At 41.5% G+C, this 52,761-nt stretch carries 36 protein-coding genes and 2 pseudogenes (1 of these 38 running past the window's edge); 22 read left to right on the forward strand and 16 right to left on the reverse strand.

Features of this window, described 5'->3' with window-relative positions:
* From CXF95_RS10875 to CXF95_RS10885, 3 genes are all read left to right on the forward strand, one after another.
* On the forward strand, positions 1–1,051 hold the final stretch of the coding sequence (locus CXF95_RS10875) for a TonB-dependent siderophore receptor (RefSeq protein WP_101198676.1). Its footprint begins 1,364 nt before the window's first position; only the last 1,051 of its 2,415 coding nucleotides appear in the window; the start codon falls outside the window, past its left edge; its stop codon occupies positions 1,049–1,051.
* Between the two features lie 87 nt (positions 1,052–1,138).
* On the forward strand, positions 1,139–2,869 hold the full coding sequence (locus CXF95_RS10880; RefSeq protein WP_101198677.1) for a cupin domain-containing protein: 1,731 nt from the start codon (positions 1,139–1,141) through the stop codon (positions 2,867–2,869).
* A gap of 75 nt (positions 2,870–2,944) precedes the next feature.
* Positions 2,945–3,211 carry a hypothetical protein gene (locus CXF95_RS10885; RefSeq protein ID WP_101198678.1) on the forward strand — a complete coding sequence of 89 codons (267 nt, stop codon included), beginning with the start codon at positions 2,945–2,947 and terminating at the stop codon, positions 3,209–3,211.
* 83 nt (positions 3,212–3,294) lie between these two features.
* Here the strand turns inward: CXF95_RS10885 and CXF95_RS10890 are convergent, their stop codons facing one another.
* Positions 3,295–4,302: an adenosine deaminase gene (locus tag CXF95_RS10890; protein WP_101198679.1), complete on the reverse strand. Its 1,008-nt coding sequence runs from the start codon at positions 4,300–4,302 to the stop codon at positions 3,295–3,297.
* 312 nt (positions 4,303–4,614) lie between these two features.
* Between CXF95_RS10890 and CXF95_RS10895 the strand changes: the two genes are divergently transcribed.
* Both CXF95_RS10895 and CXF95_RS10900 read left to right on the forward strand, forming a co-directional pair.
* A complete protein-coding gene (locus CXF95_RS10895) occupies positions 4,615–5,943 on the forward strand; it encodes an NCS2 family permease (protein ID WP_101198681.1) in 1,329 nt (442 codons plus the stop codon).
* Between the two features lie 99 nt (positions 5,944–6,042).
* Positions 6,043–6,333 carry a MaoC/PaaZ C-terminal domain-containing protein gene (locus tag CXF95_RS10900; RefSeq protein ID WP_232787763.1) on the forward strand — a complete coding sequence of 97 codons (291 nt, stop codon included), beginning with the start codon at positions 6,043–6,045 and terminating at the stop codon, positions 6,331–6,333.
* A 127-nt stretch (positions 6,334–6,460) separates the two neighbouring features.
* Here the strand turns inward: CXF95_RS10900 and CXF95_RS10905 are convergent, their stop codons facing one another.
* The 3 genes from CXF95_RS10905 to CXF95_RS10915 all read right to left on the reverse strand — a co-directional run bounded on the left by CXF95_RS10905 (position 6,461) and on the right by CXF95_RS10915 (position 9,668).
* Positions 6,461–7,684, reverse strand: a complete 1,224-nt coding sequence (locus tag CXF95_RS10905) for an EAL and HDOD domain-containing protein (RefSeq protein WP_101198682.1) — start codon at positions 7,682–7,684, stop codon at positions 6,461–6,463.
* 428 nt (positions 7,685–8,112) lie between these two features.
* Positions 8,113–9,015, reverse strand: coding sequence for an allantoinase PuuE (puuE, locus tag CXF95_RS10910; RefSeq protein ID WP_101198684.1), 903 nt, complete (start codon positions 9,013–9,015; stop codon positions 8,113–8,115).
* Between the two features lie 8 nt (positions 9,016–9,023).
* Positions 9,024–9,668, reverse strand: coding sequence for a TetR/AcrR family transcriptional regulator (locus tag CXF95_RS10915; RefSeq protein WP_101198686.1), 645 nt, complete (start codon positions 9,666–9,668; stop codon positions 9,024–9,026).
* Positions 9,669–9,998: 330 nt separating this feature from the next.
* Between CXF95_RS10915 and xdhA the strand changes: the two genes are divergently transcribed.
* Genes xdhA through CXF95_RS10950 form a run of 7 tightly spaced genes read left to right on the forward strand, consistent with a single transcriptional unit; the run spans position 9,999 to position 18,115 of the window.
* A complete protein-coding gene (gene xdhA / locus CXF95_RS10920; RefSeq protein WP_101198688.1) occupies positions 9,999–11,477 on the forward strand; it encodes a xanthine dehydrogenase small subunit in 1,479 nt (492 codons plus the stop codon).
* Positions 11,470–13,812, forward strand: a complete 2,343-nt coding sequence (gene xdhB, locus CXF95_RS10925; protein ID WP_101198690.1) for a xanthine dehydrogenase molybdopterin binding subunit — start codon at positions 11,470–11,472, stop codon at positions 13,810–13,812. Before xdhA ends, xdhB begins: the two co-directional genes overlap by 8 nt.
* Entirely contained in the window at positions 13,809–14,675 is an 867-nt protein-coding gene (gene xdhC, locus CXF95_RS10930) for a xanthine dehydrogenase accessory protein XdhC (protein WP_101198692.1), read from the forward strand. Before xdhB ends, xdhC begins: the two co-directional genes overlap by 4 nt.
* Positions 14,672–15,223: a 2-oxo-4-hydroxy-4-carboxy-5-ureidoimidazoline decarboxylase gene (gene uraD, locus CXF95_RS10935; protein ID WP_101198693.1), complete on the forward strand. Its 552-nt coding sequence runs from the start codon at positions 14,672–14,674 to the stop codon at positions 15,221–15,223. Before xdhC ends, uraD begins: the two co-directional genes overlap by 4 nt.
* Positions 15,220–15,546, forward strand: a complete 327-nt coding sequence (gene uraH, locus CXF95_RS10940) for a hydroxyisourate hydrolase (RefSeq protein ID WP_101198695.1) — start codon at positions 15,220–15,222, stop codon at positions 15,544–15,546. Before uraD ends, uraH begins: the two co-directional genes overlap by 4 nt.
* 53 nt (positions 15,547–15,599) lie before the next feature.
* On the forward strand, positions 15,600–16,916 hold the full coding sequence (gene guaD, locus CXF95_RS10945) for a guanine deaminase (RefSeq protein ID WP_101198697.1): 1,317 nt from the start codon (positions 15,600–15,602) through the stop codon (positions 16,914–16,916).
* Complete coding sequence (locus CXF95_RS10950; protein WP_101198698.1) at positions 16,916–18,115, forward strand: urate hydroxylase PuuD; 1,200 nt, start codon at positions 16,916–16,918, stop codon at positions 18,113–18,115. Before guaD ends, CXF95_RS10950 begins: the two co-directional genes overlap by 1 nt.
* Before the next feature lies 1 nt (position 18,116).
* Here the strand turns inward: CXF95_RS10950 and CXF95_RS10955 are convergent, their stop codons facing one another.
* The gene (locus CXF95_RS10955; protein WP_101198700.1) at positions 18,117–18,962 is read right to left on the reverse strand and encodes a methionyl-tRNA formyltransferase; all 846 of its coding nucleotides are present in this window, start codon (positions 18,960–18,962) and stop codon (positions 18,117–18,119) included.
* Positions 18,963–19,390: 428 nt separating this feature from the next.
* Here CXF95_RS10955 and glpT point away from each other — a divergent pair, with 428 nt between their 5' ends.
* The 3 genes from glpT (at position 19,391) to CXF95_RS10975 (ending at position 21,975) form a co-directional block, all read left to right on the forward strand.
* A complete protein-coding gene (gene glpT / locus CXF95_RS10965) occupies positions 19,391–20,746 on the forward strand; it encodes a glycerol-3-phosphate transporter (RefSeq protein ID WP_101198704.1) in 1,356 nt (451 codons plus the stop codon).
* Between the two features lie 126 nt (positions 20,747–20,872).
* The gene (locus CXF95_RS10970; protein WP_232787764.1) at positions 20,873–21,229 is read left to right on the forward strand and encodes an MbcA/ParS/Xre antitoxin family protein; all 357 of its coding nucleotides are present in this window, start codon (positions 20,873–20,875) and stop codon (positions 21,227–21,229) included.
* Positions 21,226–21,975, forward strand: coding sequence for an RES family NAD+ phosphorylase (locus CXF95_RS10975; protein WP_101198708.1), 750 nt, complete (start codon positions 21,226–21,228; stop codon positions 21,973–21,975). Before CXF95_RS10970 ends, CXF95_RS10975 begins: the two co-directional genes overlap by 4 nt.
* Positions 21,976–22,151: 176 nt before the next feature.
* On the opposite strand, the gene CXF95_RS10980 is transcribed toward CXF95_RS10975, so the two are convergent.
* Together CXF95_RS10980 and CXF95_RS10985 are read right to left on the reverse strand one after the other, a co-directional pair.
* Positions 22,152–23,483, reverse strand: coding sequence for a cytochrome P450 (locus CXF95_RS10980; RefSeq protein ID WP_101198709.1), 1,332 nt, complete (start codon positions 23,481–23,483; stop codon positions 22,152–22,154).
* 21 nt (positions 23,484–23,504) lie between these two features.
* Complete coding sequence (locus tag CXF95_RS10985; RefSeq protein WP_101198710.1) at positions 23,505–23,825, reverse strand: 2Fe-2S iron-sulfur cluster-binding protein; 321 nt, start codon at positions 23,823–23,825, stop codon at positions 23,505–23,507.
* Positions 23,826–24,005: 180 nt separating this feature from the next.
* Here CXF95_RS10985 and CXF95_RS10990 point away from each other — a divergent pair, with 180 nt between their 5' ends.
* Positions 24,006–25,052, forward strand: coding sequence for an AraC family transcriptional regulator (locus CXF95_RS10990; RefSeq protein ID WP_101198711.1), 1,047 nt, complete (start codon positions 24,006–24,008; stop codon positions 25,050–25,052).
* A gap of 77 nt (positions 25,053–25,129) precedes the next feature.
* On the forward strand, positions 25,130–25,807 hold the full coding sequence (locus tag CXF95_RS10995; protein WP_232787765.1) for an FAD-dependent oxidoreductase: 678 nt from the start codon (positions 25,130–25,132) through the stop codon (positions 25,805–25,807).
* Here CXF95_RS10995 and CXF95_RS31430 read toward each other — a convergent pair.
* From CXF95_RS31430 to smc, 5 genes and pseudogenes are all read right to left on the reverse strand, one after another.
* Positions 25,725–26,365, reverse strand: a pseudogene (locus CXF95_RS31430) (GMC family oxidoreductase); the annotation flags it as partial. The gene CXF95_RS10995 and the pseudogene CXF95_RS31430 sit on opposite strands and share 83 nt — an antisense overlap.
* A gap of 811 nt (positions 26,366–27,176) precedes the next feature.
* Positions 27,177–27,491, reverse strand: a pseudogene (locus tag CXF95_RS11015) (DUF3392 domain-containing protein); the annotation flags it as partial.
* Positions 27,492–27,509: 18 nt separating this feature from the next.
* Positions 27,510–29,549 (reverse strand): NAD-dependent DNA ligase LigA, encoded by a 2,040-nt coding sequence (gene ligA, locus CXF95_RS11020; RefSeq protein WP_101198713.1) that lies wholly within the window; start codon positions 29,547–29,549, stop codon positions 27,510–27,512.
* A gap of 90 nt (positions 29,550–29,639) precedes the next feature.
* Complete coding sequence (gene zipA / locus CXF95_RS11025) at positions 29,640–31,055, reverse strand: cell division protein ZipA (RefSeq protein ID WP_101198714.1); 1,416 nt, start codon at positions 31,053–31,055, stop codon at positions 29,640–29,642.
* Positions 31,056–31,107: 52 nt separating this feature from the next.
* Positions 31,108–34,596, reverse strand: a complete 3,489-nt coding sequence (smc, locus tag CXF95_RS11030; RefSeq protein WP_101198715.1) for a chromosome segregation protein SMC — start codon at positions 34,594–34,596, stop codon at positions 31,108–31,110.
* A gap of 196 nt (positions 34,597–34,792) precedes the next feature.
* Here smc and cysZ point away from each other — a divergent pair, with 196 nt between their 5' ends.
* Positions 34,793–35,515: a sulfate transporter CysZ gene (gene cysZ / locus CXF95_RS11035; protein ID WP_101198716.1), complete on the forward strand. Its 723-nt coding sequence runs from the start codon at positions 34,793–34,795 to the stop codon at positions 35,513–35,515.
* A gap of 14 nt (positions 35,516–35,529) precedes the next feature.
* Here cysZ and CXF95_RS11040 read toward each other — a convergent pair whose 3' ends face one another.
* From CXF95_RS11040 to CXF95_RS11055, 4 genes are all read right to left on the reverse strand, one after another.
* Positions 35,530–35,799, reverse strand: a complete 270-nt coding sequence (locus CXF95_RS11040; protein ID WP_101198717.1) for a Txe/YoeB family addiction module toxin — start codon at positions 35,797–35,799, stop codon at positions 35,530–35,532.
* Positions 35,780–36,052: a type II toxin-antitoxin system Phd/YefM family antitoxin gene (locus CXF95_RS11045; protein ID WP_101198782.1), complete on the reverse strand. Its 273-nt coding sequence runs from the start codon at positions 36,050–36,052 to the stop codon at positions 35,780–35,782. Before CXF95_RS11045 ends, CXF95_RS11040 begins: the two co-directional genes overlap by 20 nt.
* Before the next feature lie 939 nt (positions 36,053–36,991).
* Positions 36,992–39,019 (reverse strand): multiheme c-type cytochrome, encoded by a 2,028-nt coding sequence (locus CXF95_RS11050; RefSeq protein WP_101198718.1) that lies wholly within the window; start codon positions 39,017–39,019, stop codon positions 36,992–36,994.
* Positions 39,020–39,021: 2 nt separating this feature from the next.
* A complete protein-coding gene (locus CXF95_RS11055; protein WP_232787769.1) occupies positions 39,022–42,330 on the reverse strand; it encodes an FG-GAP-like repeat-containing protein in 3,309 nt (1,102 codons plus the stop codon).
* 605 nt (positions 42,331–42,935) lie between these two features.
* Between CXF95_RS11055 and CXF95_RS11060 the strand changes: the two genes are divergently transcribed.
* From CXF95_RS11060 to CXF95_RS11075, 4 genes are all read left to right on the forward strand, one after another.
* A complete protein-coding gene (locus tag CXF95_RS11060) occupies positions 42,936–43,502 on the forward strand; it encodes a PEP-CTERM sorting domain-containing protein (protein ID WP_101198720.1) in 567 nt (188 codons plus the stop codon).
* Between the two features lie 380 nt (positions 43,503–43,882).
* Entirely contained in the window at positions 43,883–48,094 is a 4,212-nt protein-coding gene (locus tag CXF95_RS11065) for a MopE-related protein (RefSeq protein WP_198556553.1), read from the forward strand.
* A complete protein-coding gene (locus CXF95_RS11070) occupies positions 48,091–48,978 on the forward strand; it encodes a hypothetical protein (protein WP_157828127.1) in 888 nt (295 codons plus the stop codon). The genes CXF95_RS11065 and CXF95_RS11070 overlap by 4 nt, the downstream gene beginning before the upstream one ends.
* Before the next feature lie 141 nt (positions 48,979–49,119).
* Positions 49,120–52,761 (forward strand): Ig-like domain-containing protein (locus CXF95_RS11075; protein ID WP_198556554.1); only part of this gene is annotated, 3,642 nt, incomplete at its 3' end.

Genomic DNA, 52,761 nt, shown 5'->3' on the forward strand with positions numbered 1-52,761 from the left:
TTCAACAGCTCTAGACAGGCGTTTGTTAGCCACACGAATCGGAAAAGACTTTGACAACTACGACGTAGGAAATTATACCGATTTAGGTTTCGCAGTAATGACTGATTTTACCTGGGAAATGGGTCTTAATATTGTTTTAGGTGTGCGTTATGACACTATTGATATTAAGAGCACAAGCCGCGGTGATTTATTGTTAACTGTTGCGGATATCGAAACGGTTGAAGAAACAGTTGATGGCGTGTCTTGGAATACCAGTATTTCATTCAAAACAGATATAGGTTTAATTCCCTATATTACTGCCGCAGAACAAGCAACGTTAGTGGCGGGTCAAGGTGCTGAGATTGGTGTTGGACAAGTTGGAAATGGCGCTTTTGATACCTCTGATTTATTCGAATATGGTATTAAAGGTTCATTTTTAGATGACAGCTTGTATTTCGCCTTGTCTGTTTACGAGCAAGAGCGAACCGATTTTAGTGCACAGGCAATCGTCACCAACTCAACCACTGAAAACGAAGGAACTGAATTTGAACTGCGTTGGGTAGTTAACGACAACTTAGTAGTGGGTGCAGGTTACACAAACTCAAAAGTTTATAACCTAACTGCTTTAGAATTAGGTGAACAATTTGGTTTTTTTGGTATTGAACATTTACCCAATGTGACTGACGCGTCTTTGTTGTATGGTGGTTCTGTCATAGGTAACAACCTTGTAGACAGTACAGATAAAGAAAGTGCCAGAAAAGCAGGTATCCCTGAAAATATCTACACTTTAAATGCAACCTACGACTTCCAAAATGGCTATGCAATTAATGCGAGTATTATCAGAGCGGATTCAACTTTTTCTGACTTTTCTCAAACAGTTACTTTACCGGCTTACACCCTAGTTAATGCTGGTGTTTTTTATGATGCAGAAACCTGGACAGCCAGCTTAAGTATTAAAAACCTGACTGATGAAGATTACTTTAGAGCAAACTTCCCTGACTTGTTTGGGGCTCAGATAGTCTTACCTGAGCTACCGCGACATTACCAAGCTAAGTTCAGCTATAAATTTTAATAGAAGTTAAACTATATAAAATATTCAAACTATATGAGGATAAATATGTGTCATGCATATTTATCCTTTTTTATTGGGAGAAAAAGTATGCGCAAATCAATTTTTAAACGATTAACTATTTTTAATATCGTTGTTTTAATCCTATTTTTAATGACCAGTTGCCAGAATAACAGTGAATTAACCCAAACTAATGTTACCCCCCCTATAGAAATTAAAGTGGTCGTCGTCACTATGTTTGAAATTGGTGCGGATGAAGGCGACAAACCCGGTGAATTCCAGCTATGGAAAGCTGGCCAAAAACTTGATACCTGTTTACCTTTTGTCGTTTCACATCATGATATTTGTATTAATTCAGAAACGGGCGTAATGGGTATCGTTACAGGTATGGGCACAGCCAAAGCGGCCACAGCTATTATGGCATTAGGCTTAGATCCTAGATTTGATTTAACCCATGCATATTGGTTAGTGGCAGGAATTGCTGGTTTTGATCCTGCAGATGCATCCATAGGATCTGCTGCTTGGGCAACATGGTTAGTCGATGGTGATTTGGCCCATCAAATTGATGCCAGAGAAATACCTGATACTTGGTCAACCGGCTACTTTCCGTTGTTTACTACTGACCCTTTATTGGAAAATCAAACCATAGATCTCAGTAAACTCAATAAACATGGTCAATCTTCAAATGGTGAAGTGTATCAACTCAACCCGCAACTAACCGATTGGGCATATACACTTACAAAAGATGTAAAATTAAATGATTACCCTGTTATGCAAGCCTTGCGAGATAAATACACCGGTTATCCGAACGCACAAAAATTACCTTTTGTATTGAAAGGTGAACATTTAGCAGCTTCCACTTTTTGGCATGGGGATTTATTAAATGAGTGGGCGAATAACTGGACCCATTATTGGACTGCAGGTCAAGGCAATTTTGTCAGCTCTGGCATGGAAGATACTGGCGCTTACCAGTCAATGATTTACTTAGACAACGCGAATAAAGCGGATAAATCTCGTTTTATGGTCGTACGTACTGGCAGTAATTATTCTATGCCACCGCCAGGATTAACAGCGATTGAAAATTTAAAATTAGAAAGTGGTGAAAATGGTTATGCTGGAATGCGCTCTGCATTAGAAACTGCCTATCTGGTAGGCAGTAAAGTAGTAGATACTATCGTGGCTAATTGGCCGCAATACAAAAGTATTATGCCCTACGATGTAAAAGGTGAAGTAACTGATGTTAGTCAGCAGCGACTTACTCAAAACAGCGAAAAATCAACTTCAATTAGTCAGCTATCCAGTACCGCTAATAGCGAAAAGATATTGACCGCAGCAGAGTTAGCCAAAGCGTTAAACCTTGAGGCACATGTGGAAGGTGGCTATTTTCGTCAAACGTTTAAAGCGGACCATCGACCTACTATTGCCACTGAAAATGGCGACCGTGTCACCATGACAAGCATTTATTATCTGCTCAGTGCCAAATCCCCTATTGGTCATTTTCATATGAATCAATCAGACATCATGCATTATTTTCATAAAGGTGATCCCATCACCTACTATATGCTGAAAGCCGACGGTAGCTTGCAAAAGACTATATTAGGACCCGACCCCACTAAAGGTCATCAAATGCAAATGATGGTAAAAGGGGGCACCTGGAAGGCATCCAAAATGTCTACTGATGGTAAATATGGTTACGGACTCATTGGAGAAGCCGTAGCACCTGGTTTTGAGTACTCAGATATGCAATTAGGTAAAACCCCTATGTTGTTGCAGCAGTTTCCACTGCATACACAACTCATCAATGAACTGAGTCGAGAATAGGCGCTGAACTTTACTAGGCATCAATACTCTGAAATGAGTACCAGTCATTTCACCCATTTAACGTTGAGAAAAAACATGAAAATAATATGTATTTCAATGACATTAATCTTAGCTTTTGCGGTTACAAGTATTAATGCACAGGAAAGCAAACAGCTCAACTTTATGAGTGAGCAGTTATCAGAGCAGTTATTGAATCAAACCGTTGCCCTTAGTGATCCAAAATTAATAAAAGCCCAAGCTAACTTATTACGTAAACACTATGAAGCGTTGGTAAAAACAGGGTTTAGTAAAGACGAAGCGTTGCAGCTTGTGATTGCCATGGCATCACAAGATAAGGGCTAATGTGAGTGGCAAACGAAGCGCACCTCAAAAATGGCTTAATATTTCTAAATAGTCATTAAAGTCACCACTCTACAATAACGGTGTCAGTAAGCACTTAATTTTTCTAACCAATCCAGTTTGTGTTCTGTAGGCATAAAGCTAGCGTTAAAACTATTCTTAATTAATTGATATAGCTGATGTTTCTCAATTGGTAAATGGTCAATTATTGCAAAAAAATTATCATTTAAATAACCACCAAAATAACTAGGATCATCCGCATTAATTGTAGCCATAAGTCCCAATTCGAGTAATTCCAACACATTATGCTGATGCATATGTTCGAATACTTTTAGCTTTGTATTAGACAGTGGGCAGACGGTTAAGGGATGTTGTGATTGAATTAAAAAAGCAATTAACTTAGGGTCTTCAATACTACGCACGCCATGATCAATTCGGTGCACATCCAAGGCTTTAAGCGCGCCCCAAACGTACTCAGCCGGGCCTTCTTCCCCTGCATGGGCCACTCGTTTCAAGCCTAATTCTTGTGCCATTTTAAACACTTGGGTGAATTTTTCCGGTGGATTGCCTAATTCACTACTATCAAGTCCTACTGCAGTAATATCGTCTAAATAAGGTCTTGCAGAGTCTAAAGTCTCAATGGCACTTTGTTCAGTTAAATGCCTCAAGAAAGACATAATCAAAAAACAGGATTGTCCCCATTCTTGCTGCGCTTGTTGGATTGCCCGCTTAAAACCTGGCATAAATATATCAAATCCAATACCCCGTTCAGTATGGGTCTGCGGGTCAAACATAATTTCCGCATGTACCACATTATCTTGTTTGCACCTAAGTAAATAATTCCACATCAACTGGTAAAAATCGTCTTCATCCTTAAGTACTGAAGCACCAAAGTAGTAAAGATCTAAAAAACTTTGAAGATCTTCAAAGTTATAAGCCTTTTTTACTTCTTCAATATTTGCATAGGGTAATTTAACCTGATGTTTTCCTGCTAAAGCCATCATTAAGTCTGGTTCTAACGAACCTTCAATGTGTAGGTGTAATTCTACTTTTGGTAATGCTGCTACCCAATGCTTCAACTCGTTTTTGGTCATTTTTCCACCTGCTTTATCTATCTTTTACCACGTATGTTTTGTCTTGATTTGCACCAAAATAAATAACTAAGTTAGATAGTGGTGCAATATCCACGATATTATCTGGATTGAAACAATTTTTTAAATCAAATCAAAGGGCTAAAACACAATTATATTATTGTTTTACCACGTTAGATGACATGATAAGTATGTTTACAGCATAAATCAGACTAATGCCAGACTATATGGTCAGGTTTTTGCAGACTAATTCTGCAAAATACTCATAATCTCAAAATAAATAAATGATGTCACATCAAAACCAGAGCGATAAATATGTCTAATTTTCTTGAACACTTTTTTAAACTAAAAGAAAAAGGTACCAATCTCAAAACTGAATTTATTGCCGGTTTAACTACTTTTGCAGCTATGTCTTATGTGCTGGTAGTTAATCCTAGTATTCTAGGTGCAGGTGGTATGCCAATTGAAGGGCTGATCACCGTCACGGCTATAGCTGCGTGTCTGGGTACATTATTAATGGCATTTATGACCAACTACCCCATTGCTATGGCTCCGGGTATGGGACTCAATGCCTTCTTCGCCTTTACTATTTGTTTAACCCGAGAAATCCCATGGGACGCAGCCTTAGGAATCGTTTTTTGGAATGGTATTTTATTTTTATTATTGTCTGTCACGGGTGTCAGAACCAAAATAGCTGAAGCTATCCCTGCAGCCCTTAAAATTGGTGTGCAGTGCGGTATTGGATTATTTATTGCGTTTATTGGTTTGAAAAATGCCGGTTTGGTAGTAGATAACCCTGCTACTTTTGTGTCTATTGGTGACTTATCTGAACCCGCCACTTTATTAGCTTTAGCGGGTATCATCTTAACGATTGTATTAGTCATTAGAAAAGTAACCGGTGCTATCCTGATTTCCGTAGTCGTGTTAAGTCTAATAGGTGCATTCATACCTGTTGGCGATGGATATTTAACACAACATACAAGCCAGTTTATTGGTCTTCCAGATGATATCAGCAGCACTTTTTTTGCTATGGACATTATGTATCCTATCGAATATTTTGCTGAAACATGGGATCTTATATTTGCACTATTATTCGTAAATATGTTCGATACCATCGGCACATTAATAGGTGTATCCCGTCGTGCTAACCTGCTAGATGAGCATGGTAAATTACCAAAAATGGGCAAGGCGATGACGGCAGACGCAGTGGCCAGCGTTATGGGTGCAGCCATAGGTACTTCACCTGTAACGTCTTACGTCGAATCAGCAGCAGGGGTCTCAGCAGGCGGCAGGACAGGATTGACGTCGGTGTTTGTTGCTCTATGTTTTATTTTGGCCTTATTCCTCACACCACTTATGAAAGTTATCCCGTTAATGGCAACGACTCCCGCGTTAATCATGGTGGGTATATTGATGATGGATTCATTTAGACAACTCGATTTTGACGATCTAACGTCTTTGTCCACCGCCACAGTTGCATTATTAGCTATGCCACTCACATTTAGTATTAGCGAAGGCATTGCTCTAGGCTTTATTACTTATGTCGGCATAATGCTAGGTACTGGAAGATATAAACAAGTCACCTTAATCACATATATAATGGCAGCGGTATTTGTACTCAGATATGTGTTGGATTTAAAGTAAATTTAACATTTTTTAATTATTGAAATTACTTTTCATTGGTTACTTATTATCAATAATTTTATTAAACACTTTCACTCACCCTAAGTTTAAGGACAGCATATGTATTTTGAAGATTATCAACCGGGTCAAACATCTAGGTTTGGCGCTTATCTTGTTACTGAAAGTGAAATAATAGAATTTGCCAGTAAATATGATCCCCAGTACTTTCATTTAGACGATGAGGCAGCCAAAAACTCTCTTTTTGGGGGCTTATGTGCCAGTGGATGGCATACTTCGGCCATGTTCATGCGGATGTTAATTGATAATCTACCGGAAGAACATGGGTCACTTGGCTCACCTGGTATCAACAACCTCAAATGCCTAAACACCAAGTTAAAAATGACAGCGTGATGTGAGATAAACGCCGTAAAAGTCAGGATTTTACGAAGATAGGATTGTTAGTTTCCAAATCTATAAGGTCCTCTTTGCTCGTTCTGTGGTGATACTTCTAAGTTGATAGTCTGCCATATGCCAAAGCTCATTGAATGGCAGATACCTTATCTTCTGCCCAATTCAAAGCGTCTTGAAATAAACGGCAAGATTGTTCGGGGTCTACTTTTATTTGTTTGCAGAAAAGCTCAATATTTTGCCAATCTGCTTTTTCAAATAATTCACAAAGTTTTAAAAAATATGCAGATTCGCCTTTACGATTGATAATCGCGTCTTTCATATCTTGGTGCAGAGGTAATTTATCCATCAGTTCTTGTATGTCGCCATCCACCATGGCATCAATTAAGGACAACATACCAATTAAAAATGCAGAGGGCTGAGAATTAGCAGGCTTAGTTGCATTTACCATTAACTCACAAAAACGCCCTCTAGATAAAGCCATGACAGCCAACGCTTGCGGTTTACCTGTTGAAAATTGAGCGGTAAATAATAAACAAATAAAACGTTTTAACTCTTCGAGTCCCAATACTATTACAGCTTGTTTTATACTCTGTATGACAGCATCGCGTTTAAAGATTGGTGATTGTACATAACGCAGCAACTTAAAAGACAGGTTGATGTCATCTTCAAATATGGATGTGATCTTTTTAAAATCTAATTCGGGTTTATTGATTTCGGACCACAAATGCACCACGGCAATTTGAGACGGGTTAAAGGCAACCGTCTTAATAATTTCAGGCCGACTAAAAAAGTAGCCTTGAAAATATTCACAACCAATACTTAATCCGTGTTGAAAATCAGCGTAAGTTTCAATCTTTTCTGCCAGTAACTTAATATGAGGAAAAGGTTTTAACGCAGCTATGATTGCTTGAAATTGCGATTCAGATGTCAAGGAATAATCGAGTTTTATGATATCTACATAGGGAAAAAAATGTTTCCATGCTGAGTCATGCTCATAATCATCTAACGCAATGGAATAACCTTTATCTTTTAAATCAATACAAGCAGCAAGCAGCTTTTTACCAGGTTTGGCGGTTTCGAGAATTTCAACCACAATTTTCTCTTTGTCCAATAACAAAGGATAACCATTGATTAAGGAATCATGGGTGAAGTTGATAAAGGCTAAAGAGCCTTGGGTCAAACTTTCTAACCCTAAATTAAACTCTAACCCTTCAATTATTTTTGCAGTGGCTACGTCTTCTTTAATATTTTTTGGAAATATATTATCTAGACTGTCGCGAAGTAATAATTCATAAGCAAATAATTTTTTAGCTCTATCTAAAATAGGCTGGCGTGCAACAAAAAATCTCAAATTATATCCCCTTTGTTACTACTGCACAAAACCTTTTTCCCTTCAAAATAAGTGACGGTCAATGGTGATTGATATTAAGTTAAATATCATTGTAGTGCATAAAATACGACTCAAACGAGATTGAATAAAGGTAGTTTCATAAAACTGAAAAAGTGTTGCTTGTATACTAATCAAGATTTGATACTTCATACTTCTCTCATTGTATGTTGCATTAAACCACCCAAAAACTGTCTGAGACAATAATTGAATTGCAATGAACACTAGACGTACGCCGTTAAAACATAAGTCACTATAACAAATCATTTAGTCTTTTAGTAACATGAATTTCAAGCCACGTTTTTAAAATACAATCACATCTACCACTTCATTTATCTGAATTCTTTTAATAATTTAGTGAAAGTCTTTTTAGTTCACAACTGACATCAAGATTACGCAGGAAAATGTGTCTTCCAATGCAACGCAATCTGCTCCCTAGTGCAACACCACACTTTTTCATGGCTTTGAACATATTCAATAAATCGTTGTAGAGCTGCCATACGCGCAGGGCGTCCAATTATTCGACAATGCAAACCAATAGATAACATTTTGGGTGCTGTTTCACCCTCGGCATATAACACATCAAATGCGTCTTTAAGATACTCATAAAACTGTTCGCCACTGTTAAAACCTTGTGGGGTAGCAAAGCGCATGTCGTTGGTATCCAAGGTGTAAGGCACCATTAATAAAGGTTTAGCGTATTGAGTATCGTAATAGGGTAAGTCGTCTGCATAGGAGTCGGCGCAGTATAAAATGTCATCTCTATTCGCTAACAATTTCAGGGTGTTAGGACTTGTTCTTCCCGTGTACCATCCCTTGGGTTTACTGCCGGTGATCGCTTGGTGTAATTGCACTGCAGCATTAATCATTTTCTTTTCTTGAATTTCAGGCATATCTTGATAATGGATCCAGCGCATGGAGTGACTGGCTATTTCCCAGTTTGCTTCTTTCATAGCGGCGACAGCTTCTGGATTGCGTTGTAGTGCCATAGTCACACCAAATACGGTGATCGGTAAATTGTAACGAACAAACAAGTTATAAAGACGCCAAAATCCAGCACGGCTACCGTATTCATACATAGACTCCATGCTTAAATGTCTGTCTGAATAAGCCTGGGCGCCAACTAATTCAGATAAGAATACTTCAGATTTTTCATCTCCATGCAATACGCAGTTTTCACCGCCCTCTTCGTAATTAAGCACAAATTGTACGGCTATTTTGGCTTGATTAGGCCATTTAGGATGTGGAGGATATTGGCCGTAACCTATTAAATCCCTTGGGTAAGCATGTTTCATCGAGTACCTTATTCAAATTCTGTTGGAACAGATAAACCGCAGCCGGTTAATATTAATTTAACCAAATTATTTGTCGCTTCAGCAAAATCAGTTTGAGTCATGGATTTGCCTCTGAGTTCATTAATTTGTATAGAAAAGTCAGCATAATGTTGTGATGTTGCCCAAATATTAAATAACAAATAATGAGGATCGGTTGCGGCTAGTTTGCCTTGGTCAATCCATTGTTTAATCACATCCACCCGGCCTGCCATCCAAGACGCATGTTGGTCTTTAAAAAATGTGTCTAAATTAGGTGCACCATTGATAATTTCTAGTGCAAACATTTTGGATGCGTCTGGTCGACAACGGGATATTTCCATTTTGTCCGCAATATACTGTGCTAATACTTCAGCCGGGTCGTCACTCACAGTTGCTTCATCAAACCGACTATTCCATAACCGAAGAATATCTTCCAACAAAGCTAAATAGAGTGACTCTTTAGATTTAAAATAATACAGCACATTGGTTTTGGGTAGTTCAGCTCTATCGGCTATTTGCTGGACCCGTGCGCCTTTAAAACCATGTAAAGCAAATTCCTTTTCAGCAGCATTTAATATTTTACTGCGATTAAGCTCTCCAATGCTGATTTCTTTGTAATTCTTACTTGCACACATTTAATATTTAATTTCCATTTGTATAAAATTTTTACATGCCTTAAATAACACTATAAAAATATCACCCAATCTAGGGGATTACTAGAAACATAAAGCTGTTACATATATATTACTATGACATTGAACAATCGGCATTTTAATTGCTTATTTGTTTAAAAAGACCATAACCAACTGAATTACCAACATAGATGTCTCTGAGTAAAAAAGTCCACATGCTAGAACATTTCCCATTAAATTAGACAAAAGCTGACCATTTAGTCTAGTATTTATTGTATTTAACATCACGAGTCGGGATAATATCATCATTAGATCTCGCTAATGGAGCGCCACATGATCAGCTTTTTACTTAACGACGAAATAACTACCATAGATCAAGCCAGAGCTGATATGACTTTGCTTGAGTATTTGCGGGAACAAAAAAAACTGACAGGTACTAAAGAAGGCTGCGCTTCAGGGGATTGTGGCGCCTGCACAGTAGTGTTAGCCGAAGTAAACCACCGAGACATTACAGCACTGAACAAGCTTGAGTATCGAGCCATCAATAGTTGCGTGACATTTTTATCCGCATTACATGGCAAACAATTGATCACTGTTGAACATTTGCCAGATGCAAAAGTTTTACATCCGGTACAACAAAGTCTGGTTGAGCATCATGGCTCACAGTGTGGTTTTTGTACCCCAGGTTTTATTATGTCGATGTTTGCCTTGTACCAACAAACAGCACAGCCAGACAGAGAATCTGTTATCCAAGCACTTTCTGGCAATTTATGCCGCTGCACAGGTTATCGCCCCATTATTGATGCCACGTTAAGTGTGTGCCAAAACAAACAAGCGGATAAATTCAAACAAGCAGAAACTCAGACAGCTAAACGTTTAAACGAGATCAACAATAAAGTGATCAGTACAGATAATTTACTGGTGCCAACTTCACGGCAAGAACTCGCAGCAGCGAAGGCTAAGTATCCGCAGGCTAACGTGTTTGCAGGCAGTACTGACTTAGCGTTGCAAGTCACTCAACAGCTAAAATCCTTCGAAAAGTTAATTGCCTTAAGTGCGATGCCAGATTTAAACCAACTCGTTGAACAGGAGCATGGATTATTAATTGGAGCCGCCCTGCCCTTTGGTAAAATTGAATCGACCTTATTGAAACATTTTCCAGCATTATCCGAGCTTTTATGGCGCTTTGCCGCCACACCTATTCGTAATCAAGCCAGTCTAGGTGGAAATGTTGCCAATGGTTCGCCTATAGGTGATATGCCGCCTGTATTGTTAGCACTCAATGCTGTGATACATGTGGACAACGGCGCGCAGAAAAGAACCATTGCAGCAAATAATTTCTTTTTGGACTACCGCAAAACAGCATTAGAGGCAGCTGAATGGATAGAAGCGATTTTTATCCCTTACACTCATCACACAAATCTTGTTCGTGCCTATAAAGTATCTAAACGTTATGAAGATGACATATCAGCAGTATGTGCCGTGTTCAATTTGCAAGTAACTAATGGAAAGGTACACAACATCTATTCTGGATTTGGGGGTGTAGCGGCTATTCCGGCAACCGTTTTAGAGCTCAATACTCAGCTTAAAGGCAAAACTTGGTCTAGTAGCGAAACCTTTAATATCGGTAAAAACATCCTCAAACAAGCGTTCACACCTTTAGATGATGTGCGTGCAAGCAAGATTTATAGAATCAATATGTTAACTAATTTGTGGAAACGTTTCTGGTTAGAAACAAACCAAAGTAGCCAAAAAATTGCAACCCGTGTAGTACATATTCCCGCATCAACGGAAGAAATTCCACATGCGTAAACTTATTGAACAACCTACGTTTGATGCCACGCCTCAAGGTGCCGCTGGCAAATCACATAAACACGAAAGTGCAGAGCGTCAGGTCAGTGGTCAAGCTCGTTACATTGACGATATGCCAGAGGCTGCAAACATCCATCATGTTGCAGTAGGTGTTAGCTCAGTAACCACAGGAATAATTACATCTATAGACTTGTCGCAAGTAATAGCCTCTGAAGGTGTGATAGACGTGATCACCGAGAATGACATCCCTGGTCATAAAGACATAGGCCCGGTCTTTCTGGGGGATCCATTATTAGCAGGTACAAAAATTTTATATCACAGTCAACCTATATTTGCGGTCTTAGCAACCAGTGTTAACTTAGCTCGTCAAGCAACATTAAAAGCAAATATCGTCATCTCGCCTACTGAAGCTTGTTTGTCAGTTAATCAGGCCAAAGAACAAGAAAATTTTGTGCGCCCACCACACTTTATGCGTCGTGGAGACTTTCAGAAAAGTTATGCCAAAAGCCCGATTCACATTGAAGGTGAAATGATCATCGGTGGCCAAGAGCATATGTACCTTGAAGGCCAAGTGTCTATGGCGATACCTGAAGAAGAAGACCGAATGTTGGTCTATTCTTCGAGCCAACATCCCAGTGAAGTACAAAAGCTGATTGCTGAAGTATTAAATATTAAACTTCACAAAGTGGTGGTGGATATGCGCCGCATGGGCGGTGGTTTTGGTGGTAAAGAAACCCAAGCTGCTCAATGGGCATGTTTAGCCGCATTATTTGCTAGCCGCAATAAAGTAGCCGTTAAGCTGCGACTTCCACGTATGCTGGATATGATGGCAACAGGTAAGCGGCATCCTTTCGAAAATCGATTTAAAGTAGCAACAGATAATCTGGGGTTGATCCAAGCAACCCATATCGAAATAAACGGTAATTGTGGTCATTCACCTGACTTGTCTGATGCCATTGTCGATCGCGCTATGTTTCATGCAGATAATGGCTATTTCCTGGCTGATTGTTATGTTGAAGGACATAGATGTCGAACAAATCAAGTATCACATACCGCCTATCGTGGCTTTGGTGGACCCCAAGGTATGATAGTCGCCGAAGCCATGATGGATGCAATTGCTCGTAAATTAGGTAAAGATCCGCTAGCTATTCGAAAACTCAATTTGTATGGCAAAGATACCCGAAACACCACTCAATACGGTATGCAGGTGGAACACAATTTATTAGCTGATTTGATTGATAAGTTAGAAATATCAAGCAATTACCAACTGCGCCGTAAACAAATAACAGAGTTCAACAAACACAGCCCCATCATCAAAAAAGGCTTAGCTTTAACACCGGTTAAATTTGGTATCGCATTCACAGCTAAACATCTTAATCAAGCAGGTGCTTTACTGCATATTTATACCGATGGCAGTATGCAAATCAATCATGGCGGTACCGAAATGGGTCAAGGATTACATACCAAAATTGGCCAAATAGTTGCCAATGAATTTGGGGTGCCATTGTCTCATGTTGAAATCACTTCAACTCGTACTGATAAAGTACCCAATACTTCTCCCACTGCAGCATCAAGCGGAACAGACTTAAACGGGAAAGCAGCGCAAAATGCCTGCTTGATCATCAAGCAACGACTAGCTGAATTTTATGCTGAGCAGGTCAAAGGCAAACCTGAACACGTTACCTTTACCGAACAATCTGTAGTATTAAATGAACATAGCATTGCCTTTACTGAATTAATTCAACAAGCCTATATTGGCCGTATATCGCTTTCAGCTTCCGGATTTTATAAAACCCCAAAAATTCACTATGATCGCTCTACCGGCAATGGCAGACCCTTCTTCTACTTTGCATACGGCGCAAGTTGTTCCGAAGTATCCGTTGATACTTTAACGGGGGAATACAAAGTTGACCGTGTTGATATATTACATGATGTGGGCAAAAGCCTGAATCCTGCCATTGATATTGGCCAAATTGAAGGGGGCTTTATTCAAGGCATGGGCTGGTTAACCAGCGAAGAATTGTTATGGGACGCTAGCGGTAAACTGATAAGCAATAACCCCGCAACTTACAAAATTCCAGCGATTGGTGATACTCCAGAAATTTTCAATGTTGACTTGTATCCTAGAGCCAACGACGAAGACAGTATCTTTCATTCAAAAGCGGTGGGCGAACCGCCATTTATGCTTGCTAATTCGGTTTGGTGTGCATTGAAAGACGCAATATCCAGTATTACTTATTATCAAATTGATCCGGTGTTACATCCCCCTGCCACGCCAGAAAAAGTCTACACCGCGGTTGAACAAGCACAAGCTTGGATGGAGAATCAAGTATGAGCCTACCAGCAAAAACATGGTTTGACGCCCTGTACCAATGCCAACAGCAAGGCAAAAGTTATGTATTAGTCACATTACTTGCCACTGCAGGCTCAACTCCCAGAAATGGCGGCACAAAAATGCTGGTATGTGATGACAGCGCGTTTGACACCATTGGCGGTGGCCACCTTGAGTTTGAAGTGATAAAACAAGCCCGAACCTTACTCCAAGAAAAGACCACTGCGCAAAAAGTAGAACATTATCCTCTTTCGAGTAAATTAGGTCAGTGTTGCGGGGGGGCGACCAATGTGTTGTTTGAAACATTCACACAGCACACCCAACATATTGCTATTTACGGTGCAGGGCATGTATCCAAAGCCTTAGTGCCTATTTTAGCGCAATTGCCGTTGCAAATTAGCTGGATAGACAATCGCCAAGGTATGCTTGATGAGATAGCTCAACAAGCTCAGCCAAACAATGTGAAATTACTGGCAAGTGAACATCCAGCAGATACCGTTGCCACGTTGCCTAACGGCTCATGGGCGATGATCATGACCCATAGCCATCAATTAGACTTTGACTTAGTCGAAGCCGCGCTGCGCCGGGAAGATATGACTTTTGTGGGCATGATAGGTTCAGATACCAAAGCAAGACGCTTTAGAACCCGATTGTCACATCGTGAGTTTGAACCTCAGAATATCCAGCGACTTGTTTCGCCTGTTGGATTGTTAGACATTCCCGGCAAACGCCCAGTTGAAGTAGCCGTATCCATGGCGGCACAATTAATCCAACTTTTAGAGCCTGAAAAAACCAGTCGATCTCAACAAAAACAGGCATGGCGAGAAAACACCCAACTGATACAATCTTTGGTAACAACTGAATGAATCCACAAAACACTTTGTCATTACAGACTTTAAATAGCCTCGACAGTCAACAAGCTGAACAATGGTTTAGCCAATGTTGCGCTGCTCCTAAATGGTTTAAAGGCATGGGACATGCTAGACCCTTCGCTGATTTTGATGGCGTAGTTCAAGCAGCAAAAAAAATATGGCAACAATGCTCTACATCAGAATTTATAACCGCATTTGAAGCCCATCCCATGATAGGCGACGTAAACAGTTTACGTAAAAAGTATGCAGCAACAAAGAATATGGCCAGCAACGAACAACAAGGTGCAAATGATGCAGACGATGAAACCTTGCACAATTTAGCCTCAGCCAATCATGAATACCTAAATAAGCATGGCTTTATTTTTATTATTTGTGCCAGCGGCTTGAGTGCTAACACTATGTTGGATGCCCTGATGTTGCGGTTAGCCAATGATACCGCGACAGAAATTACACTTGCCGCTGCAGAACAAATAAAAATCACCTTGTTAAGATTAGAGAAGGGATTACAAAAAAAACTAGAAAAAGGAATACAAACATCATGAGCATCAGTCTTTCCAGTCATGTGTTAGATACCACATTAGGTAAACCCGCTGCCAATATGAAATTAGCCTTAACCACCCCAGACGGGCAAGTTATTCATGCCAAGACGGATAGCGATGGTCGATGTAATCAATGGCAAGATTTTGATTTTCAAGCAGGCGAATATTGCCTACGTTTTTTTACCAAAGACTATTTACAAACCCATCACAGCGATGGATTTTATCCCTTTGTAGATGTACATTTTGAGCTAACTGAAAACGGTGGGCATTATCATGTGCCCCTGCTTATTTCACCTTTTGGTTTTAGCAGTTATCGCGGCAGTTAGACAGGCAATTATTGCTGTAGTTTTTGCTGCAGTTATAGAGAGACCCCCTATTTATGACAACCCAAGCTTATCGCGCTTCGATATTGCATTTCCCTAAGCAGAGTCATAGCCCCAAAGAGGACTATGTGTACTTTGAAGATGGACTGCTTGTTACGCGTAACGAAAAAATTGAATTTATTGGTGATTACAAAACTCATATAAATCAATGCCTTGAAGCCACTTTTATGGATTATTCAGGCAAACTACTTTTACCTGGCTTTATTGATAGCCATTTACACTTTCCACAAACAGAAATGCTTGCCAGCTTTGGCGAACAGCTTCTTGACTGGCTAACTGACTACACTTTTCCAGTAGAACGTAAGTTTGCTGACTACGAATACGCCAGTTATATTGCCAACATATTTATTAAACAATTATATCGCCACGGCACTACCACAGGCATGGTATATTCGTCGGTCCACAAGGCAGCTGCCGATGCACTTTTCCAAGAAGCAGCCTGTCACAACATGCTGCTGATTGCCGGTAAAGTATGTATGGACAGACACTGCCCAGATTGGCTGCAAGACACGCCACAAAGCGCACAACAAGACAGTGCAGCGCTAATCGAAAAATGGCATAACAATGGCCGACTCAAATATGCCATTACACCACGTTTTGCACCTACCAGTAGTGTTGAACAATTACACGCTTTGGGCGAATTAGCTCAGCAATACCCTGATGTATTTATACAAACCCACTTGTCTGAGAATCTTAAAGAAATTGCTTGGGTAAAAGAGTTATTCCCTGAGCGAAAAAATTATTTAGATGTTTACGACCATTTTGGCTTACTCAGAAAAGGCGCTGTGTTTGGCCACGGTATCCATTTAGAACAAGCAGAATGGCAACGCTTACAAGAATCCCAAGCAAGCATTGCGTTTTGCCCCAGTTCAAACCTATTTTTAGGCAGCGGCCTATTCGATTTGGTCAAAGCAGAACAACAAAACGTACCCGTTATGCTGGCTACCGATGTGGGCGGCGGCACTAGTTTTAGTATGTTAAAAACCATGGGTGAAGCTTACAAAATCTGTCAACTCAAAGGTAATCAAATGGATCCTATGCATGGCTTGTATCTAATGACACAAGGCGCTGCAGTGGGATTAGGACTAGAAAATGACATTGGTAACCTTAATCCCGGCACAGATGCAGATTTTGTTATCCTAGACCCAGAATTTGACGAACTCAGTGTGCTACGTTTTGAAAATCAGCGCACACCTCAAGATATTATTTTTGCATTAAGCATGTTAGCTGATGATAGAGCCATAATGGCCACTTACGTAGCTGGCAAAGCCGTCTACCAAGCCGATAAACAAGTATTAAAAGGAGCACATTAATGTTGCTTGATTGGATTTCATTATTTCTTCGTTGGTTTCATGTTATTGCTGGCGTGGCATGGATTGGTGCTTCGTTTTATTTTATCTGGTTAGATAATAATTTACGTACTCCACCCGATTGGAAAAAACAAAAGGGCATAAAAGGCGACTTATGGGCAGTACATGGCGGTGGGTTTTATGAAGTAGCCAAATATGAATATGGCCCAGAAGTCATTCCAGAAAAACTCCATTGGTTTAAATGGGAAGCATACACCACATGGATAAGTGGCTTTCTACTCCTCAGTTTGGTGTATTACCATGGCGCGGCGATTTATTTGATTGATAGCTCGGTTATGGACTTAACCCCAGCACAGGCCATAACAAGAGGCCTAGGACTGATTTTTGGTGGGTTATTTATATATGAAGCCGCCTGTCGTAGTCCATTAGCTAAATACCCAAAAGTGTTTGGCATCATGTTTTTGATACTTATCGCAGCAGCGAGTTACTTAGCTACCCATTGGTTTAGCGGACGTGGCGCATTTATGCATGTAGGCGCCTTAATCGGTACCATAATGGTAGGCAACGTATTTTTCAAAATAATGCCAGCGCAACGCTTAATGGTTGATGCTGTAACCAATAAAACAGACATCGATCCGAACTGGGGGCTAGGTGCTAAGCTGCGCTCTGTACACAACAACTACCTTACCCTACCCTTGTTATTTATTATGATCAGCAACCATTACCCTATGACTTACCAACATCAGAATGCTTGGTTAGTATTGATGGCCCTTGGTATAGTTTCGGCTTGGATACGTCATTATTTCAACCTAAAACATATCGGTATATCTCGACCTTCAATATTGATCACTGGAGCAATGGGTATGATCATTATTGCTGGCTGGGTATCTATACCGGTCACTGTCAAAGAAGGCACTTCAAACACAGAAAAAGCACCCGCCATCGAACTTAATGCCCAGCAACAACAGGTATTCGATGTGATGCAAACCCATTGCGCAAATTGTCACTCAGCTAAGCCGACAGATGAAATATTTGTCATTGCACCTTTGGGTTTAATGTTTGATACATGGCCACAAATAGTACAACGTGCACCCTTGATCCATAGGCGTGCTGTGGTAACCAAAGACATGCCCATGATGAATAAAACGGGCATGACCGAAGATGAAAGGCAAATCATCGGAAAATGGTTTAAAGGTCTTTAGCCTAAATAAGTGCAACCAGAGTAATAATTGTCTTGGGAATGCGCAGTTCACCATCAATCGTTGCAACAGTGATGTGTTGTGAGTCGTTTAGTATGACTTGTCCAGCGTTGTAATCGTGTTGATAACGTTTTCCCTGTGCCGATAGTGGAAATTGTGTAGATCTGATTACACACGCCTTCCCAGCAATATTAGCGTACGTGCCTAAACTGCCAAAGGCACGTAATCTTGTTAATAGTTGAGCGATTGGCTGCTGCCAATCAAGAGTTTGTTCACCCACTGTAATCGAAGGCCAATCACTGCCCTCACCTTGTTCTTGGCTACTCTGATAATAATCATCAAGGTCAAATAATAACCTGGATAATAAATCTGGGGTTTGCTGGAAGACTTTACCGCTCAAACTATCAAAGGTTTCATCATCCTCTAGCGAAATTGGCTTTTGCAGCAGAGTATCGCCAGTATCGAATTCATTACTGAGTTTATGTAAGGTTACCCCAGCATAAATTGATTGTTTCAAAATCAAATGAGGCAAAGGTGTCATACCTCGCCCTTCTGGTAAAAGTGTTGGGTGCACGTTAATTGCATATTTCAGTTCCACAGGAACGGGGATTTTCCAAGGGTACTCTGCGCTAAAAAACAACTCTACGCCCTGCTCAACTAACCTTTGCATGTCTGTTAAATTTGGCTTGCCAAAACAAAGGGGGATGTGGTTATTCTGTGCGAATTGAATAACCTTCTGCGAATAACCACTGTTTTCACCCGTGTAAATAACAGCGAATTGATGCCCTTGTTTCAAAAACACATCTAGGCATGAAAATAATGGATCGTAACCAAAATAGGCAATTTTCATATCAAAACTAAACTATGCAAACCTAACCCCAATAAATAAATGCTAGAAAAACCGCTAAACAAACAACGACTCCCAGAAGAGACACTAGAGTATTCCTATTATTACCTCTTAATGGCTTTAAAAACCTTGGATACCTGCCAAAAGTAACGACCTTACAAACAGACCAACCAATCCAGTAAAATACAGTCCCAAATAGAATATCAACTACTAGCACTCGAACAAAGGTAGACAATAACTCAACTATTACTTCCATGCTATTTACCCGATAATGATTATTGATCTTATGTGGGGTTTATCGAACAAATCACAAGTTAAGCGAAATCACTTGTTACAGTCAAAGTATGAATTAAAAGCTAAACTTAAATAATTAATACATATGATGATAATTATCTGTTTTAATTGGTGAAACGCAATTAGATTAAGCTTTTATGTTTGGTATTTTCAAACCCGCTCCACATATCCCATCTCAACCCAAAGACCAAATCGACAAAGAATATAAGCAGCTGCGCTGGCAAGTGTTTATTGGTATTTTTGTCGGTTATGCAGGTTACTACTTGGTTCGCAAAAATTTCTCATTAGCCATGCCGTTTTTAATTGAAGAACAAGGTTTTAGTAAAGGTGAGCTAGGTATAGCGCTATCAGCCGTTTCTATCGCTTATGGATTAAGTAAGTTTTTAATGGGCAGCGTATCCGACCGTAGTAACCCACGTTTTTTTCTGATGACTGGGCTACTAATTTCTGCAGGTGTAATGTTTATATTTGGGTTTACGTCTTGGGCAACTCAGAGTATTGGATCAATTTTCATATTGTTGTTTTTAAATGGTTGGGCTCAAGGCATGGGCTGGCCTGCTTGTGGCCGCACTATGGTGCATTGGTTTTCAGGTAACGAACGGGGCAAAACCGTTTCTTTTTGGAATATTGCTCACAACGTCGGAGGCGGTTTAATCGGGCCTCTGTCTATATTAGGAATGGCTTGGTTTAATGACTGGCACAGTATTTTTTATGTGCCTGCTTTCGCCGCGTCTTTGATAGCAGTCTTTATATTTTTTACCCTTCGGGATACACCACAGTCATGCGGATTACCCCCCATTGAAGCACATCGCAACGATTACCCTAAAGATTATGATGAAAGTCATGAACAAGAGTTTAGCGCTAAAGAAATATTCCTAAAGTACGTTCTTAATAATAAATTACTTTGGTTTATCGCTGCCGCCAATGCTTTTGTCTACCTTATCCGTTACGGCGTTTTAGATTGGGCACCCACCTATTTATATGAAGTAAAAGACTTTTCATTTAACAAAAGTTCGTGGGCGTATTTCTTATACGAATGGGCTGGCATTCCAGGAACCTTGTTATGTGGTTATATAAGTGATGCCTGGTTTAAAGGCCGTCGTGCGCCGCCCGCTATTTTATATATGGTATTGGTCTTGGTCGCTGTTCTTGTCTATTGGTTTAATCCACCGGGCAACCCAACTGTAGATATTGTCGCCTTGATGGCGATTGGTTTTTTAATCTACGGCCCAGTGATGTTAATCGGATTGTTTGCCCTTGAACTCGTACCTAAAAAAGCGGCAGGCACGGCTGCAGGGTTAACGGGTCTATTTGGGTATCTGGGCGGTGCAGTAGTAGCCAATATCGTACTTGGCTATACCGTGGATCACTTTGGCTGGGACGGTGGTTTTATATTATTAGTGGGTGGCTGTGTTTGTGCCATCATACTGATTGCCATGACCTTGAAACACGAAGTGGCTCATGAGAGTAACCAAGCACCCCAAAACAATTAACCGCAGCAAACTTTAGAGATAAAACAATACCAATTGGGACAATTACCTAAAATTTATCCCAATTGGTCAATCCGTGTTATACTCTTATGTACCAACCCAATTTACAGTTAGTAAGTGATGCCAGATATGCAAGCGACTAAAACAAAAGACAGTCAAACCATAGTCATGAAAGCGTATATAAACGCCTACAAAACCATGGGTATTTCTGATGGTCACGCCGCAAAGCTAATTGGTGTGGGTCGTTCGACATTGTTACGTAAACTTAGCTTTGAAACTGAGTCAAAACAAAGTGAACTACAGATCCTGTTTATTCGCTTATATCGCTCATTGTTTGCGTTATTTGGTGGCGATCTTACTTCCATGAAACATTGGTTCGAACATAAAAACAAACATATTCGCGGTATACCCAGAGATTTATGTTTTACCGTTACTGGCCTAGTTAATGTTAATGCTTATTTAGATGCCCTAAGAGGCAAAGCTTGAAATTAAACAATGTTATTAAGCATTTAGGCGGGTTAACTTCTTACGCCAATTCCATATGCAGAATGGTTGAAACACAAGAATATGCGGCGACCACTTCCTTAGTGGATGATCTTGAAGAGCAGGCAATTTTAGAGCAAATTCTAGATGATTTTAAACCTAACTATGCAGACGATACTCAAGACTTACATTACCTGATATCCACACCATTTCGTTATCCTCCGCTAAAATATGGGTCCCGCTTTGGCGCAATTACCGAACCCAGCTATTTTTATGCCAGTGAAGCTGTTCAAACTTGTCTAGCAGAAGCTGCTTTTTATCGCTTTTACCTGATTGATGGCACCGAATCGCCCTTCCCAAAAATGATCCAGTCAGAACACTCTTTGTTTTTTGTTCGTGTTTTAAGTAACAGTACCTTGGATTTGACTCAGATTTCAGATGCAAAAATACAAAACCAACTAACCGATCCAGGATCTTACTCGTTCACTCAACAAGTAGGACTACAAGCACGTAAAGACTGCGCTGATTTGCTGCGTTATTTTTCAGCACGAAGTCAAGAGCAAGGTATCAATGTAGCCATCGATAACCATACAATTATTCAATCTGAAAAACCCGAGGATAAAGTGGAGTATATATGCCAACTCGATCCAAAAACTGGCATCTTAAGATTCTCTGAACCAAGAGCCTTCCCTATTATGTTCACAAGGGAGCAGTTTTTAGTGGATGGGGAATTGCCATTATTGGGCTAGTGTAACCTGATCCTGACCGTTTTTACTTCTAATTCCTTTTGTCGCTTACATTGATGTTACAGCCTTAAAAAACAGACATTCAGTTATGTTTATACAAAGGCAAGAGATCAACATATATGTTCAGAGCAATGTCCTAAAAGTCTGAACATAGTATGTAAATTGATCACATAAAATTATTAGTGGTTTTTAGCCGTAAGCTTCACCCTTAACTCGGTATAACCTTTAACAAAATTAGATTGAACATATTTAGGCTTGTCTATTACTTCAATATTTTCAAAGCGTTGTAATATTTCTTCCCATAGTATTCGCAACTGCATTTCAGCTAACCGATTGCCCATACAGCGATGAATGCCAAAACCAAACGACAGATGATTACGGGCTTTATCCCTATCGATCACAAATTGGTCGGGGTTGTCGATAACCCGTTCATCGCGATTGCCAGACACATACCACATCACTACTTTGTCACCTTTTTTGATGGTCTTGCCGTTAAGCTCAACATCTTGGGTGGCAATACGACGCATATGCGCCAAAGGTGTTTGCCAGCGGATAATCTCAGACACCATATTGGGAATTAAGCTGGGGTCGTTTTTAAGCTTGACAAATTCTTGGGGGAATTCATTCAATGCATCAACACCGCCCGTCATAGAGTTACGTGTGGTGTCGTTACCGCCGACGATCAGCAATACCAGATTGCCGAGAAACTCTAAGGGAGTGTCGACCATATTTTTAGTATTCTCATTCGACTGCATTAAGCTAATTAAGTCAAAACCACCTTGCTCCCCTGCGGCTTTTTGCGCGGCTTTGGTGTGCCAAAGTTGCGAAAATTCAGTCATTAAGTCAGTGATACCTGCAACCCGCTCATCGGCTTGGATCATCCCGCCGGTCATCTCTGGGCTACCTGAAGCAAGATCAGACCAATAAGGAAGCTTGTGGCGTTTTTCATAAGGAAAGTCGAACAAAGTCGCTAACATTCTAGTGGTTAACTCTACCGATACTTTCTCGACCCAATCAAAGCTTTCACCCACGGGTAAGTCGTTTAAAACATCAACGGTGCGCTCACGAATAAGCACTTCCATTTCAGCTAGGTTCTTTGGTGCAACAGCACCCTGCACGGCCTGCCTCTGAACATCATGCTTTGGTGGGTCCATTGCAATAAACATGTCGAGCATGTAATCAGCGGGTCGGTCACCAATAACAATAACGGGCTCGGAGGAGAATAAGGTGTGATTTTTATCAACAAACATAATGTCTTCAAAACGCGTTATGGACCAAAAAGGACCAAAGGGGCTGTTTTTTTGGTAGTGCACAGGACACTCATCACGCAGACGTTTAAAATAGGATTGCCATTTATTCTGGCGGAACATAAAGGGGTTACTGACATCTATATCTTCTAACGCCACAGTGGAAACGTCAGCTATGGGTTGTTCGATAAATTCTACCGCAGGCATTGTGGGGATTGGAGACGTTGCAACGGACTCATCGCTAGTATTGGTTAAGCTGTTCATTATGGATTCCTCTGTTAGCAGCTACATTTGAAATTCAGGTAAGCGAACGATCATGCCGTTCATTGCTGCGGTTGTCTTAATTTGACAAGACAAACGTGAAGTTTTAGCTTTTTCTGGGGTTAAATCCAACATCATGATTTCATCATCATTAGCAACGCCAACTGCGTCAATCCAAGTTTCATCAACGATGACATGGCAGGTACCACACGCACAAACACCGCCGCAGTCTGCATCAATGCCTGGAATGCCATTATCGATAGCAGTTTGCATCAAGGATTTTCCCTCCTCAATGGGAGTTGTGTGTTGCTCCCCTGAGTGTTCTATGAAAGTTATGTGACCCATGCTTCTCTCCAATTTCAAACATTATTGATCTGATGTAGTGACTAGATAGTAATCTTTGTGAATTTTTATGGGAGGTCATATTTTGACATTCAGGGGTCATAAGTTGACTGTTGGTTGACTATTTTCTATCTGTAAATAACACTGACTTCTATGTTTTATCAGTCATGATGATTTGTTGATATGTCGAGTTCGCAAGTTATAGAGCAGGTTCCGAGTATCCCCGCAAATTACTCTCGCTTGATTGCTCGTGAGCTTGAATTACAAGAGCGTGAATTAAGCCGTTTATTATTTGCGACCACGTTAACGTCAGCGCAATTGATGAGTGAAGACACTTTGCTTACGCCAGCCCAACAAGTTCAGATTGTGATGAACGGTTTACGTATATCAAAAGATGAATCAATAGGTCTTCGATTAGGCAAAAAATTAACACCACCTACTCATGGTGCTTTAGGTTTTCTGGCAAACAGTAGTCCAACGTTATTGACAGCTGTTCGCTCTTTTCAAGAATTTATTCCGACCCGAATGAGTTTTATTGAAATGAGTTTAGAGGAATCGGGGGACTGGTTAAAATGTTATTTTGATTTGAAACTCGAAGCCGATAACACAGTGTTCAGAACTATATTGGATGCAGCGTCTATGTCGTTATTAGCCTGTATCGAATTTGTGCTTGGTCGTGAGCTGTTTGATGGCCACTTACAGTTCTCTCTTGCCGCGCCTAATTATATTGAGCGCTATGCTGAGTTTATCCCCTGCCCGGTTGAGTTTTCTTGTGCGCGGAATTGTTTAAAAATTCCTCTGGCTCTAAAAGATATTGAAAACGTTTCGTCTAACCATGAAAACTATGTGATTGCTTTACAGCAATGCCAGCAAATGTTGTCGCAATTACCTGATGATACATTTTCAAAAACCTATCAAGTTAAAAAGTTAATATTATCCTATCCTCCGGGGCGGTTGTCTGAAGACGCTGTCGCAGAGTTGATGTTCATTACTAAGCGAACTTTGGCGCGGCGTTTAATAAAAGAAGGAACCGGCTTTCGACAAATAAAAGAGAAAATAATGGCTGAGCAGGCACTGAATTATTTACGTGATACGGAACTGTCTGTCGAATCGATTGCGGGATTATTGAATTATCATGACAGCGCTAACTTTCGACGTGCATTTAAGCGTTGGTATCACTGTCCACCAAATGATTACCGTGATCTACTCAAATCAACATATTTTGAATAGACAGTGATTAGTTTTTTTATCCTTGTAGCTGCATCTTAATATCTATGAAAATCAATCAATAATTAGGAAATATGATAATGAAAACGGTATTAATTATTGGTGGGGGACACGCAGCAGCGGCTGCAGTGGTTGCATTGCGAGCTAGTAAATGGGATGGCAAAATCGTGATGATTAGCGATAAAACTGACCTACCTTATCAACGTCCACCGCTTTCAAAGGGTTATTTGTTAGGCAGTATTAACGAACAGCAGTTACCCATTAAGAGTCGTGTTTTGTACGATAAACTGGATTGCGAACTTAAGTTAGGCATATCGGTTACACACATTGACCGAAATAGTAAAAGACTGACCATGAATAACGCCGAGCATATTAATTACGACCACTTAATAATTGCTACGGGCACAAGCGCCAGAAAGTTAAGCGTTCCAGGTGCTGACTTAGATTGTGTACATTATTTACGTACCTTGGAAGATGCAAAACGTATCAAGCAATATATAGCACCCGAGACTAAATTATTGATAGTAGGCGCAGGGTATATAGGTCTAGAAATGCCACTTCGTCTTTGGAATAACCGCTATTTTTACTACTTTGCATTGGCAAAACTGTGTAAGCCTATAAATGCAGTACCTGTTGCCGCGGCAATCATTTTTAACAGATCACGTTTTTTCATAATTAAAGATTACCTTTTTTCAGCTCATCTACCGCAAAGCTTGCAGCTCTGGCGGTTAAAGCCATATAGGTCAAAGAAGGATTGACACAAGATGCTGTCGTCATACATGCACCATCGGTTACAAATACGTTAAGCGCATCCCACACCTGATTGTGACCGTTAAGTACCGAGGCTTTAGGATCTCTGCCCATCCGCGCAGTACCCATTTCATGAATACCCAAACCAGGATAATAATCGCTTTCAAATCCTTGTACGTTGGTCAAACCTGCCGCTTCGAACATATCGACGGCGTCCTGCTGCATATCTTTACGCATGCGTATTTCGTTATCTCGAATAGCAACGTCCATGGCCAATAGGGGAGTCCCCATTTATCGGTCTTCTTAGGATCCAAATAAATACGATTGCTATGTCCGGGTAACATCTCACCAAAGGCTGTCATACCAATAGTCCAAGGGCCTGGTTCGCTTATGGCATCTTTTAGGTTAGCACCTAAGTCCATTTCTGCGACATCCCTTCCCCATCCTTGACGGCTTGCTGAGCCCTGATAACCAAAACCACCTTCCCATACATCTGTGGCCGAATTCATCAACAACCAAGCTGAATTACAGGACGAGGCATTAACAAAGATAATTTTGCTATTAAATAACTCCATTTGTATCACTACGCCTTTTTGTTCAGCGTGAGGTAATATCCGTTGCAGGCCTTTTAGGGACAATGATTTGGATTTGGACTCAGATGCACTTGTAGCAAAACTAAGAGCAACATTAGAGCCAAGAGCTGCACCGGTTATCGCCATACCTTTAAGCAGATTTCGACGAGGATTATTCATTTACAGTCACCTTTTTTCATTTAAATGCGAACTTTACAAATTATGGAAAATCGCAACACCATAAATACACAACTGCGAGAATTGTTTTGGCATTATTTTTACGGGGTAAAAAATAATGCTCTTCATCATGAAATTAATTCGTGATCCTATTCAACATCTTGACTAAAACCATTTATGAAGAGTTCTGATATTAATCAAAAGCTTGAGGCATATTATTGAAATATAAATTTTGAAGGTTCAGACAGGAATTAAACTCTGCTCGTAACAATTAAATGATACCCAAAGTCATTAACTGATGCTTTAAGTGTTACCTCACAACCAATACAAATGAAGCGGGCATAGTTTTGGTTATTCCTTTTGACTAAAAAAGGGGAATATTGTCTGTTATCGATGCATATTGGAATTTTCAGTATTTTGTTTTAAGGGCGCCAGCAACAAATAGAAAATCCAGGCTAACCAAGAAACAAAAATTATCAATAATACCCACGCTACTTTTTCGCCTCCTTGAGTGCGATTTGATTTTGCGACTAATATTATTGGGACTAACCAAATCAAAAAAAATAGTAATACTATAAACAAACCAAACATTAAACACTCTCCCCAATCTTTGTTTTATAACGCTAAGTTAGATATACCGCCTATGCTCAGCCAAATACCCTAAAATTAGAAACACCAAAACAACTGTCAATCCCCGATACATAAGAGGAATCAAGAGTATAAGCATTTTTAAATAAGGTGTGGCAAACACCACTAACAACCCATAACCAAAAGCACAGACCAGCACAAATACTAAGGTGCGGATCACAAAATGGTAAGGACTGATCATACGTTTAATATGTTTATTAAACACATCCCCATACACCACTAAAATAGTGGCCAAAATCGTCAAGGCAATTTCACTATAATAGGGCTGTGTCCATTGGCTAAGCTGAGTGAATACCGACTGGACCCAGTCCGTCTAAATAAACCCTTTTAGTTCAACGAATAGATCCATCATTTCTTGCTCATTCAGCACTTTAACGCCTAACGCTTCGGCTTTTGCCAATTTAGAACCCGCCTTTTCACCTGCCACTACACAGCTGGTTTTAGCGGACACACTGCCCGCTACTTTTGCACCTAAGGATTGAAGCATGGACTTAGCGGCGTTTCGATCCATTTGATCTAAAGTACCCGTCAATACAAAGGTTTGCCCTGTAAGAGGTAAGGCATCCACCTCGACTTTATCAATTTTAGGCCAGTGTATGCCTGCTGTTAATAACGCGTCTATCACTTGAACATTATGATCTTCTGCAAAAAAATTGACTAAGTGCTGAGCCACTATCGCGCCCACATCACTCACTTCTTGCAAACTTTCTATATCCGCTTGTTTAATGGCATGCAATTCACAGTAATGTGCGGCTAAGTTAGCTGCAGTCGCTTCACCAACCTCGCGAATACCTAAGGAATACATAAACTTAGCAAGAGTGGTCTGTTTACAGTTTTCAAGAGACTGAATTAGGTTGGCAGCCGATTTTTCACCCATACGTTCTAAGTTCGAAATTTGCATAAACTCTAATTTGAAGAAATCAGCCGGGGTTTTGACTAATTTTTGGTCGACCAATTGCTCAATGATCTTGTCACCTAATCCGTCAATATCAAAGGCTTTGCGGGAGGCGAAATGTTTCATTGACTCTTTAAGTTGGGCAGCACAATATAGCCCGCCAGTACATCTGGCTATCGCTTCATCTTCGAGTTTTTCGATAGCAGAGTCGCAGATTGGACATGTTTTTGGAAACACTATGTCTCGCGCATCTTCAGGGCGTTGCTCAACAATCACTGAGACGACTTGTGGTATCACATCCCCTGCCCGTCTTATAATCACAGTATCGCCAATTTTCAAACCAAGGCGTTGAATTTCGTCAGCATTATGCAAAGTGGCATTAGACACAGTCACGCCGCCAACAAATACAGGCTCTAGTCTTGCCACAGGTGTAATAGCACCTGTTCTGCCAACTTGAAACTCCACGTCTTGCACCACTGTCATTTCTTCTTGTGCGGGGAATTTATAGGCAATGGCCCAACGTGGGGCTCGGGCTACAAAGCCAAGTTTTTGCTGCAATTCAATGTTATCGGCTTTAAAAACAACACCATCAATATCGTAATTAAGTGAGTCACGAACATCACCTAGGTGCTGGTAATAATCCAAACATGCTGCTGCCCCTTGGGCGACTTGTAATTCTTGACTTAAAGGTAAACCCCAGTCGCTTAACTGTTTTAATCTGGCTGAGTGACTATCTGCCAATGGATATTGTTCGTTTTCGACTAAACCTAAGGAATAACAGAAAAACAGCAATGGGCGCTTAGCGGTAATTCGAGAGTCCAATTGTCGCAAGCTGCCAGCAGCCGCGTTGCGCGGATTGGCAAAGGCCTTTTTATCTTGTTCTAGCTGAGTTTTGTTGAGCTTTGCAAAGCCGTCTCGGGTCATTACAACTTCACCACGCACTTCCAAACGCTCGGGAAAATCATCACCACGTAACATAAGCGGAATATTACGAATGGTACGCACGTTGGCTGTGATATTTTCACCTATTCTGCCGTCGCCACGTGTAGCTCCGCGCACCAATTTACCCTGCTCATATAACAAACTGACTGCCAGCCCATCCAACTTAGGCTCACAGCTATAACTAATTTCAGTATCGTTTTTGAGCCTGTCTTGCATGCGCTTTTCAAAAGCTAAAAATGATCCTTTATCAAAAACGTTATCCAACGACAACATGGGCACCTCATGCGCCACCTGTTCAAATTCAGGTAAGGGTATGTCGCCGACTTTTTGGCTTGGAGAATCATCCGTCAATAATTCTGGATATTTTTGTTCGATTGCCTGTAACGCTTTCATCTGCCTGTCATATTCGGCATCGGGAACACTAGGATTGTCTAACACATAATATTGATAGTTATATTCTGAGATGGTGGTTTTAAGTGAAGCGAGTTGCTTAATAATATCTTGCGAGGCTGCCATAAAAGCATTCCAGTAAAAGAGAAAGTGGAGCTTTGCCCTAGATACAGCTCCTAGGGCAAAATAAAAAAGAACATAATAATGTGGAGTAGATCAGACTCTTAATAAGCGCTGACGTTCAAATTCTCGAATTTTTTCCACGTATTGCTGCAGACTTTGTTTCGTTAACAAAGTGCGTTTTCCATCGTATATTTGTGCTGAAAATTCTTCAGCAATTTTGCGTGCAGCATTATGCATCATATTAAATACTTGATGAGGCTCACCTTCAATCGGCAAAATCATAAATAAAGAAATGCCCTGAGTGGTAAAGTTTTCTAAGTTATCTATATCGAAATTACCCGGCTTAAACATGTTGGCTAGACTAAACAATACAGGTCCTTTGCCATTTGAATTAACATGGCGGTGAAAAATATCTTGGTCACCAAATTTAAAGCCCAAAGTGAGTAACATGGGCAGCAACGCAGAGCCGGGAATAGGGTTATCGTCAGCCGACTTAACATTCAGCACTAATACCTCTTGGGGTTGCTCTGACTCTACTGGCTGCGTTTTTAAGTCCTCTTTTTGCTCTGGTTTAGCAGTCGGTTGATCATCAAAATCGATACGCATTTGATCTTCAGTCATCTTAGGCTCACGGCGTTTTCTAACTGAATCCGCCTTTTTAAGTTTAACTAAATTACGGGCTTGTTCAGACAAACTAAGTTTTTCAGCCAAAGTAGCATGAGGTTTATCCTCAGTCTGTTGTTGTGCGGTGGCCGCAGGGGAATCAGCCTTAGTTGGCTGCTCGGCTATATCTCTGGAGCCCCATACACTCTCTGGCACAGGCTCAGGCTCTGGCACTTCTTTCTTTAATAAAAAGGGTGGAGGTTCTGGCGCTTGATAATTATCTTTTGAGCCATGATTAGAAGCCCCTGAAAACTGCGATGCGACTACTTTTGGTGATGTATGACTATGGTTTGATGTGGCTCTTTCTTGCTGTGAAATAGTCACGGTTTCTGCTGATAAAGAGGTATGTTTCGCGGCATACTCAGGCTTAGGTTGTGTCACAACAGATGCATAAATTTTGCTAGATGGCGTTTTTTCTGGCTCCACTTGAGTGTTTGTTTCGGGAGTCTGCTGTGTATTCTCACTAACTTTATTCTCATTACCTTTCTCGGCGCTAGATACAACTCGCACTGCGCCTACCCCCAAATCATCAAAATCATTTGTTGTTGACGTTGCGTCAGCTATATCAGGTGCAACTTTAGCCGATGCAATTTCATCGCCCTCAATATCAAATTTGATATCCAAATCGTCATCAGTGTCGCGGCTCTCGTAATTGACGTCTTCGTCAAACCTATCAGTATCAGACTGCCAACCGGAGGGCTGATACTCTTGGTCGTTTTTATGTTTGCTAGGAGTTGATTTCTTCTCGCTATTTTTTCGGGACAGCCAAATACCGTGAACGGCAAGACCAACAATCACCAAACTGCCTATTACTAATAACGACCAACGTAAACCATCTGCTTCCATTAACTTACTCGTACTTCTTTATCATTCATTAAAAGGGGTATGTATTTTGTGCTTAGGCCTGGGCAATTGCCACGGCTTCATCAACATCTACAGCAACCATACGTGACACACCTGGCTCGGCCATTGTAACACCAGTTAAATGTGTTGCCATTTCCATGGCTATCTTATTGTGTGTGATAAAAATAAATTGCACTGTTTTCGACATTTCTGACACCAACTTACAAAATCGGACCACATTAGCATCATCCAGTGGCGCATCCACTTCATCTAACAAACAAAATGGCGCGGGATTCAACCTAAAAATAGCGAACACCAATGATAAAGCGGTCAACGCTTTTTCACCACCAGAAAGTAGATGAATGGTACTGTTTTTCTTACCCGGTGGTCTGGCCATAATAGTCACACCCGTTTCGAGTAAATCGTCGTCGGTTAGTTCAAGATAAGCCGTTCCACCACCAAATACCTTAGGGAATAACAGTTTTAGGTCTTCGTTGACTTGGTCAAAGGTTTCTTTAAAACGTGAGCGGGTTTCTTTATCAATCTTACGAATGGCTTGCTCTAGAATATCTAAAGCAGAAACCAAATCATCATTTTGGTCATCTAGATGTTGTTTACGCTCAGCCTGAACATCATATTCTTCAACGGCTGCAAGATTCACCGCACCTAGTTTACCCACAGACGTGATGGTTTTATCTAACAAGAATTGCCATTTTTTTTCATCTGCATCATCAGGCAAGGTATCTAACACCGATTTAAGGTTTTGCTGCATTTCTTGCAGTTGCTCTATTACACCGTTGGCTCTCACCCGGTAACCTTCACAATCAAGTTTAAGGCTTTGCAATTCACTCAGCATCACCTGAATTTTCTCCGTGACACCTTTTTGACCTTTTTCAGACAGGGTTAACTTTTCGTCTATTGTGGCTAGTTTATCATTCAACTCTTGTTGCTGAATATCCAAAGTGTTTTTTTGTTGTAACAACTGTTGTAACGATTCTTGTTGGTCTTCAAGTGGCATAGCCAGTTCAGCAAACTCGGCTTTTAATAAGCCCAATTTTTGTTGCATGTTATTTAAAAGTTGTGCTTCTCGCTGCTGGTTGGCGGTTAACCCTTGATATTGACTTTGTATACTTTGTAAATGCAAAGCAAATTGATGTAACTTATTTTTAGTGGATTCTAGCTGAGTGCGACTATCAGAGACTTTTTGCTGTTGCTGCTCTCGGTTTAGCTCAAACTCAGTTTGCTGCTCTTGTAACGACTCGACCGCTTGTTCGAGCTCTTCTGCTTGCATTGATAACTCTTCAAGCTGCTGCTGTTCCTCTTCTGAGGTATCTTGTTGGCGCAGTAATTCTTGGGATAGTCGAGTATTACGGCCCATATTTTGTTGTTGCTGCTGTGCCAGTAATTGCTGTTGATTCTTTGCTTGCTGTAAATTGAGTTTTAGATGTTCACATTGCTGCTTGCCAGTTTCTGCACTGTGCTTAGCAACACCAAGCTTGTCTTCGGCGTCACTTACCGTTGACTCTGCATCTAAAAGGTTGCTTTTGACAAGTTCAAGTTGAGCTTCAAGTTGTTTAATTTGATTGGCGCGTTTTAATAACCCCTGTTGCTGATCAGCACTACCTACTAACATCCACCCCTGCCCTAACCAATAACCATCATGGGTCACAACACTTTGATAATTCGCTAAATCGGCTAACATATCCAGCCCTTGTTTAAGGTCAGTGGCATACATAATATGGGTTAACCAACTGGGTACAGTGTGGTTATTTAATTTAGTCGCTATGCTTTTTTCAGGCATGGTGGCGCTGCTGTTATCAGTGTAGTTATCTTGAAACAACCAAGCTGAACCAGACAATTCAACTAATTTACCTTGGCTAGTGTTTTCTGGCAGCACAATGGCATGTTGCCATTGCTGAGTAATAGTTTCGAATGCCTCTTCCCAGCCATTTTGAATATCTAAAGTATGCAACCAAGGCTGAGTTTTCAGCTCATTTTTTTGAATAAATTTTTGTGAGCTAGCATCAAGATCATTGGTTTGTTGTAATGCATTTAATGCTGCCAGTTGGGCTTCAATACTTTGTAAATCCCCACTTACCTTCATATGGTGGTGTGCAGTGTGTTTTAAGTTGAGCTGGGCACTTTCCTGTATAGACAGACTATGAACTGCATTTTCAGCGCTTTGTTGTGTCTGATCTTCAAGGATCAAAATTTCTTCTTGGCAAGCTTCTATCTTTGCAGTTAGTCCATCATCCAAAACTTCATTTAGCTCATCTTTAAGCTCACCAATACGCTGTCCAGTACGCATTTGCATAGACATTAAAGACTGAATTTTGCCATGACAACTTTGGGCTTGTTGTTTACCTTGATTAAATTCAAGATTTTGCTTTTGCCATTGATGTTGTTGCTGGCTAAACTGCTCTTCCGCTCCAAGCAATACACTTTGTGCTTGCTCTACCTGCTCTTCGGATAATTGTTTTTCTGGCTCAGCCAATGATAGCTGTTCTGATAACACGTCAATTTTTTCAAGGTTCTGCTGATGATGGGCTTCATTATCAGTAACAGCAACTTGCAGGACAGTAGATTCTTGCTCAATTTGCTGACGTCTTTGTTTGGTATGAATTTGATTCTGTTCGATACGGGTAATATCGGTACTGACTCTAAACACTTGTTGCTGAATATCATTAAGCTGTTGCTTGTAATCTTGTTGCTGTTGTTTAAATTCAACAATGTCTTTTTCTTCATTACGCTGAGTGGCCACGTAAGCTTCGATATCGGCATTTTTTTGGGCGATAGCTAATTCTAGCGTCTCAATTTTTGCACTTTGCTGTAACCAGCGAATAGCGGCTAATTCAGCTTTGTAACGGCGCTCATTTTGCTTGAGCTCTTTATAACGTTTAGCGGCAGTGGCTTGGCGTTGTAGTTTTTCTAATTGCTGGCCTAATTCCCCACGAACATCTTCGAGGCGCTCTAAGTTTTCTTTAGTATGTCGAATACGGGTTTCAGTTTCTCGGCGCCGCTCTTTGTATTTAGAAACACCCGCGGCTTCTTCAATAAATATTCTTAGCTCCTGAGGCTTAGACTCAATCAAACGGGAAATCATACCTTGTTCGATTATCGCGTAACTACGGGGTCCTAAACCTGTACCTAAAAATAAATCGGTCACGTCACGGCGGCGACATTTTGTGTTGTTTAGTAAGTAACTGGATTGGGCATCTTTAGTCACTATACGTTTAACCGACAACTCGTTGTAACCCGCATATTCACCTTGAATACGCCCTGATGAATTATCAAACACTAATTCAACGCTACATTGTGAAACAGGCTTACGGGCAGTGGAACCATTAAAAATAACGTCTGTCATGGAAGCGCCACGGAGATTTTTTGCAGAGCTTTCACCTAACACCCAACGCACAGCATCAATCACGTTGGATTTGCCACAGCCGTTAGGCCCGACAACCGCCGTCATATCATCTGGAAAAGGGATAGTGGTTGGGTCAACAAAAGACTTAAACCCAGCCAACTTGATTTTTTTTAAGCGCATATAAAGATGGAATCATTCCGAAAATTGTTATTATTTTTTTGCTCCAGAGGTTGAATGTACCAAAAGTCATCATGTGTAACAATTGACGTTTTGACCCTTTGCTCTAGTTACGTATACTTCCCAATCTTATTTTAAAGAAAAAGGGTGTTTTTCATTCAGTTGAAACATCAAAAACAGCCAGCATTACAGGTGTCATATGGATTATTTTTTTCAAGGTTTTAGATTAATCACCACCAAAGGTTTGAAACGCTTCGTGTTTTTCCCGTTGGCCATTAACCTTATCTTGTTTTCTGCGGGTTTTTACTATTTATTTGGTGAAATCAGCAGCAGTATTCTTTGGTTAACAAATCTCATTCCCGATTGGGATTGGTTGAGTTGGTTAAAAGACGGCTTAAGCTACATTATTTGGCCTATCGCCGTAATCACCATTTTACTAATATTCGCATTAATATTTGGCACTTTGGCCAATTGGATTGCTGCGCCTTTTAATGGATTATTAGCTGAAAAAGTCGAACAGCATCTAACCGGTCAACCTATGGACGATAGTGGTTTATTGGATGTGTTTAAAGATATCCCCCGTACATTAGGGCGTGAACTATCAAAGCTCACCTATTACATACCAAGAGCCATCGGCTTTTTGTTATTGTTTTTTATATTGCCTGTATTCGGACAAGTAATATGGTTTTTGTTCTCAGCTTGGATGATGGCCGTTCAGTATTGTGACTATGCCTTTGATAATCACAAAGTGTCATTTAGAGATATGAAACGAGTATTACAAGACAACCGTACTCAAAGTTTTAGCTTTGGGATCACAGTCAGTATATTTTCGCTGATCCCCATTGTGAATTTTTTAGTGATGCCAGTAGCAGTATGTGGTGCAACGGCTTTATGGGTCGATGAGTTGAAAGAGCAGGTTTAGCAAAGCGTCAAGGCCTAATGTTGGTCGTAGTGCCCACCGATTGCAAAAATATAAATATACTCGTCATTGTATTTGTAAATAAACCTGTCTTTCTGGCTAAGTCTTCTAGACCATAGACCAGTCAAATTATGTTTTAGCAGTTCTGGCTTGCCTATACCTTCAGCCGGGTTATCACGGATCATCTCTTTTAATTGTCGGCATAATACTTTGTGTAGTTTTTTATCTTTTTCCCGTAGGTTTTCATACTCCTGCCAAGTATCACCCTCAAAGACCAGTGATCTCACTTAGTTCCTCCTTGCTTGGCTGGTATCCTTCGTTTTTTGCGTGTGTACTTGCTGAGGCAGCAATTTGCATCATGAGGCTGTTATTCTGCAATACATATAAGGTTTCTTGTTCTCTTTCCCAGTCGTCTGCACTAATAACTACAAAGTCATCGCCGCTACGCCTTGTCACTTTAAGGGGCATATGGTTACCAACTATTTGTTCTACAAAACTTTTCAAGTTGTCTCTAAATTTATTTACGCTTACAGTTTCCATATCTTCACCAATTAAATGTACGGGATTACCGTACATTATAGATAAAAGGCCTTAACAAAGCAATCTTACCGAACTCCGTGAGCTGTGACCTTTTGTGCATAGAGAGTGCAAAAAATTCGTCATCCAACTCCGTCCGTAAATTGCGGCGTTAGACCTCACTGATCATTCCTCAGAACTAGCCTTTTATGTCAAATGCATCCTTAGATCCTCTTCTCGTTGCGCCATGGTTCGTGCACGTCCATCTCGCGCTATCTCTCTTGCTCTTGTTCTAAGAGTGTTAATACTTCTGCGCACCAAAAGCACGCCTGTGCAAAAGCTATGGGGCTTCTCTGGGTCAGTTTAATGATTGCAACCTTTGCAGAGTGTTGCTCGGCATCTATTTCATTCGGCGGGGGCGTGTTCGAGCACATCAACTGTGCATGGGCTCAGCATTTTTAGGTCTGATTGTGGCTCGCGCATTCACTCTGTTGCCGCACAGGCTGCTTGGCCAACTTTTTTTTGTGCCCTATAGGGTCGTACAGAGACTATGGCGCTAATATTCCCTTTGGCGCTACTATAAGTTTATTGATGGATTTTGCGTTACAAATCTCTCACTGCGGCCCTTAAAGCTATTTTGTCGACTGTCTGTTAACTGATAATCTAAACATTAAAGGATAGTCAATTTTAAATTAACCATTGCTTAAAACGAGTCAGTCAGCTGACGCTCGTTATTTCCCAATAATTCTGATAACGGCGTTTCGGTGGGGTTAATATTGACGGTGAATTATCGCTTGCTAAAATGTCCAGAACCTTTTAATCAGAACAAAAAGTTGTTGTACATGAAACAGGATCGCTCATTGTAGACCCGGTTCAATAAATTTGGTATCGAGTATAGTTTAGAAGAGGCGCAGATCAAAGTGACTCCCTATTAATCCTGAGCTAGGACTTGGTTATCTAAAATTAATTGTGCGATGTTACCTCTTTACGTATTTTGACCGGTATTTCCAAACTGTCCCAAGCCATATCAATAGCTGGGATAGCAAAATATTTATCCTTAAGTGCCCACCTAGCGTAACGATTGTTTAGCTTTCGATAGCGAACTCTAGCGGATACTGTCAGCGGCGATCTCACCCAGGATGGAACCACAAATTGATACTTCACAATGTCTGATTCTCCCGCTTTGATCACCCTCCTAAACGCTTCCCCCACTCGGTTAAATAAGTCATGTTTCCACACCAACATACCGGCCCTATCGACTGGCATGGAGCGATAAAAATAGGCTTCTGGATCCACCTCTCCATCTATATCGATCTCACCGCTGGTATAAACAATGTCGCCAGCGGAATCGCTTACTCTAAATTCAACCCATACCTCATTGATATCTATGGTGCCCCCAGGGAAATTATGCCCAACACCACTATTACTAATAATGACCTCTATTTTTGCCATTTCACCCAAATAGTAAAAATACGACGCCTCTTCACTATTCCTAATTGACTCGTCAATAAATTGTAAAGATTGAATGGTATCCTTGCGATGAGGGGGATCGATTTGCAACCTAATCTTGTTAGCCTGTAAAAATGCCTTAGTAGCCTCGAATTGCTTAGTGTCACCCCTCATTAATGGCAGAAAGGTATTTGCCCCCGGAAAGTGATGTGCACGCACCAAGCCACTGGCATTGGCTGAAGGATCGTTGGAGCTTACTAAAGGCATATGGCAATCTTGGCATCTTAGGTAACTCTCGCTAGCAAAATTTCCCGCCTGGTGCTGTGAAAATGGACTAGCCGCCCATGCCCCATAGTCATCCTGCATTTTTACCCATCCCCAATCATTCATATCCTTATCCATAAATTGGGTGTGACAGGTCGCGCAGACTTTGGGATCTTTAAGTATTGGGTTGCCAAGATCTCTTTTGTGTTGGCTCGGATCCATTTTTAATAATTGATCATGCAATACCTGCAATAGCGGAATTTTACTGTTAGCGAATAAATAACGGGTGGCTGGGGTAAATTCATAACTCGCCACTCCTTTTATGTGTGGCAAGGACTGGATGCCGTGACAACTCATACAAGAAATCCCCTGTATATTTGCCAAAGTGCCACTAATCCCCCCATGTTTTCCACCGACTGATAATTGTCCGCTAAGGAGAGCAATTGGTGCATGACAACCTTCACAATAGCGTGATGCAGCAATGCCTTTTTTTTCAACCATTAAAGTAATATTGGTGACATAAGCGGGATCTGATGCCGCTTGCTGGTGCATAGAAGCAATCCACTGCTGACCGATCTCCTGATGACAATTGATACATGAAAACGAATTACCGATATCTTCCTCAGCCACAAAGCCCCGGTGTGAGACTTCCGTTTGGCTGGGCCGAAACGGGTGTTCACCATAGCTGTATTCATAATTATCGACGACAGGGCCTGACGCTACAGGTACTAGTGGCGTTGGGTATAACAGAGTGGCGATAAGAACCAGTGCTTGTAGACTTACATTTATTTTCAGCAGCCATTTTCCAGACCCCTTAGTGATACTAGGAAACACCCCCAACTCTGATTTTCTGCGATGAATGGGTAGGTACTTAATATGCAGAAAAATGTGCAGGATGAGTATACTAAAAAAACTGAGCGAACTAATGAGATGAACATCAAATATCCAGCCAAGCTTTTCTGACTGGCCGTAGTAGACCATATGCCAACCCGACGCCGCCGCAAAACAAAACAATAACAACAACAATAAGCCACTAGACAAGACTCCAGCTCGCCTGAACCCTAAAGTCCTGCGAAAGTGAAAATAAAAGTAGGGCAAAACAAACAAGGAAAATGCGCCACCGGACAATACATGAAGTAGTAAATTCCATTGAGACCAGACACTATGTGTGCTGACAACAATCGCTGACAGGCCAGTTAAAATCGCCGCCAAAAGTAACATATTGACCCATTTAGCCAAGCTTCGCTCCGACAGCAGAATATCTATTTTATTCAACATGGTCACCGCAGGTATTGCAGCACTTGTGCAGTGCTCTTAGCAGGAAGAATGACTGAGGCAAACAATTTTTGAGCTCGACTGCTGGTCTTTTTTTCCAACACAGTTGCCACATATTGCACCAGTTTTTTACTCCTTGAGCTATAGGGTAGGCTATCAATAATGTCCAATATCTCATTAGTACTCAATTGCTCCTTGTAATAGTCAAAAAACTGGTTGGCGACGTAAGGATCTTTGGTTGCGGCAAGTTTTAACAAATAAATTTTATCTGCCTGCCTTATCTTATTGTCATAAATAACGCTATTAAGTTTTATCCGCAGTTCCAGTTCATCCTTGTTGTTAGCTACTGAGCCAAGATGTTGGTAATACCAGATTAGAAAAGCCAATCCAGACTCCCCGCCATTGGGCTTTAATAGCGATTTTGGTACACGTTTTAGTGATACCTTCAGGATAGATGCAAAACCTAATATTTCAATTTGGGCGCTGTCCGGCACACGTTCTAGCAGTGAATAAACAAAAGTGCTTAGTTCTTGTGAAGACATCAAACCCGCAAGCTCCAATGTAGAATGCTGATCAGTTTCATCATGCAAATATTTTTCTACCAAACTATTTACAAAAAATGGAGAAAATCTGTACTTGCCCGCTAAGCCCCGCAAAATATTCTGTTGCGTGTTTAAGGACTCAAGGAGCAACAGGTTTTCAAGTGAGCTCGCTTGCAGCGAATTGCTCAGTTGAAGTAGCGTTTGAAACGCTTGTTCGTGTATAAACGGATTGACGTTATCCAGATAGACTTGGGCCATCGCATAAAACCCCTGGTTTTGACTGGCAGCCAGGGTTTTCAGGTGCTCAATTAAAATAGCTAGTGAACTATCGGTATTTATGCTTTGCGCAAGGAAGGTGTTCACCCGAAACAACCACTCAGTGGGCAGCACTATAGCCTCGCTATTTTCATACAGTTTTTGTATTGCTGCGAGATGCGATAACAGTAATCCTTGTTTAGCCCCACTACCTAGTTGCTTATCCAGGCTAAAATACGCAGACACTGTAGCTTCCAGTTCATTATAATTAAGCCTAGACAAGGCAATAAATGCAGCTGCCGCAGTATCCGCGGAGGTGTTTTGCTGTAATACCCTCAATATCGGTTTAACGGCTCTGGTATCGCGTATCAAGCCTAAGGCTCTGATGGTTTCAGTCACTACCTTGTTATTATTTAAGTCATTTAACAAAGCAATTAACGTTGGCACCGCACGTTTATTCTCCGCAGCAGCAAGTGCTTTTAACATACATATTTTAGTTTCATCTTGGGCTTGTGGTAATAACTTCAGCATAGGTGCCACTGTCAGTTGTTTTCGGTATACCACGGCTTCTTCTTGATCAAAGAAAAAACGCAAAGTATCAGCAACCGCACAGGCGATATTGTGATCAGTGTTTGACAAAAGCGGGATCAACCAGGAGATGCTGTACTCAAGCTCTTGTTTTTTTAGTATATTAATTGCAGTTACTGTTAGAACTGGATCTCGAAGTGCATCGAACACAACATAGTGTGGCTTAAGCTCGGTGTTTTCTGCGAACATAGCCAAAATACGTTTTTTTACCTCTAGTGTTGCTTCCAACCATAGCGCTGATAGATGAGATTGTGCGCTCAAGTCGGCATTAAGAAACAGTCTGGCCCAATTTATTAAGTCTTGTTCGCCTGCCTTTGCAAATCCAGAAACCAGGGTCGATTTTTCGAGAATAACATCCAATGGCTTAATAAGGTTCTGCTCGGGGAAAAGCTGATAGTAACGGTCGCCTTGCAGGTCGCTAAAACTTAGTTCTGGCCCCTTTTCTAGCTCCAATGTCAGCTCTACAATATGATCTTCCTGACCCAAACCAAAATGTATCCGTGGATCACTTTGAGAAAAAAGGTTTTGCTTAAAAGAAAGGATTTTAGTTTGTTCAGTATTGGCGGTACGTACCCTGATTTTCGCACCCTGCCAATGTTGTCCAGCAACGACTGATATTCCCAGCCAATGTTGTTTATTGGTATTTTCAACTTCAAAAAGTTGTATGGCATCATTGTTATTGGCGACTAATAACTCTAACTGACCGTCGTTGTTTAGATCCACCGTTACCACAGCTCGGGATGACATAGCTGTAACCTTAGGATCTTCCCCAGAGAAGGCGATAAAAGAACCATCCCCAGCATTCAAATAAAATCTATTCGATTGCCTTTGGCTAACATGTTGCGAGTCCGCTTCGGGGTTACTTCCACCGGCAGCAATATAAATATCGTCGGCGCCGTCGTTGTTCATGTCAGCGGCTACAGTGCCCCAATCGCTAGCATAAATGGCTTCTTTTTTCGAGAGTTTAACGACTTCAGACTGCTCGTTAAATGATTGGCGTTGTCCATCTATATGCTGTTTTAGAAATGTATTGCGTATTCCAGCACCTTGAGTGAAATATAATTCATTGTGGCCGTCGCCAAGCAGGTCACCTATAAGCACATCCCTGCTGCCCGGAATTTGTAATGCTCTGAAGGTATCCTTCGCTTCCGAAAAATTGCCTTTTCCATTATTAAGATACAGCCGGTTTGCGCTATCAAAATCATTCAAGACCAATATATCTAAATTACCGTCCTGGTTAACATCATGCCATCTGGCTCCAAGGCTGCGGCCGAGGGCGTTGCTAACAAAATAGTCTCCACTTACATCTAAAAATTGAAAATCACCCTGATTAATAAAAAGCTGATTGGCTTGGGCATCATATAAGCTTGGATCGAAATCAACATCTTTATCAGCCACAAAGCCCTGATTTTTCTCAAGGGTTTTGGCTCCTTTTCGGTACTTAACAAAATTTGTGGCGTAAATGTCCAGTAAACCATCATTATTCACGTCTGCAAAAGTGGCCTGTGTGGCCCATTCACCCTCACTTGAAAGTGCTGTACTGTCTATTTTTTTAAACCCGCCACCACCATCATTTGAGTAAATAAAATGCCCTCCAATACCCGACACAATTAAGTCGGTATCACCATCAGCGTCGAGATCAGCTGCCGCGCAGCCCATTCCCACCTGAAGACCATTAAGGCCCGAAGCCGCACTTATATCCGTTAAATACCTCCCCTGTTCATTTAGAAATAAGCGATTCCCTGTGATATTGTGCCACCAAGCCTGCTTACCATATTCTCGGGTAAAACCACTGCCACCAATCACAAATACATCCATCCAACCGTCCTGATTTACATCAAGAACACAAACCCCAGGACCCAGCGTCTCGACAAAAGAAGATAAATACTGAGATGATTGGCGGTGCTGGGCAACTAAGCCCCATTTCAATGAACTTTCCTTAAAAACCAAGTTTAACGAAGCATGCTCAACACTGTTCTTAGTGAGCGAAATATAGGGAGGTATTTGCAAACTCTGCTGCTGGCGATTATAAGTTGACCACCCTACCCCTAGGAATAAGAATAAGGTTAAAAACCATATTAAATATAGATATGTCTTGTTCATCCTGACTCTGTATCAATTCCGAATATGCTAGCCAGCTGATTTTTTAAAAACATCAGCAAAGAATAAATAACTGCTTTGCTAAATTTATAGTTGCAAAACCACTAAAAGTCCTATTTCAGTCTTATTTTTATCCCCTGTCTGTTTTTTTACCTCCCTTTATTTCACAATCATTATTTAAACTTATGAAAAATCGAGCTTTTACTTTTCACTCTCCTTTAGGGTGAATTTTCATTCCCATAGACGGGTAGATTATGTGTCACGTTATTTAACATAATTACACCTTTAACAATATTAGAGCAAAACTCTGGAAAGGAATAATCCATACAGGTCCTATTTTTACTGGGGTCGCATGTTTTATGAATTAATTTGCGCATGTACAAATCTTGAGCAATACTGTAACAAAATGTATATTAACAAAGTGAAATGAAGATATGTTTATTCGCAAAACTGCACACTCTAAAACTGCACACTCTATTATTCGTAGGCTTTTATTGTTAACACTTTTATCGGTCAGTTATTCAGCGAAAGCTGTGTATATTGAATACGAATTAAATCTCGTTAATGGCAATACCTACCAATATGATTACACCATATTTAACGATGATATAGCCGCGGGCATTGAAGAATTTGCGATTTTCTTTGATTATAATACAACGGAAAATTTGGCTGTGGTGGCATCCCCCGCGGTCTGGGATAGTCTCGTTATTCAACCAGACACCGGTCTTCCCGATGACGGATTGTTTGATTCTTTGGCTCTTGCTTCTCCTATCTCTCTGGGAGGTAGTCTCGGTGGGTTCTCAGTACAATTTGACTGGTTGGGCTCAAACAGCGGGCCTGTAGCGCAGGCGTTCGAGGTATATAATCCTTCAACATTTGCTGTATTGGCGTCAGGTAGCACGCTTTCTAGTGTGCCAGAGCCAGCATCACTGGCAATGATACTTATTGGACTGTTGTTAATAAAAAGACAAGTGGTCTACAGTAATAATACGACCACTTAATAAAAATATGACGTTTTGATTGGCGTCGTCTATAACTAACAATTAATATAATAAAAAAGTAATTGAAGATGAATTTTGTTTGCAGTAAGAGTTTTAAGGAATGTTAGCAGTATCTAATTAGAGCTTGTCGTCCCAGCTGTTCGCTGTAGGGCCAAAAACATATCTACGTAACTTCCGGAAGCCGACCTTCTTGGCCTCCAACAAATAGAAAATCGAGAAATTAGGCAATATGTAGTCTGTGCTTAATGTTATTTATTTTTCATCAAAATAATGATTTTCATATATTAGCTTTTGATATCTGACTCGTTCAAACATGTATTGGAAAAGCTGCCTTTAAATAAATGATGATCACTAAACGATAAATGCTTGGGAAGAGTAAGATGCGTATTGGAAAAATACTATTATTATTGTCGGCATTTTTTACGTTCTTTGTGCATCCCGTACTTGCAGACATGCTGGTCGAGGATCTGACGCAGCTTAGTTCCAAACGGGTTAGTCGGTATGTTAGCGAATTTGAGTATATCGTTAACATTACCAACGAAGGCCTTAACGCAGAAAACATTTCCTTAAGTGTGACCAGTTCACTGGCACCCACCACCATTGTCAATGGTAATATAACCTTTGCGAACTTGTCCGCTGGCGAGTCAGGCGCAAGTAACAACAGATTGATTTTCAGGCACGACCGCAGAATACCCTATGACCCAGCAGCCCTTAATTATGCCTTTAGTTTCAATGAAATCACTGGAACAGACAACGACGGCGACGGGGTAACGGTAGAAGCAGGTGACTGTGATGATAACAATGCAGACATTCATCCCGGTGCCACAGAAATTCCCGACAACGGCATAGATGAAGATTGTAGTGGTGCAGATGCCGTAACTGTATCTGACGTAGACGGAGATGGCTTCTCTGTAAAAGGCGGAGATTGTGACGACACAAATGCCAACATAAATCCCGGTGCAACCGAGATTGCCAACAATGGTATTGATGAAGATTGCAGCGGTGAGGACCTAATCACTGACAGTGATCAAGATGGCTATACGGTTGAAGCTGGGGATTGTGATGATAACAATGCCAGTATAAATCCGGGAGCCACAGATATCCCAAACAACGGCATAGATGAAGATTGTAGCGGCGCAGATCTCATCACCGACAGTGATCTGGATGGCTTCACTCTGGATGACGGTGACTGTGATGATAACAATGCCGCTATCAATCCAGACGCCCAAGAAATAGCCAATAACGGCGTTGACGAGGATTGTAATGGTAGCGATCTAGTTACACCGTCAGGGGACGTCGACAAAGACGAAGATGGCGTCACACCTAATGATGGAGATTGTGATGACAATAATCCCGCTATTTATCCCGGTGCCACCGACATTGCTAACAACGGCATAGATGAAGATTGTAGCGGCGCAGATACACTACTTGTGTCGGCCTTTTCGGTCAAAATCACCTCGCCACAATCTCTGGCTACCGTTGGTGCTACACCCATTCAGGTTGATGGTACGGTAGACGATGATGCGGTTATTTTAACCGTCAACGGTGTTGAAGTTACACACTCCGGAGGTCAATTTTCTATCTTTGTAGCGCTTGAAGAAGGCCTTAATACTATTCTTGCCAGAGGGAGTAAGAATTCTGAGCAGGTGACTGATAGCATTTCAATTTCACTCGATCAAACCCCACCTTTTGTGACTATTGAATCGCACAAAGATGGTCAGGAGGTTTTTTCAGATAAGATAACCATAACCGGTCTTATTAACGACATAGTTAGAGGTACGATAGAGCAAGCTCAGGCCAATGTAAGCGTAAATGGCAAGCCAGCATCCATATCCAACCGCAGTTATGCCGTTATAGATGTGTCTCTGAGTGAGGGTGAAAACACCATCACCGCGACCGGGGCTGATCAAGTTGGCAATGTCGGCGGTACATCCATCAAGGTGAACTATACAGTTCCACAAGGTAGACGACTTGTGTTGTTAGACGGTCAAAATCAGAGTGCAACCATCAATACAGTATTACCAACACCCTTAGCGGTACAAGTACTGGATGACAACCTAGACCCTGTCCCCAATGAAGCTGTGGTTTTCAGAGTTACACAGGGTTCAGGCTTAGTTGGCGCAGGATCATCTGAGGAAGGCAGGGCGGTGGTAGTTGATACAAATGCTCAGGGCAATGCAGAAACCACTTTTTTGCTGGGCTCCCGTGTCGGTGTGGCCAATCATAAGATACGAGCTCAGGTTGTAGGTTACGACGACGAGTTGATATTCAACGCCAGTGGCACAGGAAAATTAGGAAATAAAATAAGCATAAACTCCGGTAATAATCAACGTGGCGCTGTTGGTCAAGTATTAGCCGAACCGTTAGTGGTGGCGATAACCGATGACGGCGCAAATGTCGTGACTGGTGCGAGGGTCGAATTTACGGTTACCAAAGGTGAAGGTTTGCTGCAAAATGCCAGCAAAATCTATGAAACCACCACTGATAGTGATGGACGGGCAACCACTGAACTGACACTTGGTTACCTGACAGGGATTAGTGCACAACGGATCACCGCGAAATTGCTAGACGCAGCGCCTGGTGCCTTGCTAACAGCCGGTTTTAGTGCAACTGGTTTTGTCGCTGCCGATCCGGGTGATACCCGTATCAGTGGCGTAGTGTTAGACAATCAAGACCAGCCCATTCCAGGTGTGACTATTCGTATAAAAGGAAGCAACAGAGAGGATCAAACCGATACACAAGGTCAATTCCAAATCACTCAGGCGCCGATCGGCCCTGTGCATTTAATAGCCGACGGCTCAACCGCGGCTGCCGAACTCGGAGAGTTCCCCTCCCTGTCGTTTAATCTTGTTACCATTCCAGGTGTAGACAACCCGCTTCCATCACCTATATACATGGTGAAACTAGATACCCAAAACGCGGTGAATGTAGGGCCGGTAGATGTGGAATTAACTCTGGATAAATATCCCGGCTTCAAGTTAGAAGTAGCCAAAGGTTCAGTTACCTTCCCGGACGGCAGTAAAGAAGGTTTGTTGTCAGTTACTCAGGTAAATGCGAACAAAGTCCCGATGGTTCCACCTAACGGCATGCAACCACAATTTATTGTGACCATTCAGCCAACGAATACCCACTTTGATCCGCCGGCTCGTCTGACCTTACCCAATATGGACGCCTTCCCACCCGGTGCGCAGGTGGAAATGTATTCTTATGATCACGATCTCGAAGAGTTTGTGTCTATTGGTTTGGGCACAGTCAGCGATGATGCAACTCTAGTCACATCCAATCCTGGTGTAGGGGTAATCAAAGCAGGCTGGCACTGCGGCAGTCAACCTGGTGGTGCCGGTTGTGCTCACAACTGCCCAGTTTGTCAGGACTGCGATGGTGATTGTAACTGTATTACCGCCGATAATGATCCACGAATTGATGTATGTAAAAAATGTAAAAACGGCAGCCCGATCGACAAAAAAATTGATAGCGTTAAAGTAAAATTGGCCGGTAAGAACGACGATGTGGTGGTCGCAAAAGGTAAAGCTGTGCCCTACGACGCCGATGTAAGCGGTGATTGTGGTGCCTACACCTACAAGTGGGATTTTGGTGACGCTAGTAACGCTAACGGCAAATCCGGTAATCATACCTACGCCGCGCTTGGCACCTTTACCGCAAAATGTGATGTGGAATGTACTGAATGTAGCACAGCCAATGGTAGCGACAGCAAAAAGGTATACGTTACAGAAGTTAAATATGAAGAGTTAGGCGACAAATATGGCTTCGACAATAAAACCAAACCGACAGAGCCATGGAAATCAGTAAAAAATGCCGATACCGATACTGTAAAAGCGCTTATTAACCCTGCTGCCGCCGCGCCAAAAGTTAAATTTAAAAGTTCAGCCACAGGCAAGGCTACGGTCGCACCGGCCATGGCAACGGCAAGCCCACAAACGTTAACCTTTACCGGTGTTGCTAAAGGTGAAACCAGTATTGATGCCAAGGGTGATACCGCCGATTCACTGGGGAAAATGGGCGTAGCCTCATACCCAGAAAAGACCTTTACGGTATCAGTACGTGTAGTTAATGAGAAAAAGGTCGACGCTGCCGACGTTGGGTATACCAGTACAGATCTAACCGATGCAAAAATAAAGGCTCACCTAGCCTTGGCCTACAAACAAGCCGTAGCCAAATGGACCTTAGTACGCACAGCAGCCTGCTCAGTAGATTTTGATCTCAACGATGACGGTAAAATAGATGTTGAGAGCTGGACAAGTACGGAAATGGATAAGCTCATAGCAGGTTGTAAAACTGCTAATAGCTACGATATTTTCCTCGTAGATAACCCCAGCGATAATAGTTTTGGATTTATGTCTTTCGGGCAGAAATATGGATTTGTCCATGCCGATCAAACTACTTCACCGGAAAAAAGTTTCGCCCACGAGTTGGGACATGGTGCTTTTAGTTTGCCCCATCCGAAGAGCGATCCCGCATGGCCATTTACTGATGGCACCAGTGAAAAAGACAACGTGAACTTGATGAGCCAAGGAGATAGTTTAACTAAATTTCGTTTAAGGAAGAAACAATGGGACGTCATAAATCCATGAATAAGATAAATTACCTTAAATCCAAAAGTATTCTAGTTTTGATCTGTATAGGTTTATTGAATTACTTGGCGTTGGTAGAAAATGTGAGTGCGGAAAGCGTAACAACAGAGCTCCACTCTGCGCTACAAGATGGAATAGAACAAGGGATTAACAAGGCAAAATCACTATTATCAAATAATCCAGCCAATGTCAGGCGTGAGGTTTTGACATCGTTAATGACAGAATCTGACAGACGTAAAGACAGGGACTTTGATACACGGATTACCAAGCTCATTATAGGTGAATATCTACTTAAGAAGCCAGAAACCTTACTTCTGACTTACGAGTGGCTATTACAAATGTCTTATCAAGTGCAGTCAGCTGATGTTTCAATCGGACTTCAGCCATTATTGAATAACGAATATTTAAGTAATGAAGATATTGTTTTATTAGGTGTTTTTAACGTAGTCGGATTCAGACCTATTTTGAACGACTTATATGCCACTACCCAAAAAAAAATCACCCACCCTAAACAACGAGCTAATTCAACAGCCACCTGGGTAATATTAATAATGCAGGCACGATATGGCAACCAAGACGCCATTAAACGTGTCCTATATGAATTGGAAAATAATTACGATGACATTATTAGAGTCACTCAGAAATTTAAGGATTTAAAACTCATTCCCAGCAGAGACGTCAGGGATTACTTATTAGGCTACTTATTCAGTGAAAAACGCCTGCCGCGAATTAAAGATAATGTTCAGGGCAGCTTATACGCATCGTATGCCGCGCAAGTACTTTCTGTGATAGATGAAAATTTTCCGATTAAAAAAGAACGCTTTAATGATGCAGATATCATCAAAGTAAGGCGGTGGTATGAGCAGAATAAAAGCGAAGTTTGACCCACAACGTCTCCGTTTTCGACGAGCAGTTGTTATACGAAGTCATGTATTTTGGCAACAAATATTGGATTGGATTATAGATTGAAGGTCTGTGAGTAAGGTTCAGACCACAAATTTGATAACTATAGGGTAATTTTACTCATGAAAGGTAAACACATCCGTAAAATGTTCTCTTCATTAACGAAGTGTTTAGTGTTATGTGCTTTTTCAGTAACCGTAAATGCTCAATTAGATGAGAACTGCATCGTTAATGTACTCAATCGCACCATCCAGGTGTCTGCTGATGGCGGTTGGTCGTTACCTAACATCCCTTCCAATCAAGGCAACATTCGAGCGCGTGTCACCTGTATCGACCCTGCAACGGGAGTGACAAGTTCAGGTCAGACCGATTTTTTCCGGATCAGTGAAAACGGTATTACCTACGTCGGTGACTTTCATTTTGACGTAACCAACCCCCCCCCTAAATCCATTGATTTTGCTAATACCACCCCCGTTTTGTTAAACAGCATGGGTGCTGACTTTCAGTTAATACTCACCGCCACTTTGAGTGATGACAGTACTGTAGACGTTACTAATGCGACATCAGGCATTAATTATTCCGTTACCAGCTCAGCTGTAGCAACAGTCTCTAGTAATGGTTTAGTCACTGCCACAGGTAATGGCACTGCACTTATTATTGCTCGTCTGGACGGAGCCTTAACGTCCAGAGTTTTTATGGTTACTACCGCCGGTGATCTCGATGGTGATGGTTTACCAGATGAATATGAGACCCAAAACGGCTTAAATCCCAATGATCCTATAGATGCATTAGAAGATCAGGATAAAGACGGTTTATCCACCATTGCAGAATTTAATCTGGGAACGAACCCCAATGTCGCCGACACTGATGGCGACGGCATTAAAGACGGCGAGGAGGTGATAGCGGGTACAGATGGATTTATCTCTAATCCACTTCTGGCAGATACTGATGGTGATGGGTTATCCGACGGAATTGAAGTGTTGGTTGGCTCAGATCCTGACGACATAAATGATGCTAATTATACTGCAGCGTTAGTTTCACTTAGTTCTTCACCCGCCAATGTTGTCCTGACGTTTAATGGTATAGATAACGAAGTAAGTACCCAACTAAACATTACTGGAACCCTAGTAGATGGTTCTGAATTAGTTCTAACTAGCTCAGCTGATACTACATACTCCTCCAGCGATTTAACCATTGTTAGTTTTGGGGCTACTCCGGGCGAAATATTCGGTGGACAGGAGGGCTCTGCCGTCGTCACAGTTGAAAATAATGGACGCTCAACACAAGTCCCCGTGACAGTTGAGACCTTTGAGCCTAAAGGCATTTCTAGTATAACCTTCAGCGGAACCGGTGTGGACACTGATGTGCAAGGTGATTACGTATACATAGCTGCCTCAAGTGGCGGCCTGCACATAGTTGATACAAACGACAAAGAAAATCCAACTATTGCCTCAAGCTTTAACACCACTGCAGGCGCGCTGGATGTCAAAGTACAAGGTCACACAGCCTATGTGGCAGTCGGTACTGCCGGCCTAGACTTGGTTGATGTCAGTGATCCTATGCTCCCCGTCCTTCTGTCAAACATAGATACAGGGGGCAGTGCCGTTGATTTGGCCATACAAAATGGTTATGCCTTTGTCGCAACCCAAAGTAGTGGTGTTGAAATTATAGATGTCAATGATGCTACCAAGCCTATTAGTACTGCTCTTATTGAAGGTATTGGCAGTATTGTAGGGGTTGATGTTAGCTCTGACCGTCTGGTGATGGCATCAAGTACGACCTTATATGTCTATGACATATCCGATATTAACTCTCCGGTCCGCCTGGGCAGTATCAACATTGGTAATATTCGTGCGGTGGTAACTGATGGTGAGTATGCCTACCTTGCGGCTTACACCAGTGGTTACAAAGTCGTTAACATTACCGACCCTATGGTGCCTGTTTTAGTTGGGGGTCAGGCGAATTTTTATCCTAGTGATGTAGAGCTAACCAATGGCTTTGCCTTTTTCTCGGACATTCTGTTCGTCAACGCCGTACCCTTTGTTAACCTGTCAGACCGTGAACAACCGATCTACCAGGGTGCGATAGATATCCGTCAATTTGGTGATAGGGACGCAACCGGGCTGTCACTGGATTCAAGCTATGTTTATTCCACCGGCAGTAACCGCTTATATATCTCCCAGTATCGCCTGATCAATGACAATCAAGGCATAGCACCACAAGTAGCGATTGATTACCCACTGGATAATGCATTAGTAGTTGAAGGCCGGCGTTTTATTGCTCGTGCCACTGCCACCGACGACATTGCGGTTCGGGTGGTCAACTTTATGTTGGACGGTACCCTGATATTTTCAGACACCACCGCCCCATACGAAGTACCGGTAACGGTAACCGGCGCTGCAGATACTGTCGAACTTAGCGCTAGTGCCGTTGATTTAGGCAACAATTCATCGCAAGCTTTAGTGACCCTCAGGGTAGAACCCGACACCGATGGGGATGGTTTAGGCGACGGTGAGGAGGCTGACCGTTATGCGACCGATCCCTTACTCGCCGATACGGATGAAGATGGTTTAAATGATGGAGAGGAAGTGGCTATTGGCTCCAATCCACTAGTCAAAGATACTGATAGTGACGGCATAGAAGATAAAACGGAGGTGGACGCAGGAACCGATCCTACCAACCCTGATATAACGCCACCTACCGTACTCACAACCGATCCGGTTTCAGAAAGTACCGATATCGCCGAAAACACCTCGGTCAGTGTAGTTTTCAGTGAACCGCTACGAAGTAAATCAGTCAACGAAGGCTCGCTGATTTTGCTGGCTGACTCAGGTGGCACTTTCGAAATACCCGGAATTTTGAGACTCATCTCAAACAATACCGAGTTGTTATTTACCCCGAATGGTCTGTTGCCAGACTTCACCACTCATACCATACAAATTAGTGGGGTTAGAGACGAAGCAGGCAACCCAATCGTTGATTTTGAAGCCAGTTTTGAAACCGGCAACTTCGTAGATACAGTGCGACCTACTGTAATAGATTCGAATCCGGTAGCAAACGCCACAAATGTGCCGGTAAATACCCAACCTATTGCGCTGTTATCTGAACCGATCGATCCTGATACTGTTTCACCCACTAGCTTCTATCTGCAAGATACTTTGTTAAACCAAAGAGTCGAGGGCGTCATCGTCTTAGCTGATGACAAATCGTCTTTGACTTTCGTGCCAAATACTCAGTTGCTGGTGGGCAGACGATATTATATGTATCTGACCTCTGGCATAAAAGATCTGTTCGGCAATACCTTGCCAGCCACTATTAAATACTTTACTACTGGGTTCAGTCCGGACATACAAGCACCACAGATAAGTCATACCACAATATTTGATGGACAAGACAATGTTCCTACCAATGTACGTCTGAAGATTAGTTTTTCAGAATCTATAAATCCGTTGTCGATGCAAAATATTCGCCTGGTAGACAATATCGGTGAGCCTGTATTTGTAAACCGCTCGCTTAGTAGCAACAGAATGACCGTTACTCTGCAACCTGGCAGTCCTTTGCAGGGTAATACGCGCTATCAATTACAAATAGACTCCATTGAAGATTTGGCCGGAAATTTAACACCAAGCTCAATTTTCATAGACTTCACAACAGCTATTGGCGCGGATACGACTGCAGGCATCCTAATATCCCGTAACATACCTAATGGTGCAACGAACATACCGCGGGATGCACAATTTGAGGTGGTTCTGAGTGAAAGACTG

The organism is Paraglaciecola sp. MB-3u-78 (assembly GCF_002835935.1).
GTDB lineage: Bacteria > Pseudomonadota > Gammaproteobacteria > Enterobacterales > Alteromonadaceae > Paraglaciecola.

Excerpts from the sequence above, each read along its gene's own strand:
- CXF95_RS10880 (WP_101198677.1), top strand. The coding sequence starts at position 1,139 with ATGCGCAAATCAATTTTTAAACGATTAACTATTTTTAATATCGTTGTT.
- CXF95_RS10885 (WP_101198678.1), top strand. The coding sequence starts at position 2,945 with ATGAAAATAATATGTATTTCAATGACATTAATCTTAGCTTTTGCGGTT.
- CXF95_RS10890 (WP_101198679.1), bottom strand. The coding sequence starts at position 4,302 with ATGACCAAAAACGAGTTGAAGCATTGGGTAGCAGCATTACCAAAAGTA.
- CXF95_RS10895 (WP_101198681.1), top strand. The coding sequence starts at position 4,615 with ATGTCTAATTTTCTTGAACACTTTTTTAAACTAAAAGAAAAAGGTACC.
- CXF95_RS10900 (WP_232787763.1), top strand. The coding sequence starts at position 6,043 with ATGTATTTTGAAGATTATCAACCGGGTCAAACATCTAGGTTTGGCGCT.
- puuE (WP_101198684.1), bottom strand. The coding sequence starts at position 9,015 with ATGAAACATGCTTACCCAAGGGATTTAATAGGTTACGGCCAATATCCT.
- CXF95_RS10915 (WP_101198686.1), bottom strand. The coding sequence starts at position 9,668 with ATGTGTGCAAGTAAGAATTACAAAGAAATCAGCATTGGAGAGCTTAAT.
- xdhA (WP_101198688.1), top strand. The coding sequence starts at position 9,999 with ATGATCAGCTTTTTACTTAACGACGAAATAACTACCATAGATCAAGCC.
- xdhB (WP_101198690.1), top strand. The coding sequence starts at position 11,470 with ATGCGTAAACTTATTGAACAACCTACGTTTGATGCCACGCCTCAAGGT.
- xdhC (WP_101198692.1), top strand. The coding sequence starts at position 13,809 with ATGAGCCTACCAGCAAAAACATGGTTTGACGCCCTGTACCAATGCCAA.
- uraD (WP_101198693.1), top strand. The coding sequence starts at position 14,672 with ATGAATCCACAAAACACTTTGTCATTACAGACTTTAAATAGCCTCGAC.
- uraH (WP_101198695.1), top strand. The coding sequence starts at position 15,220 with ATGAGCATCAGTCTTTCCAGTCATGTGTTAGATACCACATTAGGTAAA.
- guaD (WP_101198697.1), top strand. The coding sequence starts at position 15,600 with ATGACAACCCAAGCTTATCGCGCTTCGATATTGCATTTCCCTAAGCAG.
- CXF95_RS10950 (WP_101198698.1), top strand. The coding sequence starts at position 16,916 with ATGTTGCTTGATTGGATTTCATTATTTCTTCGTTGGTTTCATGTTATT.
- CXF95_RS10955 (WP_101198700.1), bottom strand. The coding sequence starts at position 18,962 with ATGAAAATTGCCTATTTTGGTTACGATCCATTATTTTCATGCCTAGAT.
- glpT (WP_101198704.1), top strand. The coding sequence starts at position 19,391 with ATGTTTGGTATTTTCAAACCCGCTCCACATATCCCATCTCAACCCAAA.
- CXF95_RS10970 (WP_232787764.1), top strand. The coding sequence starts at position 20,873 with ATGCAAGCGACTAAAACAAAAGACAGTCAAACCATAGTCATGAAAGCG.
- CXF95_RS10980 (WP_101198709.1), bottom strand. The coding sequence starts at position 23,483 with ATGAACAGCTTAACCAATACTAGCGATGAGTCCGTTGCAACGTCTCCA.
- CXF95_RS10985 (WP_101198710.1), bottom strand. The coding sequence starts at position 23,825 with ATGGGTCACATAACTTTCATAGAACACTCAGGGGAGCAACACACAACT.
- CXF95_RS10990 (WP_101198711.1), top strand. The coding sequence starts at position 24,006 with ATGTCGAGTTCGCAAGTTATAGAGCAGGTTCCGAGTATCCCCGCAAAT.
- CXF95_RS10995 (WP_232787765.1), top strand. The coding sequence starts at position 25,130 with ATGAAAACGGTATTAATTATTGGTGGGGGACACGCAGCAGCGGCTGCA.
- ligA (WP_101198713.1), bottom strand. The coding sequence starts at position 29,549 with ATGGCAGCCTCGCAAGATATTATTAAGCAACTCGCTTCACTTAAAACC.
- zipA (WP_101198714.1), bottom strand. The coding sequence starts at position 31,055 with ATGGAAGCAGATGGTTTACGTTGGTCGTTATTAGTAATAGGCAGTTTG.
- smc (WP_101198715.1), bottom strand. The coding sequence starts at position 34,596 with ATGCGCTTAAAAAAAATCAAGTTGGCTGGGTTTAAGTCTTTTGTTGAC.
- cysZ (WP_101198716.1), top strand. The coding sequence starts at position 34,793 with ATGGATTATTTTTTTCAAGGTTTTAGATTAATCACCACCAAAGGTTTG.
- CXF95_RS11045 (WP_101198782.1), bottom strand. The coding sequence starts at position 36,052 with ATGGAAACTGTAAGCGTAAATAAATTTAGAGACAACTTGAAAAGTTTT.
- CXF95_RS11050 (WP_101198718.1), bottom strand. The coding sequence starts at position 39,019 with ATGTTGAATAAAATAGATATTCTGCTGTCGGAGCGAAGCTTGGCTAAA.
- CXF95_RS11060 (WP_101198720.1), top strand. The coding sequence starts at position 42,936 with ATGTTTATTCGCAAAACTGCACACTCTAAAACTGCACACTCTATTATT.
- CXF95_RS11065 (WP_198556553.1), top strand. The coding sequence starts at position 43,883 with ATGCGTATTGGAAAAATACTATTATTATTGTCGGCATTTTTTACGTTC.
- CXF95_RS11070 (WP_157828127.1), top strand. The coding sequence starts at position 48,091 with ATGAATAAGATAAATTACCTTAAATCCAAAAGTATTCTAGTTTTGATC.